The 57,671-nt window shown below is 41.7% G+C and carries 52 protein-coding genes and 1 pseudogene (1 of these 53 running past the window's edge); 14 read left to right on the forward strand and 39 right to left on the reverse strand.

What is annotated here, in order from left to right:
- Positions 1–47 precede the first annotated feature (47 nt).
- On the forward strand, positions 48–545 hold the full coding sequence (locus FTU62_RS14885) for a hypothetical protein (protein WP_257223237.1): 498 nt from the start codon (positions 48–50) through the stop codon (positions 543–545).
- A gap of 85 nt (positions 546–630) precedes the next feature.
- Here the strand turns inward: FTU62_RS14885 and FTU62_RS14890 are convergent, their stop codons facing one another.
- Positions 631–1,815 (reverse strand): sorbosone dehydrogenase family protein, encoded by a 1,185-nt coding sequence (locus FTU62_RS14890; RefSeq protein WP_180103072.1) that lies wholly within the window; start codon positions 1,813–1,815, stop codon positions 631–633.
- A 207-nt stretch (positions 1,816–2,022) separates the two neighbouring features.
- Positions 2,023–2,268 carry a hypothetical protein gene (locus tag FTU62_RS14895; RefSeq protein ID WP_078191141.1) on the reverse strand — a complete coding sequence of 82 codons (246 nt, stop codon included), beginning with the start codon at positions 2,266–2,268 and terminating at the stop codon, positions 2,023–2,025.
- 249 nt (positions 2,269–2,517) lie between these two features.
- Between FTU62_RS14895 and FTU62_RS14900 the strand changes: the two genes are divergently transcribed.
- Positions 2,518–3,324 (forward strand): tetratricopeptide repeat protein, encoded by an 807-nt coding sequence (locus FTU62_RS14900; RefSeq protein WP_111884806.1) that lies wholly within the window; start codon positions 2,518–2,520, stop codon positions 3,322–3,324.
- A gap of 72 nt (positions 3,325–3,396) precedes the next feature.
- On the opposite strand, the gene FTU62_RS14905 is transcribed toward FTU62_RS14900, so the two are convergent.
- From FTU62_RS14905 to FTU62_RS14920, 4 genes are all read right to left on the reverse strand, one after another.
- The gene (locus FTU62_RS14905; protein WP_180103073.1) at positions 3,397–4,326 is read right to left on the reverse strand and encodes an AEC family transporter; all 930 of its coding nucleotides are present in this window, start codon (positions 4,324–4,326) and stop codon (positions 3,397–3,399) included.
- A gap of 81 nt (positions 4,327–4,407) precedes the next feature.
- The gene (locus tag FTU62_RS14910) at positions 4,408–5,523 is read right to left on the reverse strand and encodes an NADH:flavin oxidoreductase/NADH oxidase (protein ID WP_180103074.1); all 1,116 of its coding nucleotides are present in this window, start codon (positions 5,521–5,523) and stop codon (positions 4,408–4,410) included.
- A gap of 12 nt (positions 5,524–5,535) precedes the next feature.
- The gene (locus tag FTU62_RS14915; RefSeq protein WP_180103075.1) at positions 5,536–7,716 is read right to left on the reverse strand and encodes a TonB-dependent receptor; all 2,181 of its coding nucleotides are present in this window, start codon (positions 7,714–7,716) and stop codon (positions 5,536–5,538) included.
- 18 nt (positions 7,717–7,734) lie between these two features.
- Positions 7,735–8,997 (reverse strand): carbohydrate porin, encoded by a 1,263-nt coding sequence (locus FTU62_RS14920; protein ID WP_180103076.1) that lies wholly within the window; start codon positions 8,995–8,997, stop codon positions 7,735–7,737.
- Positions 8,998–9,386: 389 nt separating this feature from the next.
- On the opposite strand from FTU62_RS14920, the gene mutM reads away from it, so the two are divergent.
- The 3 genes from mutM to FTU62_RS14935 all read left to right on the forward strand — a co-directional run bounded on the left by mutM (position 9,387) and on the right by FTU62_RS14935 (position 11,088).
- Entirely contained in the window at positions 9,387–10,241 is an 855-nt protein-coding gene (mutM, locus tag FTU62_RS14925) for a bifunctional DNA-formamidopyrimidine glycosylase/DNA-(apurinic or apyrimidinic site) lyase (RefSeq protein WP_111884801.1), read from the forward strand.
- Positions 10,238–10,516 carry a peptidylprolyl isomerase gene (locus FTU62_RS14930; RefSeq protein WP_078192338.1) on the forward strand — a complete coding sequence of 93 codons (279 nt, stop codon included), beginning with the start codon at positions 10,238–10,240 and terminating at the stop codon, positions 10,514–10,516. The genes mutM and FTU62_RS14930 overlap by 4 nt, the downstream gene beginning before the upstream one ends.
- A 197-nt stretch (positions 10,517–10,713) precedes the next feature.
- Entirely contained in the window at positions 10,714–11,088 is a 375-nt protein-coding gene (locus tag FTU62_RS14935) for a hypothetical protein (protein WP_005007840.1), read from the forward strand.
- A 38-nt stretch (positions 11,089–11,126) separates the two neighbouring features.
- Here the strand turns inward: FTU62_RS14935 and mscL are convergent, their stop codons facing one another.
- The gene (gene mscL, locus FTU62_RS14940) at positions 11,127–11,558 is read right to left on the reverse strand and encodes a large conductance mechanosensitive channel protein MscL (RefSeq protein ID WP_078192339.1); all 432 of its coding nucleotides are present in this window, start codon (positions 11,556–11,558) and stop codon (positions 11,127–11,129) included.
- Between the two features lie 291 nt (positions 11,559–11,849).
- Positions 11,850–13,685, reverse strand: coding sequence for a translational GTPase TypA (gene typA / locus FTU62_RS14945; protein ID WP_111884800.1), 1,836 nt, complete (start codon positions 13,683–13,685; stop codon positions 11,850–11,852).
- A 173-nt stretch (positions 13,686–13,858) separates the two neighbouring features.
- On the opposite strand from typA, the gene FTU62_RS14950 reads away from it, so the two are divergent.
- The 3 genes from FTU62_RS14950 to FTU62_RS14960 all read left to right on the forward strand — a co-directional run bounded on the left by FTU62_RS14950 (position 13,859) and on the right by FTU62_RS14960 (position 17,793).
- A complete protein-coding gene (locus tag FTU62_RS14950; RefSeq protein WP_078191151.1) occupies positions 13,859–15,229 on the forward strand; it encodes a uracil-xanthine permease family protein in 1,371 nt (456 codons plus the stop codon).
- A 66-nt stretch (positions 15,230–15,295) separates the two neighbouring features.
- Positions 15,296–16,330 (forward strand): methyltransferase, encoded by a 1,035-nt coding sequence (locus FTU62_RS14955; RefSeq protein ID WP_180055569.1) that lies wholly within the window; start codon positions 15,296–15,298, stop codon positions 16,328–16,330.
- A complete protein-coding gene (locus FTU62_RS14960) occupies positions 16,330–17,793 on the forward strand; it encodes an amino acid permease (RefSeq protein ID WP_180103077.1) in 1,464 nt (487 codons plus the stop codon). The genes FTU62_RS14955 and FTU62_RS14960 overlap by 1 nt, the downstream gene beginning before the upstream one ends.
- A 244-nt stretch (positions 17,794–18,037) precedes the next feature.
- On the opposite strand, the gene ligA is transcribed toward FTU62_RS14960, so the two are convergent.
- From ligA to FTU62_RS14985, 5 genes are all read right to left on the reverse strand, one after another.
- Positions 18,038–20,071 (reverse strand): NAD-dependent DNA ligase LigA, encoded by a 2,034-nt coding sequence (ligA, locus tag FTU62_RS14965; RefSeq protein WP_180103078.1) that lies wholly within the window; start codon positions 20,069–20,071, stop codon positions 18,038–18,040.
- A 98-nt stretch (positions 20,072–20,169) separates the two neighbouring features.
- Complete coding sequence (locus FTU62_RS14970; RefSeq protein ID WP_180103079.1) at positions 20,170–21,222, reverse strand: cell division protein ZipA C-terminal FtsZ-binding domain-containing protein; 1,053 nt, start codon at positions 21,220–21,222, stop codon at positions 20,170–20,172.
- 1 nt (position 21,223) lies between these two features.
- Positions 21,224–24,673, reverse strand: a complete 3,450-nt coding sequence (gene smc, locus FTU62_RS14975) for a chromosome segregation protein SMC (protein WP_180103080.1) — start codon at positions 24,671–24,673, stop codon at positions 21,224–21,226.
- Positions 24,674–24,683: 10 nt separating this feature from the next.
- A complete protein-coding gene (locus FTU62_RS14980; protein ID WP_078191157.1) occupies positions 24,684–25,379 on the reverse strand; it encodes a GntR family transcriptional regulator in 696 nt (231 codons plus the stop codon).
- Positions 25,380–25,526: 147 nt separating this feature from the next.
- On the reverse strand, positions 25,527–26,339 hold the full coding sequence (locus FTU62_RS14985; RefSeq protein ID WP_180103081.1) for a sulfite exporter TauE/SafE family protein: 813 nt from the start codon (positions 26,337–26,339) through the stop codon (positions 25,527–25,529).
- 29 nt (positions 26,340–26,368) lie between these two features.
- On the opposite strand from FTU62_RS14985, the gene FTU62_RS14990 reads away from it, so the two are divergent.
- Complete coding sequence (locus FTU62_RS14990) at positions 26,369–27,124, forward strand: biotin--[acetyl-CoA-carboxylase] ligase (RefSeq protein ID WP_180063933.1); 756 nt, start codon at positions 26,369–26,371, stop codon at positions 27,122–27,124.
- Between the two features lie 22 nt (positions 27,125–27,146).
- A complete protein-coding gene (locus tag FTU62_RS14995) occupies positions 27,147–27,878 on the forward strand; it encodes a type III pantothenate kinase (protein WP_180103082.1) in 732 nt (243 codons plus the stop codon).
- A gap of 1 nt (position 27,879) precedes the next feature.
- Here the strand turns inward: FTU62_RS14995 and FTU62_RS15000 are convergent, their stop codons facing one another.
- Together FTU62_RS15000 and ffh are read right to left on the reverse strand one after the other, a co-directional pair.
- Complete coding sequence (locus tag FTU62_RS15000; RefSeq protein ID WP_111884791.1) at positions 27,880–28,446, reverse strand: alpha/beta hydrolase; 567 nt, start codon at positions 28,444–28,446, stop codon at positions 27,880–27,882.
- A gap of 938 nt (positions 28,447–29,384) precedes the next feature.
- Positions 29,385–30,788 (reverse strand): signal recognition particle protein, encoded by a 1,404-nt coding sequence (gene ffh, locus FTU62_RS15010; protein ID WP_078191163.1) that lies wholly within the window; start codon positions 30,786–30,788, stop codon positions 29,385–29,387.
- 138 nt (positions 30,789–30,926) lie between these two features.
- On the opposite strand from ffh, the gene FTU62_RS15015 reads away from it, so the two are divergent.
- Positions 30,927–31,736, forward strand: coding sequence for an inner membrane protein YpjD (locus FTU62_RS15015; protein WP_180103084.1), 810 nt, complete (start codon positions 30,927–30,929; stop codon positions 31,734–31,736).
- Between the two features lie 133 nt (positions 31,737–31,869).
- Here FTU62_RS15015 and FTU62_RS15020 read toward each other — a convergent pair whose 3' ends face one another.
- On the reverse strand, positions 31,870–32,079 hold the full coding sequence (locus FTU62_RS15020) for a cold-shock protein (protein WP_067761877.1): 210 nt from the start codon (positions 32,077–32,079) through the stop codon (positions 31,870–31,872).
- Positions 32,080–32,528: 449 nt separating this feature from the next.
- Between FTU62_RS15020 and FTU62_RS15025 the strand changes: the two genes are divergently transcribed.
- Positions 32,529–33,461, forward strand: coding sequence for a tRNA-dihydrouridine synthase (locus FTU62_RS15025; RefSeq protein WP_180103085.1), 933 nt, complete (start codon positions 32,529–32,531; stop codon positions 33,459–33,461).
- A 92-nt stretch (positions 33,462–33,553) separates the two neighbouring features.
- Here the strand turns inward: FTU62_RS15025 and FTU62_RS15030 are convergent, their stop codons facing one another.
- The 10 genes and pseudogenes from FTU62_RS15030 to rpe form a co-directional block, all read right to left on the reverse strand.
- Entirely contained in the window at positions 33,554–33,922 is a 369-nt protein-coding gene (locus tag FTU62_RS15030) for an SseB family protein (protein WP_180034571.1), read from the reverse strand.
- Between the two features lie 62 nt (positions 33,923–33,984).
- Positions 33,985–34,638 (reverse strand): annotated as a pseudogene (locus tag FTU62_RS15035) (NERD domain-containing protein).
- Between the two features lie 39 nt (positions 34,639–34,677).
- Positions 34,678–35,160, reverse strand: coding sequence for a methylated-DNA--[protein]-cysteine S-methyltransferase (locus tag FTU62_RS15040; protein ID WP_180103086.1), 483 nt, complete (start codon positions 35,158–35,160; stop codon positions 34,678–34,680).
- 37 nt (positions 35,161–35,197) lie between these two features.
- Entirely contained in the window at positions 35,198–35,515 is a 318-nt protein-coding gene (gene sugE / locus FTU62_RS15045) for a quaternary ammonium compound efflux SMR transporter SugE (protein ID WP_180103087.1), read from the reverse strand.
- Positions 35,516–35,570: 55 nt separating this feature from the next.
- Complete coding sequence (gene sugE / locus FTU62_RS15050) at positions 35,571–35,888, reverse strand: quaternary ammonium compound efflux SMR transporter SugE (protein WP_180103088.1); 318 nt, start codon at positions 35,886–35,888, stop codon at positions 35,571–35,573.
- A gap of 56 nt (positions 35,889–35,944) precedes the next feature.
- Positions 35,945–36,262, reverse strand: a complete 318-nt coding sequence (locus FTU62_RS15055; RefSeq protein WP_180103089.1) for a multidrug efflux SMR transporter — start codon at positions 36,260–36,262, stop codon at positions 35,945–35,947.
- A gap of 300 nt (positions 36,263–36,562) precedes the next feature.
- On the reverse strand, positions 36,563–37,591 hold the full coding sequence (locus tag FTU62_RS15060) for a copper resistance protein B (RefSeq protein ID WP_180103090.1): 1,029 nt from the start codon (positions 37,589–37,591) through the stop codon (positions 36,563–36,565).
- The gene (locus FTU62_RS15065; RefSeq protein ID WP_180103091.1) at positions 37,578–39,560 is read right to left on the reverse strand and encodes a multicopper oxidase domain-containing protein; all 1,983 of its coding nucleotides are present in this window, start codon (positions 39,558–39,560) and stop codon (positions 37,578–37,580) included. Before FTU62_RS15065 ends, FTU62_RS15060 begins: the two co-directional genes overlap by 14 nt.
- A gap of 46 nt (positions 39,561–39,606) precedes the next feature.
- Positions 39,607–40,125: a hypothetical protein gene (locus FTU62_RS15070; RefSeq protein WP_180103092.1), complete on the reverse strand. Its 519-nt coding sequence runs from the start codon at positions 40,123–40,125 to the stop codon at positions 39,607–39,609.
- 614 nt (positions 40,126–40,739) lie between these two features.
- On the reverse strand, positions 40,740–41,426 hold the full coding sequence (gene rpe / locus FTU62_RS15075) for a ribulose-phosphate 3-epimerase (RefSeq protein ID WP_078192356.1): 687 nt from the start codon (positions 41,424–41,426) through the stop codon (positions 40,740–40,742).
- Between the two features lie 605 nt (positions 41,427–42,031).
- On the opposite strand from rpe, the gene FTU62_RS15080 reads away from it, so the two are divergent.
- Positions 42,032–42,328: a DUF2218 domain-containing protein gene (locus FTU62_RS15080; protein ID WP_111884782.1), complete on the forward strand. Its 297-nt coding sequence runs from the start codon at positions 42,032–42,034 to the stop codon at positions 42,326–42,328.
- Between the two features lie 31 nt (positions 42,329–42,359).
- On the opposite strand, the gene FTU62_RS15085 is transcribed toward FTU62_RS15080, so the two are convergent.
- The 9 genes from FTU62_RS15085 to FTU62_RS15125 form a co-directional block, all read right to left on the reverse strand.
- A complete protein-coding gene (locus tag FTU62_RS15085; protein WP_180103093.1) occupies positions 42,360–43,421 on the reverse strand; it encodes a M48 family metallopeptidase in 1,062 nt (353 codons plus the stop codon).
- 14 nt (positions 43,422–43,435) lie between these two features.
- Positions 43,436–44,542 carry a YjgN family protein gene (locus tag FTU62_RS15090; RefSeq protein ID WP_180103094.1) on the reverse strand — a complete coding sequence of 369 codons (1,107 nt, stop codon included), beginning with the start codon at positions 44,540–44,542 and terminating at the stop codon, positions 43,436–43,438.
- Positions 44,543–44,672: 130 nt separating this feature from the next.
- Positions 44,673–45,518: an S-formylglutathione hydrolase gene (fghA, locus tag FTU62_RS15095; RefSeq protein ID WP_180103095.1), complete on the reverse strand. Its 846-nt coding sequence runs from the start codon at positions 45,516–45,518 to the stop codon at positions 44,673–44,675.
- 28 nt (positions 45,519–45,546) lie between these two features.
- The gene (locus FTU62_RS15100) at positions 45,547–46,938 is read right to left on the reverse strand and encodes a C13 family peptidase (protein ID WP_180021433.1); all 1,392 of its coding nucleotides are present in this window, start codon (positions 46,936–46,938) and stop codon (positions 45,547–45,549) included.
- A 125-nt stretch (positions 46,939–47,063) separates the two neighbouring features.
- Entirely contained in the window at positions 47,064–47,882 is an 819-nt protein-coding gene (locus tag FTU62_RS15105) for a class I SAM-dependent methyltransferase (protein WP_218948634.1), read from the reverse strand.
- A complete protein-coding gene (locus FTU62_RS15110) occupies positions 47,876–48,700 on the reverse strand; it encodes an undecaprenyl-diphosphate phosphatase (protein ID WP_078191179.1) in 825 nt (274 codons plus the stop codon). Before FTU62_RS15110 ends, FTU62_RS15105 begins: the two co-directional genes overlap by 7 nt.
- A gap of 12 nt (positions 48,701–48,712) precedes the next feature.
- Positions 48,713–49,378 carry a tRNA (adenosine(37)-N6)-threonylcarbamoyltransferase complex dimerization subunit type 1 TsaB gene (gene tsaB, locus FTU62_RS15115; RefSeq protein ID WP_180103096.1) on the reverse strand — a complete coding sequence of 222 codons (666 nt, stop codon included), beginning with the start codon at positions 49,376–49,378 and terminating at the stop codon, positions 48,713–48,715.
- A 162-nt stretch (positions 49,379–49,540) separates the two neighbouring features.
- Positions 49,541–50,071 carry a gamma carbonic anhydrase family protein gene (locus FTU62_RS15120; RefSeq protein ID WP_180063945.1) on the reverse strand — a complete coding sequence of 177 codons (531 nt, stop codon included), beginning with the start codon at positions 50,069–50,071 and terminating at the stop codon, positions 49,541–49,543.
- 35 nt (positions 50,072–50,106) lie between these two features.
- Positions 50,107–50,715, reverse strand: coding sequence for a CoA pyrophosphatase (locus tag FTU62_RS15125; protein ID WP_180063946.1), 609 nt, complete (start codon positions 50,713–50,715; stop codon positions 50,107–50,109).
- 126 nt (positions 50,716–50,841) lie between these two features.
- Between FTU62_RS15125 and FTU62_RS15130 the strand changes: the two genes are divergently transcribed.
- Complete coding sequence (locus FTU62_RS15130; protein WP_078192366.1) at positions 50,842–51,390, forward strand: NUDIX hydrolase; 549 nt, start codon at positions 50,842–50,844, stop codon at positions 51,388–51,390.
- Between the two features lie 67 nt (positions 51,391–51,457).
- Here the strand turns inward: FTU62_RS15130 and FTU62_RS15135 are convergent, their stop codons facing one another.
- The 4 genes in view from FTU62_RS15135 to FTU62_RS15150 are tightly spaced (at most 22 nt apart) and all read right to left on the reverse strand, a layout consistent with a single transcriptional unit that may run on beyond the window.
- Entirely contained in the window at positions 51,458–53,473 is a 2,016-nt protein-coding gene (locus tag FTU62_RS15135; protein WP_180103097.1) for a hypothetical protein, read from the reverse strand.
- 22 nt (positions 53,474–53,495) lie between these two features.
- Positions 53,496–54,845: a putative pilus assembly protein FilE gene (gene filE / locus FTU62_RS15140; protein ID WP_180103098.1), complete on the reverse strand. Its 1,350-nt coding sequence runs from the start codon at positions 54,843–54,845 to the stop codon at positions 53,496–53,498.
- Between the two features lie 14 nt (positions 54,846–54,859).
- On the reverse strand, positions 54,860–56,524 hold the full coding sequence (locus tag FTU62_RS15145; RefSeq protein WP_111884775.1) for an OmpP1/FadL family transporter: 1,665 nt from the start codon (positions 56,522–56,524) through the stop codon (positions 54,860–54,862).
- Positions 56,525–56,536: 12 nt separating this feature from the next.
- Positions 56,537–57,671, reverse strand: partial view of a hypothetical protein gene (locus tag FTU62_RS15150; protein WP_180103099.1) — the 3' portion only. The gene runs 65 nt beyond the window's last position; only the last 1,135 of its 1,200 coding nucleotides appear in the window; the start codon falls outside the window, past its right edge; the stop codon is at positions 56,537–56,539.

Raw genomic sequence — 57,671 nt, forward strand, 5'->3', positions numbered from 1 at the left:
TGTGTTTCAGAAAGCTTCTTTGAATCGATATATTTCATCCGCAGATTATGCATGAATATTTAAAATTCTTCGGTACAAATAATCAGCAAGAGACTGTTCGTTTTTTGATTTATGAAAGAGGCTTAATATTAGCAGTTTTAATGATATTTTATTTTATTGGTTTTCTTAATCTGTTCTCAATTAACAATATTATTTATATACTGTTCCTTCTTCAACTTATCATTACAATTTCTGGCAGTTATCTTTACTGGAAACAAAACATTAAAGGTTTAATAACCCTAAAATGGATAAGTTTTAGTTTGATCTTCCTTATATGTACGCCTTATTTTTTATATATTCCAAATATTGCACTTATTTTTGGTTTTTACATAGAAGCAACTCCTGATTCTTTTTTCTATCTACTAAAAGCACATATAGGCTACAACACGTCAATAAAATTCAATACAGCTGGAACTTTGCCTTGGGGCTTTGGTTTAAATTTTATTGAGTTAATTATATTCTTACGTTTTAGAAAAATTTTAAAAGAAACTCTACAGCAAACATAGAAATAGAAGAGTTAGAATCCTCTCTCATTAATGATCATATTTTATAACATCAAACCCACAGCCAAAGCCTAAAGACTTTGGCTTTTTAATCACTTATTTTTTCCCTCACATAATAAATCACCCCTGCCCGATCATCCGAAAAATAAAAAGATTTTTCATCGATTTTATAAATATCTGCAGGTCGCCCATGCACCGTTTTACCGACTAAAAAACCATCCATAAAGGTTTCAAGTTTTTGTCCTTTACGCATAATTGCAATTTGATAGCCATGACCAATCGCCTCGTCGGTAGAGCCATGCAAAGCCACTAAAAAAGCATTTTTAATGGTGGAATCGGTATGAGGGTCATCAAAATAATCAAAACCCAGTGCTGAGGAATGCGAAGGGAAATAGGCATAGGGCGATGGAACATTTTTACAGCCAGATGCACGTTTAAATTTAGGATCCGCTAATACTTTGCCCTGCCATGAATAACATGCGGGCCAGCCATAATCGACATCCCATTTTAACGCATAAAAAGTTTCATCTGGCTTTTTACTTCCCAAATGATCAGAACCTTGATTAGTTGCAAATAGAAATCTGCCGATCGATTTTAGCCCAACAGCATTACGCAAACCTGTCGCATAAATCCGTTGCTCTGAACCATCAGGATTCATCTCGATGACGGATGCTCGCACTTTTTCTTTTTCTACACAGGCGTTACAACTCGAACCAACCGACACATAAACTTTTCCATTCCCACCGATAGCAATCGTCCGTGTCAGGTGCCAACCGCCGTATTTATAACTCAAACCATAATCTGGAAATGTCGCTAAAACTTCAGCCTTACTCGAAGGCTGAGTTTCTCCTCTACTAAATTTTTGCCGTGTCAGTTGATGCGTTTCCGCAAAATAGAGCCAATCCTGTCCTTGAGCATCGGTATAAAACTGAACTGAATTTGGATTTCTCAAACCGGTCAGATAAGGAATGATTTTGCCAAATTTACCGGTGTCAGCATTCCAATCATCCAATATATACACAGCACCTTTTTTATTATCTGTTAGATCATACATATCCGTGACAAACATTCTGCGATCAGGCGCTTGCGCAAAAAAGCGTACCCGTTTGAGACCTTCAGCAGCAGGAATGATCTCGAAATTTGCAGGCAAATTTAAAGAAAACTGCTTGCCATTTTTTAAATGGATTGGATGCGGAACAAGCTTGGGTTGTTGAGCCCAACTGGTTATTGAACAGACGAAACTAAGGATCAAGATGGCACTTATTTTTATCATATTTAAATACATCTCAATGAATCATGTATATCTGTATTCATCATAGATGCCTTGTATCTATTTTATTCAATTTATATTTTTAGAAAATATTATACTTTTGAAAATTAAGGTTTTTTAAATCACATACGCTGGTGCAGTACACAACAAACAAAAATAAGGAGGAACTTTATTCCCCCTCATGTTTTCGTTTTTAAATCATGATTTTAATCAAAATCCATGAAACAACTTATTCATGTCTTTGCATACATATTCTTTAAAATGATAGGCGCGCGCATGTTTGGCATCAAATTTAGCTTCTAAATCGCCTTTTTTGAAAATATAAACACGATCCTCTTTACTGACTAAAAACTCTGCGCCCAGTTTCATCAAAAGCGCATCAATTTTATCTTCATCTGCAATCGATTCATCTGCATTAATTTTATCGTAATTGCGTTTAATGCCTTTAATAAACATCGCGCTGCCTCTGAGAAAATAACAATGCGCGATTAAATCAGAGTCCTGCTTTTTTGCAAAGGCTTTTGATGCAATAAAGTCATGGCATTTAAAGCGCTAAGGGCAATCAACATTATTTTATAAAAACGCTTTAAATCACAATTCCTCACTTTACATTTACGTAAATCTACCTATGATGTAAAAACCGACAAAAATAACCACCAAAACACATAAACGGAATTATGTGTATGATTTACAAAAGGTTTCAAGATGAAAAAAATCCTACTCGCAAGCATTTTAGCAATGAGCACTCAATTGGCTTTTGCTGAAACCAAAACAGATGCCGTCGATCCTGAATTTGCTAAAGTGGAAGCTATGGTCAAGGCCAAAGATATGAATGGCGCCTACCAAACACTAAGCAAGCTTGCAGCAAAAGGTAATGCTCAGGCCATTTATAATTTGGGCTATCTTACTCAAACAGGTCAAGGCGTAGCGAAGGATGAGAAAAAAGCCATCCAACTCTATGAACAGGCTGCAGCCAAAGGCTACCCTGTTGCAAACTATGTTTTAGGTAAAAATTATGCAACGGGCACACTGGGCTTAAAACAAGACACCAACAAGGCCAAACAATATTTAGAACGCGCATCTTCGGCAGGGTTTGACGATGCCTCCATCGACTATGCCATTTTACTTTTTGCAGAAAATAAACCTGAGTCAGATAAATTGGCACTCAGCAAACTTGATCCGCTGATTAAAAAAGGCAACTACCCTGCGATTCATGCCAAAGCACTTTATGACATCAGTGCAGGCTTTAAAGCTAAAAATGAAAAGCCTATTCAGCAAGGTCTAAATAGCATTCAAGAATTAGCAAAAAAAGGCTATGTCCCTGCATTGATGGCGGTGGGCAATATGTTTGTAAATGGCAATATCATCCCGCAAAATTTGCCTGAAGCTAAAAAAATATTTAGCGCATTAGCCAAAGAAAATATTCCCCAAGCCAAAGAATCTTTGGCAACCGTGGATAAAATGATTGCTGAACAAGCCAAAGCACCTAAAGCCAATGCGAAAAAGAGTTAATTAAGCATTAAAAAAAGCCCTGCACATGCAGGGCTTTTTCATGGGTTTAAGCAAATCTTGAGCTGATCAAAATCACGCCCACCACAGACTGATTAATACACCTGTTACGACAAAGCCCAAGATGGTACTCATCAACAAAGGCGTTAAGGTCTTTTCATTTAAGCCATAAACTTGCCCAAGAATGGCAAAAATCGTCGGCATCGGTAATGCGGCAATAATCGTCCCTGCATATAACATCTCTTGGCTGACATCGGTCAAATAGCGTAAGCCTAAATAAGTCAGTAAAGGCATAACCAAGTTGCTTGAAATCACCAAATAGAAGCTCTGAGCATTCACATACTTTAAGCTCATACCGACAATTCCCCCACCAATTGCAAACAGCGCCAATGGTGAAGCTGTTTGACCTAACATCGCCAGTACATCATTGATTTGAGGTGGCAAACGGATTTGGAAAATTGCAAATCCAATCCCTAACATTACCCCTGCAAACAATGGATTTTTTAACAGGGTCATTAAGGTATTTTTGATGATGTCGCCAATATTGGCTTTTTGCTGTGAACTTCCTAATTGCGCAAGGACCAGCACCGTTGGAATCAGTAGCACACTTTCAATAATGACGATTAGTGAGGTATAGGTCATCGCATTTTGACCGACCAATAAGCTTAGGACTGCAGTGCCAATTAAACCTGTATTAGACATGCCAGCGCCTAGTGACAGTACCGCTGTTTGCGACATATTATTTTTAAAATGTGTCGACAATAGCCAATAGGCCATGCCATACAATAAAAATGTGACTCCGGTATAAACAAAGAAATAGCCGGGATACCAAATTTGATGCAAATCTTTAGATGCTAATGACTGAAAAAACAAAGCCGGCAGTGCAATCTTAATCACAAATGCACCAATGGTTCCGACCTGTTCTTTACTCAATAAACTGCATTTTACCGACAGATATCCCAAGGCCAAAAGAAAAAAGATTGGACCAATCACCTCAAAGACCATACGAAATATCCTGTGTAATAGACTCTTCCATCCACACCCTCAACCTGAGAGTGTAGATCGGACCACTATAAATTTTGATAATTAGAAAGCCGTAAATTGACTTCTTTGTGCATGCGGCTGACAGCGTAAGTACTGCGGAGAAATTTTTAGGTTTTCACCGAGTTCAGCAGCGGCATGCCATGGCCAACGCGGGTCATATTGAATTGCACGAGCAAGACCAATCGCATTTGCCATGCCATATTGTAAGATGCCTTCGGCTTGCATTGCTTCGGTAATTAAACCCACAGCAATTACGGGAACCTGAACCGCTTGCTTAATGGCTTCTGCAAAAGGCACTTGATAACTGGCTTGTAATTGAATTTTTTGGGCCACATCTAAGCCACCACTAGAAACATGAATATAGGCTGTGCCTAGTTGTGCAAGCGCTTTTGACAAACCAACAGCCGAGTCTAGATCCCAACTCGGTGCTTCAGCATATTCCATCCAGTCAGTTGCAGAAATACGTACCCCAATTGGATAATCTTCAGGAACGGCATTTTTCATGGCTTGGAACACTTCAAGCGTCAGCCGAATGCGATTTTCCAGACTGCCACCATATTCATCGCTACGCTGATTCGACAATGGTGACATAAATTGATGCAGCAAATAACCATGTGCGGCATGTAGCTCAATTAAGTCAAAGCCTGCATCTACCGCTCGTTTTGCTGAATCGGCAAAGTCTTGAATGATCTGCTGGATTTCATCTCGACTTAAAGCATGGGGTGCATGATCTGTGGCATTAAAGGGCAAATCACTTGCTGAAACAGTTTGCCATCCTTGAGGATGATCAGGGGGTAATTGTCCACGTCCTACCCACGGTTTATCTGTCGATGCCTTACGCCCCGCATGTGCCAGCTGTATTGCAAAAGGCATAGGTGAAAGTGATTTCACCTTAGCCAATAGTGCCTTCATCTGTGCGCGTTGCATATCATTCCAAAGGCCGAGGTCTGCATAGCTAATGCGCCCCTCTGCCTGTACAGCTGTTGCCTCGACGATACAAAGTCCGGCACCTGACAATGCATAATTCGCCCATTGTTGTTCATGCCAATAGCTTAACTCCCCTTGCTCATTGGCAGAATATTGACACATGGGTGCAATCACGATTCGATTACTCAGCCCCAATGTTCCAAACTGAATTGGTTGAAATAACAACGCCACATCACTCTCCTTTTAGAAGGCTTTGGTCACACTCAATCCTGCACTCCAATTCACCCCATCCGCGGGTTCAAAGAAGCGTCCATTTCCATCATTGACGATCACTGAACCGACATAGTTTTCATCAAACAAATTATCTGCACGTACATAGGTTTTAACTTTCCAATCTGCTTGTTTCCACACATAACCTGCGTTGGCAGAAATCACGGTATAGCTCGACGCGGCATCACTGTTGGCATCATCGACATAGACTTTATCCATATAGCGCACATCTAGGCCGGCATTAAAGCCAATATCTGGCTGCCAATTCAGTGCGGCAAACGCTTGGTTTTTGGCAATACCCGGTATATAAGTGCCTTTGACGACATCACTGTCAGGAATTGCGGCATCAAAAGTGGCATCGATATAACTGTAGCTTGCTTGCGCGCTTAAATCTCGCCATAGCTGTTTATTCCATGAAAGCTCAACACCTTCACGTAAAGTTTTATCGGCATTTTTATAGGTTGCACGACCATTGATACTTCCTGCAGAGACGATGTCATCTTGAGTTTTGCTTTGGAATACCGCTGCAGTGAAATTCCCCCATGCATTTTGTGATTTAAGCCCAAGCTCGTAGTTATCGCTACTGGCTGGTTTTAAATCAAAATTCATGCCGTCATCTTTGGAATAGGCCATTTCTGTAAAGGTCGGTGTTTCAAAACCTTTGGCATAACTGGCATAGGCATTCAGTTGAGGTGCAATATTCCAACTTAATGCTGCTGATGGTAGAACTTTGTCATAGTCAGTTTTACCGCTGTCGTCACCATTGTCTTTATCTGCTGCATATACTGCTTGCTGCTGATAATGATCTTTAGACTCATAGTGTACATTGCTATATCGTAGCCCTGTATCTAATGTCCAATTGGGTAAAAAACTCCACGAAGCTTGTACATAGGGGTCTAAATTCCACAAGGTGTTATTTTCATTTCGACGAATATTCCCCTTCTTGCCATAATCTCCATTGGCATCAAAATTTTCATAGCCCTTACGGTCTTCATCCATATAATCAAAGGCAAGGCCTGCAGTTAAACGCGTATTCGGTAAGAGGTCTTTGCCTGTCCAGCGAATATCTGTTCCATAATAGTCACGGCTAAAATCAATCACACCGCCTGCATGGCGAGGGTTTCTTTGACTTGTTGATGATATTGGATTTCCATCTTCATCTAAGCCTAAATTTATTGAATACTCACCTTTAGGAATCGATTGATACTGGGTTACATCACGTTGCCCCATATATACCATTGCATTGAGTTCATGCTGATCATTCAATGGTTTTTTCCATGTTAAGCCAGTTTGAGTTTGGTTAATTTCTTTACGTACATCAAACTGCTTTAAAAATGCTACTTGCTGTTTCGGATTATTTTGCCACTGTGCGCGAGTCAACCCTTGTGGATCATCGGCATTGATATCCACATGATTCACAATCCAATTGACCTTGGAACCATCATCCAGATCCCAAGTCAGTTTTGCATTGCTGAGTACCTTATTTGCAGCACTATGATCACGGTAACCATCAGTTTCAAAATAAGAAGAACTGACAACATAGCTAGGCTCATTGGCCCGTTCTGAGCCACCTTGCAGCACAATATCAGCACGACTTTTATGATGACTGCCGCCCGAATAGCCGAGTTCGATAGAGTCTTTTCCAGTACCTTGCTTGGTTGTTGTTAAGATTGCCCCACCCGAAGAATTACCGTATAAAGAGGAAAATGGCCCACCCAATACCTCGATATGATTTAAGCTACTCATATCGATATTTGATGTCTGTCCCTGACCATCCGGCATGGTCGCAGGGATTCCATCAACATATAAACGGATACCACGCACACCAAATGTTGAACGTGCGCCAAAGCCTCGCATAGACAGTTGCAAGTCTTGTGCATAGTTTTCACGGTTATTCAGTTGTAGTCCGGGCACACCTTTTAAGGTTTCAGACAGATTCACACCCGTATTGTTATTATTTTCAGCCTGCTGTACCCGGTATACCGATGCCGGTGTTTTTAACCATGTGGTATTGGTTCGTGGTGCTTCAATGGTAATCTCAGGAAGTAAAACAGGTTCCGTAGAACCTGTTTCTGCATACAACTGTTGGCTAATACATGCCGTCAGGCAAAGTAAATGTGTCTTAAATGATGTGACGTTAAATTTACTTTGCATAGAGCACCTATTTTGACATTAGAATATTACCTTAGAGCTTAAACCAATTAGGAAAGCATCATCAACCCGATTTGTTGAGCCTGGGTTAATCACATATTGTAAACTTGGGCGAATCATCAACCATTTCGTAGGGTTATGGCTATAGTTCAACTCGACATTATATTCTGCGCTTGCATCAAATTTTTCAGCAGAAAGTCGATCATTGACATGCACACGGTTCACGCCCAAGCCAACCATATCGTTTGGTAAACGATCGGCCAATCCAATGTATTTCAAACCTAGCTGCTGTGAGTTATCAACTTTTGTGGTGACACGATCATGCCAAGTAAAATTAGCAAAGCTATGCAAGCCACGTTTGCCTTCACCAGTAGACGTTAACTGTTGCTCAATCGCGACCCAACCACCAAAGGTACGATCTTCAGCTTCACCCGAAATAATGTCTTTTTGATTTTTTACATTATCTGCGGTGTTGTACATCGCACCAAAGCGGTAGCTCCCCGGTAAACCATTGACCAATGATTTTGGTGTCCAAACCAATTCTACGGGAATAGTTACGCCATCAGCATGATCTGTATCTAGACTCCAACCTTGACCTTCTGCTTTGGCATTACCATTGTCAGGGTTAAATTCGTAAACACCGACTTGTGCCGCAAGTTCTGGCGTTGCTTGGTATTTCACACGTCCACCCCATTGTGAAACTGGAGTATTCATCCACATAGAACCTTGCCATTTACCCATTTGCGCTGCACAAAATGCGGTGCTGGCAAAGTCACATGCCATCACGTTAAAGTCCATACCTAGACCTAAACGACCTGCTTTTACACTAATGCCTTGTTCTTTGAAATTCTTTTCAATCGAAAGCTCGGTTAAGCGGCTGTCTTGGTTACCACGGCCAAAATTGGCTTGTGCATTTGCCAATTGAGGAACATCCCCTTGCAAATCACGAACTGAGGTACTTTGACCTTGACGAGCAGTCATTACAGCACGCACAGTCACGCCATCCCAACCTGCGAGTTTTTCCATATCAAGCTGTGTACCTAACCACAATTGGCTGGCTACCGTTGCTGAATGTCCCGGATTACGACCGCCATCGGCAAGATAGGCAGCATCAACAGCAATATTGGCCTCAAACTTCACACCTTGTTGTGCAAGTTCGGTACGTTTACCATCCCAATCCCCGAGCATGTACTGACCTTTAGTGTCGAATGCTTCTGTGGCGTGAACATGTGTCATGGCTGCTGCAACAAATGCAGGTAGAAGAGCTAGACTGTATTTTTTCATGGTAAAACCTAAATCTGGAGAGAGTCTCTAGACAAGCCACATGGCTTGAAATCTAATGTCACAAAAATTACATAATTTTTCACGTTCTATCTCAGCATTATTTTTATCATTCACAAAACTTTAATTTATCAATAAGTGACTTTAAATAAATCTATTGTTATGTAATATTTTTAGTGATTATTTTTCAATATCTTATATATCTATTAATTCAATTGTTTAACTTCTGATCGCTTTTTCAAACTCATTATTGTGACTTGTTGGTTTATTATTCTCACAATTAATAATCAATAACCTATTCATACACTCCCTTAGGCCGCGATGAAACTTGCATTCTGTAGGGCTAGACCCAATAGTATGCATAACTTGAATGATCCATTGCTTCGACCTTTATGCCTGAATTACCAGAAGTAGAAACCACTAAAACCAGTTTATTGCCATTATTGAATGAAAAGGTTCTCAAAGTTGAGGTTTTTCAGTCGAGTCTGCGTTGGCCAATTCCTGACGACATTCAAAAACTCGTCGGACAAAAGCTGCTTCAGCTCAGCCGTCGATCAAAATATATTTTGGCTGAATTTGAACAGGACAGCATGTTGTGGCATTTGGGCATGTCTGGCAGTTTTCGGATTTGTGAAGGTGATGAAGCATTACGAAAGCATGATCATCTGGTGATTCATTTTGAAGATATGCAATTGCGCTATCACGATCCACGACGTTTTGGCTGTATTTTATGGTTAGATGCATCGTCTCAAAGCAAACTGATTGACACGCTTGGCCCTGAACCGCTGAGTGATGACTTTAATGCTGAATACTTATTCCAAAAATTTAAAAATAAGCAGACCAGTATCAAAGTATCGATCATGGACAATCATATTGTGGTTGGTGTCGGCAATATCTATGCAACGGAAAGCTTATTTAACTTAGGCATACACCCTGCGCAGCCTGCATCAAGTTTGAGTTTTGAACAAGTTGAAAAAATGGTCATCGAAATCAAACGTATTTTAAAACAGGCAATTGATTTAGGCGGTTCGACGTTACGTGATTACACCAATGCGATGGGCGAAAATGGTTATTTCCAACAAACTCTGCTCGCCTACGGACGTGCCGGTGAAATGTGCATCAACTGTGAAACCATCTTGCACAATATCAAACTAGGGCAACGTGCATCGGTGTTTTGCCCAGAGTGTCAGCCTTTAAAAAAGGTTAAAATGCTGACTAAGAAAACCGTGAAAGGAAATAAAGCATGAAGTCTGCGATTGTTCGCCACATATTAGTCAAAGATAAAGAACTATGTGAGCAACTGAAAAAGAAAATCAAAGGCGGTGCGGACTTTGCCAAAATTGCAAAGCAGCATTCGACATGCCCTTCGGGTAAAAAAGGCGGTGAGCTTGGCGACATTAAAAAAGGCCAACTGGTTGGTCCAATTGATAAGGCGGTATTTACCCTACCCGAACGTGAACTGCATGGTCCGATCAAAAGCCAATTTGGCTGGCATTTATTAGAAATTAAGTTTCGGATGTAACATAGCACCCACATTGAACATGCTATAACGAGTATATCGCGAATATGTGCTTTTCATCTTAAAGCACATAATCCCAGTATTTTTTTCAATCGTTCAGAACATTGGCTGGCGGTTTTCAATCATATAATATAAATCATAGCAACCAGATAACATTGCACTAAATCAATTCTACTTAATAATAAATAAAGGACATTCCATTGGGCTATTACAACTATTTTCGTCTTGGCACTGTCGATACAACAGATTTTACAATCATTCGAGGTGAACGAAAGCATGCACTTATCCAAGCATTATATGATGATCAAGATATGAACCCTCATGGTGAAGTCCAGTTGGCACTAGATTTAGATGGGAATCGTAACGATGAATCAAAATGGTATGATGCGATACAGCAAATTAGCAAATTATCCAAAAATCACCCTTTAGTCTTATTTATATTAGGTCAACAAGCCTGCGCACCCGAATCACCTGAAGAAGCAAATGAAGTATTTACAGGCATTCGAAATGGCATTGTTTTTTCGACATCAGAACCTAAGTTTATGAAAATGACGCCTCAACAAAATTCACAATAAAAAACGGCGCTTTAAGCGCCGTTTTCACTGCTAAAGGATTAACCTTTACGTTTTAATTCATCACGAATTTCACGAAGTAATTCGATATCTTCTGGAGTCGCCTCTGGAGCTGGCTCTTCAACTTTTTGACGGCGCAATTTGTTCATCAATTTCACTAACCAGAATACGACCCATGCCAAAAGCAAGAAGTTGATTAAGATGGTTAGGAAGTTACCGTAAGCCAAAACATTAAGGCCTGCATCCTGTGCTGCTTTTAGCGTGGTTAAATTGTTTGGGTTATCGCCCAATACTAAGAACCAATTTGAATAATCAACGTCACCACCAAGGATCCAAGAAATAAAAGGCATGATAATGTCTTTTACCATTGAATCGATGATTTTACCGAAAGCACCACCAATGATGACACCTACAGCCAAGTCCATCACGTTGCCTTTTACGGCAAATTCTCTAAATTCTTGAATAATACTCATGTGATCTCCAGAAATTTTTTTCAGCTTTAATTTTGTGACGAAGTATACATTATATCTATATAACTATTTCCACCTAATTTACTTGGTTTATATTAGATTCTAAATACCATGTATAAAAATTCACACAAAACATTTTTGATTTTGGTAATACATTCTATTAAAAAGGATTTATCAAAATTATGCATGTCGAATTAAATGAATAAAGTCATTCAACTTTTGCATTTTTATTCAAAACACCCATGCATAAAAAAACCGCTAACCTAAGTCAGCGGTTTTTTTGAAACTGTAAAATTAACCGTTACGGTTACGTTTACGTTCGTTTTCAGTCAACCAGCGTTTACGGATACGGATTGACTTAGGCGTTACTTCAACTAATTCGTCGTCTTCAATAAATTCAAGCGCTTGTTCAAGCGTAAATTCAATGTGCGGAACGAGAGTCAACGCATCATCAGTACCAGAAGCACGTACGTTAGTTAACTGTTTCGCTTTAGTTGGGTTAACAGTCATGTCGTCTGAACGCGAGTTAATACCAACGATCATACCTTCATAAACTTCTAACTGAGGTTTAGCGAATAGACGGCCACGGTCTTGTAAGCTGAATAGTGCATAGCCCAAGCAAGTACCTTGAACCATAGAAATCAACACACCGTTTTGACGTTTCGCCACAGTACCTTGTTTCATAGGACCGTAGTGCGAGAAGCTTGAAGTCATGATACCTGTACCTGAAGTCATAGTTAAGAATTCAGAACGGAAACCAATCAAACCACGTGAAGGAACTGTTGCTTCAATACGGATACGGCCTTTACCGTCAACTTCCATATTGGTCATTTCACCTTTACGGTGACCCATTTGTTCCATTACAGCGCCTTGGTGCTGCTCTTCAACGTCAAACGTTACGTTTTCGTATGGCTCTTGTTTTTCACCATCAATTTCTTTGATGATTACTTGTGGACGTGATACGCCCATTTCGAAGCCTTCACGACGCATGTTTTCAATCAGAACTGAAAGGTGAAGCTCACCACGACCAGATACTTTGAAACGGTCAGGACTGTCAGTATCTTCAACACGTAATGCTACGTTGTGAATCAATTCGCGATCTAGACGTTCACGGATATTACGTGAAGTTACGAATTTACCTTCTTTACCAGCAAACGGTGAGTTGTTTACTTGGAAAGTCATCGATACTGTAGGTTCGTCTACAGAAAGTGCAGGTAAAGCTTCAACTGCTTTTGGATCACAGATTGTGTCAGAGATATGAAGTTCATCAATACCCGTTACACAAACGATGTCACCAGCAGAAGCTGATTCAACATCGATACGCTCTAAACCATGGTAACCCATGATTTTTAAGATACGACCGTTACGTGTTTTACCGTCTTTGTCGATTACAGTTACAGGAGTGTTTAATTTCACTGAACCACGTTGAATACGACCAACACCGATAACACCTACGAAGCTGTTATAGTCAAGTGAAGACACTTGCATTTGGAATGGACCGTCAACGTCAACCGCTGGTGGTTCAACGATGTCTACAATTGTTTCGAACAATGGAGTCATGTCTTCAGCAAGTTCTTCTGGAGATGGACCAGCCACACCACGAAGACCTGAAGCATATACAACTGGGAAGTCTAACTGTTCGTCAGAACCACCAAGGTTGTCGAACAAATCGAATACTTGGTCAATTACCCAGTCTGGACGAGCGTTTGGCTTGTCGACTTTGTTAATAATTACGATTGGTTTCAAACCACGTGCGAACGCTTTTTGCGTTACGAAACGAGTTTGTGGCATTGGGCCTTCTTGAGAATCAACAAGAAGAAGTACGCAGTCAACCATTGACATTACACGTTCTACTTCACCACCGAAGTCGGCGTGTCCCGGGGTATCCACGATATTGATACGGTATTCAGTGTTAGTACGCTTGTCTAACCATTTGATTGCAGTGTTTTTTGCAAGAATGGTAATACCACGTTCACTTTCAATAGCGCCAGAATCCATTACACGTTCGATCTCGCCTGCGCGATCGCCAAGAGCACCTGATTGCTGTAAAAGTTTGTCTACAAGAGTAGTTTTACCATGGTCGACGTGCGCGATGATGGCAATGTTACGGAGAGTTTTAATATCTGACATGTGAATTCGATACGCCTAAAGTTTGAGGGCAAATTATACAGAAAAAATATAGATTTTAGTAGTGACAGTTTATTGACAATCGCATTTTTTTTGACGACTGGTACGCTTTTGGTTTTGTAAAGCTGTGTAAACAGATTAGAATAGCGCCACCTAGCCTTAATTTTCAGTGCCGCATGTCTGATTTAAACCAATCTCCCGAAGCAAAAGATCAACTCGATTTAGTCTATGGATTGAATGATCGACCAAAACCTTTTATTGCTTTTCTCGCTGCGTTCCAACATTTATTGGCCATTATTGTCCCGATTGTGACGCCGGGTCTGCTGATCTGTTTAGCACTTGGTGTATCAAAAGAAGACACCAATATGATTCTTTCGATGTCATTGGTGATCTCTGGTATCGCAACTTTTTTACAATGTAAAAAAGTCGGCCCATTTGGTGCAGGTCTCCTGATTGTACAAGGAACCAGCTTTAACTTTATTGGTCCTATTATCGGTATTGGTTCTGCGATGGTTGCGGCAGGCACACCTGTAGAAGCAGTCATGGCATCTATCTTTGGTGTGGTGATCGCGGGTTCATTCATTGAAATGGGTGTGTCACGGATCTTACCGTGGGTGAAAAAACTGATTACCCCATTGGTAACAGGTATTGTGGTGCTATTGATTGGTCTGACTTTAATTAAAGAAGGCCTGATCAGCATGGGTGGTGGTTATCAAGCTATGGGCGATAAAACATTTGCCAATGCAGACAACCTCATCATGTCATGTACCGTTTTGGCACTGATCATTTTATTGAACCGTGTGCGTATTACATGGGTAAAAAGTTCTGCCATCCTAATTGCCTTAGTCGTGGGTTACATCCTTGCAGGCTTTATGGGTCATTTAAACTTTGATGGCTTAAAAGATGCGCCACTGGTTCAAATTCCAACACCGATGCACTTTGGCTTAAGCTTCTCTTGGAGCTTGTTTATTCCAATGGCATTTATCTACCTTGTGACATCTTTGGAAGCGATTGGCGATATTACCGCGACTTCTAAGCTTTCAAATCAAGCTGTAGATGGCCCTGAATGGATGAAGCGTATTAAAGGTGGTGTATTGGTGAATGGTGCAAACTCATTCCTTGCCGGTATCTTTAACACGTTCCCAAGTTCTGTTTTCGCGCAAAACAACGGTGTCATTCAGTTAACAGGTGTTGCAAGCCGCTATGTAGGCATTTGGATTGCTGCCCTATTGGTTATTTTAGGCTTACTTCCTGCTGTAGCAGGTGTCATTCAGGCAGTTCCACAAGCCGTGCTTGGTGGTGCTGTGATGGTGATGTTTGGTGCCGTGGCTGCCTCGGGTATTAATATCTTGTCAGGCATTCATTTAGACCGCCGCGCACTATTAATCATTGCGATTTCATTGGCATTGGGTCTAGGTGTTGCACAAGTACCACAAATCCTTGAACATCTTCCTGAATTGTTCCGTAATATCTTCAGTTCAGGCGTTGCCACTGGTGGTATCGCTGCCCTTATTTTGAATATTGTTCTTCCTGAAGTGAAGAAGTAAGTTCATTTGTCAAAGAACACTGCCTAGGTTCCGCCCTAGGCAGTGTTTTTTATGATGGAGAAATCTATGGATCTCACAAGTGAAGTCGTTATACGACAGATCGATTTATTACAAGATCGCGTGCTTTTCGTAAATGCACCGACAGATGACTTACTCAGTCAATTGAATGACAATATTAAGCCATCGATTTGGTGCTGGAATTTTAATGATTTTCAGTACTTTCAAAATCAACAGTCAAACGTCCATTTTGGTGTCGATTTTCCTGAAGGTCAGTTTGATCAAGCGGTTATTTTTGTTCCTAAATCAAAAGAACTGCTGAATTATTTATTACACAATGTGGCAAGTCACCTTGCTCAAGGTGCGTCTATTTTCCTCGTGGGTGAGAAAAAAGGCGGTGTTGAACGCGCAGCAAAACAATTACAACCCTTTGGTAAAACCCTAAAAATTGATAGTGCGCGTCACTGTCAAATGTGGCAAACCCTCTTAGAAAAAACTGTAACACTCAAGCCACTACAAGATTGGGTGCAAAAATATCCAGTTGAGACTCCAAATGGTGAGCTTACGATTTGCGCACTGCCGGGCGTATTTAGCCAGAACCGTTTAGATGTGGGTACGGCTACCTTATTGCCTTATTTATCACAAGTCACTTCGGGCAAAATTGCTGATTTCGGCTGTGGTGCGGGTGTCATCAGTGCTTATTTAGCCAAACTGAATCCTAAAAATCGTATCTTTGCCATGGATGTAGATGCTTTTGCACTGGCTTCTACACAAATGACATTTGAACAAAATTTGCTTGAACCTGAACAACTTGAGATTAAAGCGGTCACAGGAATCGAGGATGCACCACTATTTTTACATGCCGTAGTCAGCAATCCACCCTTCCATCAAGGGATTCAAACCGACTACAATGCCAGTGAAAATCTATGCAAAACTTCGCGCAGACATTTAAAGTCTGGGGGCGAACTTTGGATTGTAGCCAATCGATTCCTCAATTATCCGACTTTAATTGAGCAACATTATGGTCAATGTACAATCAAAGCCGACCAACAAGGGTTTAAAGTCTTGTTTGCGAGCACGCAAAAAAATCTTAAGGAACAATGATGAGCGAAATTCAAAAACCAGCTCAACTTCAACGTAAGTTGGGTGCTCGCCATCTCAACATGATTGCAATTGGTGGTTCAATTGGTACAGGTTTATTTCTTGCCTCTGGAGCAACCATTGCCAATGCAGGCCCGGGTGGCGCCCTGCTTGCATACTGCTTAATTGGTATCATGATTTACTTCTTGATGACCAGCTTAGGTGAGCTTGCAACACATAATCCAACTTCGGGTGCATTCTTTACCTACGGCACAAAGTATGTCGAGGGTGGTTTCGGCTTCGCTTTGGGTTGGAACTATTGGTATAACTGGGCAATTACCGTGGCATTTGAATTGGTTGCTGTCCAATTCATTATGAAATTCTGGTTTCCAGATATTCCGGGCTTTTACTGGAGTGCGATTTTCCTCGCAATCGTCTTTGCTATTAATGCACTGACCGTAAAAGGCTTCGGTGAATCCGAATTCTTCTTCTCGCTTGTTAAAGTGCTCGCAATTGTTGCCTTTATCATTATCGGCCTGTTTATGATTGGCAAAATCATGCTGACACCGGGCGTAGAAACATTTGCCAACTGGACCAAGGGTGAAGCCCCATTTGTTGGTGGTTTATCTGCCTTGATTGGTGTAGCCATGATTGCCGGTTTCTCTTTCCAAGGGACTGAAATGGTTGGTGTGGCTGCAGGTGAATCGAAAGATCCTGAAAAGACCATTCCTATTGCCATCAAGCAAATTTTCTGGCGTATCTTGTTGTTTTATATCGTGTGTATTTTCATTATCGGCACTCTCATTGCCTATGATGACCCACGTTTATTACAAGCAGCATCTACTGAAAATATTGCACTTTCACCATTTACCTTACTGTATGAAAAAGCAGGTTTTGCTTTTGCTGCATCGGTGATGAATGCGGTGATCTTGACTGCGATTTTATCAGCGGGTAACTCTGGTATGTACTCCTCTACTCGTATGCTCTTTGATATGGCACGTAAAGGCAGTGCGCCGAAAGTCTTTGGTCGCTTAGATGCACGTGGCGTACCGATGAATGCGCTTTATGCAACAACGGCGATTGCGGCACTGTGCTTCTTAACCACTTTTATCGGTGAACAAGCGGTATTTAACTGGTTACTGAACATGTCAGGTATGTGTGGCTTTATTGTGTGGCTCGGTATTGCAGTTTCACATTATCGCTTCCGTAAAGGCTACTTGGCTCAAGGCAATAAATTAGAAGATCTTGCTTACCGTGCAAAATTCTTCCCATTTGCACCGTGGTTTGCCTTTGTTTTGTGTGCCATCGTAGTCCTTGGTCAGAACTATCAAGCCGTTTTAGATGGTGAATGGTTGGCCGTTGTTTCTACCTATATTGGTATTTTCTTATTCCTTGCCATTTGGTTCGGTTATAAGTGGAAACACAAAACCAAGTTGGTTCAATATCAAGAAATGGATGTAAAACCAATGAAAGTTGATCAAGAATAATGTGATCACTAAATAAAAATAAGCAGCCTAAGGGCTGCTTTTTTATAGCTAAAATTGTATCTCAATACATTCACGCTTTAGCAAAATATTTCGTGAGTAATGTTGAGGAATACTGTCTGATCTATCACCAACAACTGATACGCTCACTCAATCATGTTAAGCACCGAAAATAAAAACGCCCAATGCAATGCATCAGGCGTTTGTTCAAAAAGTAACTACGTTTTCAGGTTAAATTTTTCAATACTTAAGAAGCATTTTGCTGTTGTACAAAGGAAACAAACTCCTCTTCACTCATCACAGGTACACCCAACTTTTCAGCCTTTTCTAATTTAGAACCTGCCTTTTCACCTGCAACTACACATTTGGTTTTACCCGAAACACTACCACTGACACGTGCGCCTAAGGCTTGAAGCATTTGCGTCGCTTCATCACGCCCCATGGTACTCAATGTCCCAGTAATCACCCAACTCTCGCCATTCAGCGGCTGACGACTTGGTGCAACAGGTGCATCCCAATGAATCCCAGCTGCCAACAAACGATCAACCACTTCGAGGTTATGCGGCGCTTGGAAAAAATCGACAATCCATTCAGCGGTAATATCACCAACGTCTGGCGTTTTTTTCAAGGATTCTAGATCTGCATGACGAATCGCATCAAAGGTTTGGAAAGTATTCGCGAGCATGCGTGCCGTGGTTTCACCCACGCCTCGAATGCCGAGTGCATAAATAAATGCACTTAGTGTCGTTTTCTTACTGTTTTCAATGGAGTCAATGAGGTTTTGAACTGACTTCTCACCCATTTTTTCAATGGTCAGTAATTTTTCACGGTGCTCATGCAAGCTATAGATATCCGCAACATCTTTGAGTAGATCTAGATGTAAAAGTGATTCTGCCCAACGGTCACCCAAGCCCTCAATGTCCATAGCTTTACGCGATACAAAGTGACGAATCGCCTCAATACGCTGTGCAGCACAGTACAAACCACCTGAACAACGAGCCAAGGCTTCACCTTCTGGCATCACCACAGGTGAAGAGCAGACTGGACAACATGCAGGTAACTGAACTTCTACCGTATCTACAGGACGGAATTCAGGCCATACTTTTTCCACTTTTGGAATCACATCGCCACTACGGTAGACACTGACTGTATCACCCACACGGACATCTAAACGGTGAATTTCACCAATATTATGTAGAGTGACATTGGAAACCGTTACGCCACCGACTGCCACAGGGTTTAAACGCGCGACTGGGGTTAAAGTCCCTGTACGCCCCACTTGCCAATCAATATTTTCAACTGTCGTCAGCGCTGCGACTGCAGGGAATTTATATGCCGTTGCCCAGCGTGGTTCACGACTTAAAAAACCCAATGTTTGCTGCTGCTTCAGGCTATTTACCTTAATCACCATGCCATCAATTTCAACGCTCAGGCTTGGACGATCAATGATCATTTGCTCATACGCAGCTTGTACGTCATGAATGCTGTCACATATAAAGTGACGTTCACCGACAGCAAAACCAAACTGTGTCAGCCACTCAAGACTTGCAGACATGGTGGTTTGACCATGATGTGGTTCGCACTGTGCAATGCCATAAGCATAAAAAGCCAAGGGACGCGAAGCTGCAATTGCAGGGTCGAGTTGACGTAAGCTTCCTGCTGCTGCATTTCGTGGATTGGCAAAGGTTTTTTCACCTTTAGCTTCATTTTCAGCATTAAGCTTTTCAAAGCCTGATTTTGGCATCAGAACTTCACCACGGACTTCAAGCAGACTTGGAATTTCAGTCTGTGTAGAGGTCAGTACTTTAGGCAAATTACGAATGGTTTTTACATTTTGGGTAATGTCTTCCCCAGTTTCACCATCACCCCGTGTCACACCACGGACTAAAATGCCATTTTCATACCAGAGAGAAATGGCCAGTCCATCAAATTTTAATTCGACATCATATTCAATTTTTTGATTCGGCAAGCGCTCTTCTACGCGGCGTGCAAAGGCAAATAAATCTTCTGCATTAAACACATTACCTAATGACAACATGGGTACAGCATGGGTTACAGATTCAAACTTAGACAAGGCCTTTCCACCCACTTTTGTAGTTGGTGTATCAGGTTGTACTAAATCAGGGTATTGCTCTTCTAAAGCTTTTAATTGGTGAAAAAGTTGATCATATTCACTGTCCTCAATTTCTGGCGTGTCCATGACATAGTAGGCATGGTTATGCTTCGCCAAGAGTTGAATCAGTTGTCGCATCTGTGCAACGACAGTGGATTGTTGTGTCATACATTCACCATAAAAAAGGGCGGTTCATGCTCCGCCCTCAAATTTCATTATCTGTTGCTATTATAGAAACCCACTCGGTGAGTTTCAATCAAAGACGCTTAGACTTCGATAGCTTGACCTTGACGATAATCAATCGCTTGATGACGCCAATGTTCACGCATCTGCGGTGTAAATTCTTGGTTATTTTGATCATACACAGTACCGTCAATTTCACGGGCAATTAGACGTGAAATGCTATCCATTGTATCAAAGGCATTTTGTACATCGCTGTGTGGCAGCGCTAAGAAGAAAGCCAAACCTTTTACTTCTTCAGTCGATAAAGTTTCAAGATCAAAACCTTGCGCAGCGCCATCATTATTCATTTGCAATACAGAGAATAATAACTTTGTACCTTCTTCATCATAGCGATGGAAACAAGCCATTTCGCCAAAACGCAGACCGTACTTCAGCAACACTTTTAATGCTTTTTCACCTGACAATGCACGGCTATCTGGGAAAACATTTAAGGCGATATAAGTTTCCGCAGTTGCTAAAGCACTTTCTTCATCAACAATTTTTTGTTCATGTAAATGAGCATCCAAAATACTGCTTTCTTCATCAAAATCGCTAATTTCAGCTTTTTCAATTGCGCTATTTACACTAAACTCTGGCGCTTTTTCAGCAGGAACAGCGTCAGCCTGAACGTGTGTCACAGCAGTCGCTGCGTCATTGGCATCGGCGGCTACAGATGCAACCGTTGTAGATTCAGTTGCTTCTGTAGACAATGTACTGTCTTCTGTTGCAGTTTGAGCGTTTTCAACTGAAACGGGATCCGTCGTTGTCGTCTCAGTCTTTGCCGTAGCCTCAACGCTCTGCTCTGCTTGTTCCGTTGCCGTTACTTTTGGAGTCACACTCGCTTGAACAGTTTCAGTCGTTTCAACCGCTGTGACTTTTTCCTCAGCCAAAGTCGGCTCTACACGTTGCGTGATTTCAGGTGTATTTAACTGATTGCGTACATGGCGCGGAATAACAGGTTGCTGACTATCAGGATCAATATGTAATTCGGTGTCAAGTGATGGCGCTGCATCTGCAGGTTTACGAAACATCATTCGAATGCCCACAACCATGATAATTACAGCGATTACAATCCCAACTATAGTGGTGATTTCCATGTTATGCCTCCGCAGCTAAACCGTATTCTTTGGCTTGCTCTATATTCACAGTCACTAATTTTGAAGTTCCTGGTTCTGGCATGGTCACACCAAGTAAGTCAGTTGCCATTGTCATAGCCAGTTTATTGTGTGTAATGTAGATAAATTGCACTTGTTCTGAAAGCTCTTTTACAAGATTACAAAATCTTCCTACATTTGCATCGTCTAAAGGTGCATCGACTTCGTCTAAAACGCAAAATGGTGCAGGATTTAGGCGGAAAATCGCAAAAACCAAAGCCAATGCGGTCAGTGCCTTTTCACCACCTGACAATAATGCCAAAGAGCTATTTCGTTTACCCGGTGGTCGTGCCATAAGTTTTACACCCGATTGCCAACCATCTTCAAGGCTTAAGCTTGCTTCACCACCATTAAATACTTTCGGAAATAACGCTTGAAGTTCTGTATTGACCTTATCAAAAGTGGTCATAAACAGTTTTCGCGTTTCCTGATCAATGCTTTTCATCGCAGCTTGCAGTTGTTCAACGGTCTTTTGCAAGTCATCAATTTGGTGGCTTAAATCATCAAAGCGTTTAGAAACTTCAGTATATTCTTCTGCCGCAGCCAAGTTGACTGCACCCAATTTATCAAACTGCTGCTGTGCTTTTTCTAGTTTTTGCTGATGGGATACCACATCAATGCTTAAACCTGTCAGCATTTCGCTGTTCATTTCTTTCAGCTGTTCAGAATAATGCTGTAAATCAGACTGCGCGGATTGCCAAGCCAGACGCTTTTCTTCCAATTGCGTACGCAATTTTTCATCTTGCTGTTGATGTGAATGGCGTTGTTCCGTCAATGTATGTTGTTTGCTCTGAACATTATTGAGTTCAAGCTGCCAGTCATTCCAGGTTTTTTGTAAACGTTCAGTGACTTGAGCCTGTTCAGAATACTGTGACTCAAGCGCAGGTAATTCTAACTGTACCGGATCGACAAATTTCTTTGCCTGCTCCATCTGTCCAATAATTTGCTGAGTTTGCGCTTTCAAAAAGACCGTATCTTTTTCTAATAATTCAATCTGTTGTTTCGTCTGTACAGACTGACGACGCACAATTTCCAATTCTTGCTGACTGTGTAATGCCACTTGCTGAGCACTTTCCAGTGCTAGACTCAACTCTTCAACTTGGAATTGCAAGGTTTTATAATTGGGCAAAGCTTGCTCAAGCTTCATCGTCAGCGCATGCAAATCAATTTCCAAATCGTCTTTTTGCATGGCATCTTCTTCAAGCTGTGCTTCAAGTTGCTGTAATTGATCTTCTAACTGCTGCTTTTGTAATGCAAAAGCCTGATTGGAACTTTGTACCTTCGCAATGGCAACATCAGCATTTTGAATGTCTTTTTGCCAATTTTTTAATTGGCTATGTTGCTGTTGCAGATTTTGCTGTAAAGCTTGTACGGCATTTTGCAACTCAGGCAATTGGCCTTCTAGTTGCGTTAGCTTTGGCTGCTGCTCTGCAAGTAATTCAGTCAATTCATCTAAGCGAATACGGTGGCTCAATGCACCTTGCCCTGCTTGGCTGTCCTCATCATAATCTAGACCAATCACCCAATCTGCACCGACATGATAACCATCGAGCGTGAGTATCGACTGACCAGCAGCCAGTTTAGCCTGATGGCTCAATGCCATCGGCAATGTTTCGGCAATTGCGACTTGCTGCCAGATTGAAAGCTGTGGTGCTTCAATCCACGTCGCCAAAGCATCTAATCCAACGATTTGTGCTGCGGTGTGGTGACTGCCTTTGACCTGACGTGCAACACTGTCTTGAAAATTATCACTGTGTCCCAAGACTTGGGCACTCAGCCATTTAGACAAAAATTTCTCGACCAGTTGTGCATGCTGTTTACCTTGTGTGCTCAACTGCAACTGCTGCATTAAATGTTGACGCTGGCTTTGCTGCTTTGGACTAGCTTTAATCATTAATTGATTTAGGTTTTTCTGCTCTGACAACAGCACCTGTATTTCTGACTTTAGCTGCAACACCGTATTTTTGTGCTGTGCCTGCTGTTCTTGTGCAGCTGCAAGCAGTGTTTGCGTTTCGGCAATCACCAGCTCTTGTTGCACAATTTGCTGTTCGAGTTGTTGCTTATCTTGCTGATACTGCTCCAACTCATCTTGCTGCGCCTGATGCTGAATTTGACCTCGTTGCTGTTGTAGGGTCTCGCGCTGTTGCTCAATTCGACCAATATTTTTGGTCAATTGTTCACTCTGCGCCAACATCTGTAGCTTTTGCTGTTGCTGCTTTTCGACTTGCCCACGGCATTGTTCAAATTGTTGAACCGCTTGTTGATGCTGAGCTTTCAAATCGGCTAACTGCTGGGTCTGTTCCTGACTACTGCTTTCTTGACGCTGTAATTGTTCAACAAATCCATCTTGCTGTTCTTGTAGCGTTTCCAGTTGTAACTCTAATAACTGTAAACGTTCTTTGGTTTGAGCTTTTTGCTTCTCAAGCTCCACCAAACTTGCCGAATTTTGTGCAAATAAACCCTGCTTTTGCTCCAGTGTCATTTTCAACTCAGACAGTTTCTTTTCCGCCTGTTGCCATTCGCTTTGTAATGGCGTGGACTGTTGAATAAGCCGTTGAAATAAAGCACTGGTGGAAGATAAGTCATGCTCTAGAGTATTCAGCTCAGAACGAACCAGTTTGAAGGTTTCCCCGAGCTCATTCATCTGAAGCGTGTATTCTTGCTGTAAACGTTTACTTTGCTCACATTGGAAAGACAGCACTTCGATCTTAATAGTACGAATTTGGGTTTCTAATTCTTTGTATTGCACCGCCGTTTCAGACTGGCGTTTTAAGGTTTTCAGCTGAGATTTCAGTTCTGATGCAATGTCTTCGAGACGTTCTAAGTTTTGAGTGGTGTGTTCTAGATGCTGTAAAGTTTCACGACGACGAGCTTGATAGCGAGAAACCCCAGCGGCTTCTTCAATATACACACGCATTTCTTCAGGTTTGGCATCGACCAAACGGTTGATCATGCCCTGTTCAATAATCGCATACGAACGTGGACCTAAACCGGTACCTAAGAAAATATCGGTAATATCACGACGGCGGCATTTGGTGCCGTTGAGGAAATATTCGGATTTACCATCACGATTGACCTGACGACGAACTGCTAGTTCAGTATAGGCATTATAAGCGCCACCTAGCTTGCCATAGGTATTATCAAAACGCAGTTCAACACTCGCCATCCCGACTGGTTTACGCTTGGCCGTTCCGGTAAAAATAACATCTTGCATGGTGCCACCACGCAATTGACGGGCACTGGACTCCCCCATAACCCAACGAATGGCATCAATCACATTGGATTTACCACAGCCGTTCGGTCCAACAACCGCACTACGGTTGCCTTCAAATTTTAGAGTTGTGCTATCGGCAAAAGATTTGAAGCCGGAAAGTTTTAAACTGCTTAAACGCATAATGTCCTGATCAGCGGCGTGAACGTCTCGCCCACGCTAATTCGATTTGTTTCATCCGTGTTAGTGATTCCAACACAAGGTTGCGTAAGTGTCGACAAAAATCTTCCATAAATAAAGTGGCTTGATGTGATTTTCTGATTAAAACTGCATCAGTCACTAATTTAAACAAATCAAAAGATTCTTGTAGTTCACGTCGTGAAATATTCAGTGTCAGGAAATAACTACGTCTGAGTGATGGCAACAATTCTTGGTAATAACGCATCAGGTAGGTATTTCCCACCATTTCATGCTGACGAGCCATGCCCTGAAAAATCAGATCATAAAACTTTTCAGTATTGCCTTGGCGAGTTTCCACGTCTAATTGTTCAAGTAATAACTGAATACGTTCAGCTTCATGGCTGCGCCACGTTTCCGCCATACGATGCACAATTTGACCCAACAATAATGCTGCAATATCAAATAATGAACGCACTTGTAAAGCCGACATTTCAGAGACTAAGGCGCCACGGCGTGGGTAGATTTCAATGAGCTGGGTCCGTTCTAAAATCAATAAAGCTTCACGAACAGAGCCACGGCTCACATCCAATTCGGCCGCAATTCTAAGTTCCTGAATACGCTCGCCTTCGACCAACTCACCGCGAATGATTTGTTCACCGATGTGTTTGGCAATTTGTTCTGACAAACTGTCCGCTTCTTGTTGTTGCATACTGTTCCTATCTTTTTTTTATAAGATGCAATGTTCAGATTTACACTCAATCTATTTGCATTAGAAACGATAAGCAACCTAATTGAACATGACATTGTCTGACAATCTTGTGTCAACAAAGCCAATTTTTTCAGTCAAAACGGACAATCATGCGCCAAAGGCTTGCATACCTTGGTAAATAAAATAGCAGCCGACTGTTGTTAATAAACATGCAAAACAACGCTTTAGCATAAATGGCGACAACATATGAGCCACTTTCGCACCCAATTTCGCAGTGATGAAGCTCATGACACTAATCCCGATAAATGCATAAATATGGATATAACCAATGGTATTGGGAACCACGATATCGGATTGATGACCAAACCACATAAAGCCGAGTGCCCCAGCAATCGCAATTGGTAAACCACATGCAGCAGATGTCGCGACTGCTTTTTGCATAATGACGCCGTTTTTATTCAAATACGGGACGGTTAAGCTACCACCACCAATACCGAAGATCGCAGAAGCAATCCCAATGCCGCCGCCTGCTGCCATTTGCATGGCTTGTGAGGGTAAATGTTTATTCGGATCGACAGGTGTTGCTGCACCTCGAAACATTTTAAAGGCCACCCAGACCGCAAAAAAGCCAATTAACAGTTGCAAACCCTGCCCTGATAAATAATCTGCAATGCCTGCACCGAGAAATGAACCGATCACCAAACCCGGTGCCAAATTCCGAAAGACATTCCACAGCACTGCACCTTTTTTATGATGAGCCGAAACCGAACTGAGTGAGGTCACAATAATCGTGGCCAAAGAGGTGCCCACCGCCATGTGCATAATCACACTGGGGTCATACTGAAGTTGGGTAAAGACGATGAATAAAATCGGCACAATAATCAGGCCACCGCCAACACCAAATAGCCCCGCAGCAAAACCAGCGATTGCACCAATCAGTAAATATATGATTAACTCCATCAATATTATTCCACAACTCTCAGATTCAAATGGATTTAGAGACCAGACACTTACAGCAATTGCTGAGCACAGTACCTCAACCGCCTGAAGTTTTATTACTGAAGCCCATTACTACATCGACCAATGACGATGTCCGTGAGATTGCAAAAAAAGGCATTCAACATGTTTTGGTATGCAGTGAACAACAGACTCAGGGCCGTGGGCAACGCGATCATCAATGGGTCTCACCCGTTGGTAATATCTATTTAAGCACATTGCTGAATTTACAGACAGCGATAGATGGACGGCTTGCACTCGAAATTGCCTTAAATATCTTGCAAATGCCAAGTTTGCAAAATCTCGCATTACAAGTGAAATGGCCCAATGACCTGTATAGCCCACAAGGCAAATGGGGCGGGATTTTGATTGAACCAATTTCGCCACATCAAGCGATCGTCGGCGTTGGGATGAACTTATTTCCGATTCCATCCGCAGGAATTGAGCAGCGCGCAACCTCGTTATCTGAACTCGGACTTCCCTCACCAAACCGTTTGCAGTTAATTGCTGAACTGTATGCCGCGATTCAACTTGCAGGTGAATGGTTCGATCATAACTGCTATAACCTCGCTGCACGATTCAACCATTATGCTGCATTTATGCAACAGCCTGTTGAGCTTGAACACCTACAAGGCAAAAGCCAAGGTCTCTTTCTCGGTATTGAAAATGATGGTTCGATCAACATCCAAACTTCGCAGCGCTTAGAAAATCATTTCCAAGGTCGCTTACGTTTAGCAGATCAATCATAAACAGGATTGCAAAGGCCTACTGATGAAAAAATTATGGCTCGATGTCGGTAATACTCGGCTGAAATACTGGATTACTGAACACGATCAAATCATAGAACATGCTGCGGAACTGCATTTACAGTCGCCTGCCGAACTCCTACTCGGTTTAATCCAGCACTTTAAAAGTTTGGACTTAGATCAGGTCGGGATTTCCTCGGTACTCGACAAGAAAAATAATGATCGGATTCAAAAAATTCTTAAATTTTTAGCCATTCCTGTCACCATTGCCAAAGTTCATGCCGAATATGCGGGCTTGCGCTGTGCCTACGAAGATACCAGTAAATTCGGGATCGACCGTTGGCTGCAAATGCTGGCTGTGGTCAAAGACCCTACACAAAAATACTGTGTGATTAGCTGTGGAACAGCACTCACCATTGACTTAACGGATGGATTACAACATTTAGGTGGCTATATTTTGCCAAATTTATATTTGCAACGTGATTCGCTCATCCAAAACACCAAAGGCATTAAAATTCCAGATGCCATCTTTGACGAGCTGTCTCCTGGTAAAAATACCATCGACGCTGTTCATCATGGCATATTGCTCAGTTTGGTCAGCACCATTGAAAAGGTGCTTGATAAATATCCCAGTCGCTTAATTTTAACTGGGGGCGATGCTGCGCTATTTGCCAAATACCTGCAGCGCTTTACGCCTGAAGTCCATAATGATCTGCTTTTAAAAGGCCTGCAAAGCTATATTGGCCAACAACCGTAGATTAAGCCCGGATCAAATACGGCTCCACAGCATCCCAGACTTCGGGCAATTCGGTACAGCCTTCAGAGTCAATAAAATGCCCCTGATGACGCGCTTCAATCACCTGTGCATCTAGGCTTTTTGCCTGAGCCAAGCTGAATTCGGGTTGCACTCGCTCATCGCCTTTTGAATAGATCACTACCCGATGCTCAACCTGCTGTTTTAGCAAGTCAAAATCTATTTTAGCTGCATCAATAAAAGGATTCACCTGCTCTAGACGTCCCAAGCGGCCATTAAAACCGGCCGCAAGCACAAGAGCTTTTATGTTCTGATGCTGCAGTTTTTGCGACAGATAATGCAGTGCAGCGATACATCCCAAACTATGGGCAATTAATATAGAGTTTTCATTTAATGCGTCAATCTGCGCATCCATTTGCTTCATCCACACATTTAAGACGGGTGTTTCTGATGGATCAAGCCGAAGCACCTTGAGGCTGACGCCCGCTTTTTTTGCCTTTTGCGCGATCCACGGAAACCAATTCTCTTCAGGGCTCGCGGTATAGCCATGCACCACAATTACTTGCGCCATTTCATGCTCCATTCCTCTTTTTGAATTCAGTCTGAAATAAAAATTAGAGATTGAGGGTAAACAATTGTGAATTTTTGCAAAACTTGACTATTTGCTAGAACACTTTCATGAGCTGATTCAAAATATCCAGCAATTCTGGAAACATTATGAAGCCGTAAAAGTCCTGTATTTTCCCTTCAGTGTTCTACCTTTGGATCACTATTGATAACTTCAGCGTGAACAGTGGCGGAACAAAAGGATCATTACTGGATAGCATGCGCACGGCCAATGGCAAATGCTGATGCAGCATATGACGGTTCAATTTGCATTTTAAAATAAAGCTGCCTAATTCAGAAAAAAATTAAAGGAATACACAAATCCAGAAATAAAAATGCCCGCTCAAATCTTGCCTTACCGCTGGCTGAAATGTGCTGTCAAACATTGCAGCGCTGTCAGACAACCCAAACTGTGCGCAATAATAATTTTATTTTCATCGAGCTTAGGCATTTGCAGGAAAATAAATTTCTAACATTCGTCAAAATCTGGTTGTACTGCATTTGCCATATCAATGCGCCAAGAATAATGTCCTACCCCTTGCTGCTTTTGTCTCAATAAGGAAACTAATACTCATTAGGGGAAGCCTGATGAGCATGAATCAGATAGATGTTTTGGCTTTCTGGCGTATGCGGTGTATTCATGATTTGATGCTTATTATGGGTAAAGCTTTCAATTTGCAGTTCAGCAAACTTTCACCTCTGTTTTAGACCTGTCATCTACACGGTCTCAATGTCAATTTCGCATGTTCTTGTAATGATTTAGCTCAATTGGTATTTATCAGTTCGTATACAAATTCCTTCATCCAGTGCTTACTTATAATTCTCGTAGCAATTGTTTGAATGCGGTCTTATCAAATTACAGCCATAAAAAAAGGCGCTAAATGCGCCTTTTTTAAGTCCAAATTACTTCGGATCTTTACTGCCGAACAATGGACCCATGCCACCGCCGCCAAATTGTTTTTGCATATTGCCCAATGATTTCATCATTTTTGCCATACCCGTTGGGTTGGCAAATTTCTTCATCATTTTCGCCATTTGCGCATGTTGCTTGATGAGTTTATTCACTTCCGCAACATCCATACCACAACCTGCTGCAATACGTTTTTTACGGCTTGGATTCATCAAGTCTGGGTTACGACGTTCTTTAATGGTCATCGATTGAATAATCGCTTCCATTTTCTTCACTTGCTTTTCAGGATTTGCTTGTGCAATCGCATCTTGAATCCCTGAGTTGCTCATGCCTGGAAGTTTATCCAGGAAGCCCATCATGCCGCCCATTTTGTTCATTTGTTCAAACTGCATCAGCATATCTTCAAAGTTGAAGCTACCGCCTTTTTGCAGTTTTTTCGCCATTTTTTCGGCTTTTTCTTTGTCGATTTTACGTTCAACTTCTTCGACCAAAGAAAGTACGTCACCCATACCCAAAATACGCTGTGCGATACGTTCAGGATGGAATGGCTCTAGGGCATCGAGTTTTTCACCCATACCCAAGAATTTGATTGGCTTGCCAGTAATGGCACGAACAGAAAGTGCCGCACCACCACGTGCATCACCATCCGTTTTTGTCAGGATCACACCCGTCAACGGCAAGGCATCATTAAAGGCTTTTGCCGTATTCGCCGCATCCTGACCGGTCATGGCATCAACCACGAACAATGTTTCAGTCGGCTTAATTGCTGCATGTAGCTCTTTAATTTCATCCATCATTTCGTCGTCTACATGTAAACGACCTGCTGTATCGACAATCAAGACATCAGCAAATTGAATTTTTGCTTGCTCAATCGCACGATTTGCGATGGTAATCGGTTTTTCGTCTGCGCTAGATTCAAAGAAAATCGCGCCAACTTCACCCGCAACTGTTTGTAGCTGTTTAATCGCTGCTGGACGATAAACGTCGGCAGACACCATTGCTACTTTTTTCTTTTGACGTTCTTGTAAGAAACGTGCAAGTTTTGCCGCAGTGGTTGTTTTACCCGCACCTTGTAAACCTGCAAGAAGCACAACAACTGGTGGTTTTGCCGCTAGGTCTAGGCTTTCATTCGCCTCACCCATCATTTTGGTCAATTCGTCATGAACGATTTTGACGAAAGCCTGCCCCGGTGATAACTGAGTCATCACTTCTTGGCCCAATGCTTCTTCCTTAACTTTCGCGATGAATTCACGAGTTACAGGTAACGCAACATCGGCTTCAAGAAGTGCCATACGTACTTCGCGTAACGTATCTTTAATATTGTCTTCGGTTAGCTGCCCTGAGCCAGTAACATTTCTTAAACTCTGCGTGAGTCGTTCTGTTAAGGTATCAAACATTGCAAAATCCGCTTAAAATAGCCATGAGCAAAAAATTGTTTCTTAAAATAGAAAATTTATGCATAGAATGCTATAGGATACTTTAGTTCTTGCAGAATTTATATAAATGAATATTCAACATCCTGAAAAAGGTTTGACATGATCAGTCTCCCCTTGGTTTACACGATCCTAGCATTAATCGCTTATACCACGTCTTTTTGGTATTTATTCAGCCATTTAATGTCTAAACGTGCGCCGAACCATTGGTTTATTGGTGTTGTACTTGGTTTAGGCATGTTATTGCATGCAGGTGTTTTATATAACGACATGTTGACACCTATGGGTGTCAACTATGACGTGTTCAACCTGATGTCTTTTACTTCAGGTCTCATGCTATTACTCAGTGTGTTATTTAGTACCTATCGACCTGTGCTTGCAATGAACCTGTTGGGCATTCCTGTGGCAGCGACAGGGTTGATTTTGGGCTTCGCATTTAGTCGACAAAATCAATTTATAGAGCAACATTCACTGGGTTTAGATATCCATATTATTTTGTCGCTTTCCGCGTATGCCGTCCTGCTGATGGCAACTATTCAAGCGGTTATTTTGCGTTTACAAGACCGTGAACTGAAAAACAAGCAGAAAAAACGTGTATGGGTGAGCCTGCTTCCACCCTTTCAAGCCATGGAATCTTTGCTATTTGATTTATTGATTGCTGGATTTGCACTACTGACCGTGGCGCTTGGGTTTGGTTTCTTCACCATCGATAACTTCTTTGCACAGCATTTGGCGCATAAAACTGCCTTTAGCATCATTTCATGGTTCGTCTATGGTGCCTTGCTCATTGGGCATTATCGATTCGGCTGGCGTGGTCAAAAAGCCATTCGCTTTACCATCATTGGTTTTTGTCTCTTGGCAGTCGGCTTTATTGGTTCTAAGTTTATTTTAGAAATGGTTTTGGGCCGCTAAGTCGACGATGAAACGATTTTAAGTTTTATTAAGAAGGGAGCTAAGGCTCTCTTTATTATAGCTTGATTATTCACACAGAAATAACTGGCATAAAAAAAGCGCTATACAGCGCTTTTTTTTCATTACGTCTAAATTATAGAGCAACGATGTTTACAGCATTCGGGCCTTTTTGACCTTGAGCGATGCTGAAAGAAACCTTTTGGCCTTCTTGCAAAGTTTTGAAGCCAGAACCAGTGATTTCGCTAAAGTGAGCAAAAACGTCAGGACCGTTGTCTTGTGCAATAAAACCGAAACCTTTAGTTTCGTTGAACCATTTAACTGTACCAGTAACTGTATTAGACATAATAATACCTATTAATTTGTTGATTTAGCCATTGGATGATGACTGACTATAACTTGGAAAATAATAAAGAATTGAACTTCATTTCTGTAAAAAACGAAGGATTATGACTAACACTGCGATACTTAAAGAAAATTTACGAAACAATACTTTTTTTCTAGTTGCAGCCATCATACATGAAATCTTAAAAGATTCAAGCACAGTATATGTTGTTGATTCCATTAAAAAACAACAGTACAAGCCATCTTCTTATTATTACTATCCATATGTATTTACTCATTTTATTGTTAAAGTTTTATGTCAGTCAATACTTTACGACTTTGGTCCTAATTTCACCAAATAGTTACATAAAATCTTGTCATTTCGTGTTCCGCGTCACCATAAGCACAAAACCTAGACATCCCTTTCAAAACCACGTATAACTCCGTTTTTCAATTTTTGGCTGTGTGACCGTGAAACTTGTTCTTGCGCCGATGGAAGGCTTAACCGACCCAATTATGCGAGATGTGTTGACGCATGTGGGGAGTTTTGACTGGTGTGTAACCGAGTTTATCCGTGTCACGGACTCTGTCCTGCCCGATCATATTTATCATAGCTATTGTCCTGAACTAAACAATGAAGGCAAAACTGCAGCAGGAACACCGGTTCATGTACAGTTCTTAGGTAACAATCCCATTATGCTCGCGGCAAATGCTGTACGCGCGGTAGAACTTGGTGCCCCTGCGATTGATATGAACTTTGGTTGCCCTGCAAAAACCGTCAACCGCCACCGTGGTGGTTCAGTTCTGCTAGATGAGCCTGAAGTGGTGTATGAGTTAGTCAAAGCTGTGCGTGATGCTGTTCCGAGTCATATTCCTGTATCGGCAAAAATGCGTTTGGGCTATATGGACCGTAACTTCACTATGGAAAATGCGCATGCCATCGAAGATGCCGGAGCTGCATGGGTTACAGTCCATGCGCGGACTAAAGCCGATGGTTATACCCCGCCTGCCTTTTGGGATCAGTTGCAACCCATTCGTGAAGCATTGAAAATCAATGTGATTGCCAACGGTGAAATTTGGAATAATGCCGATGCCAAACAGTGCCAACTCGAATCCGGTTGTGAAGACCTAATGATTGGTCGTGCTGCGGTGACCACTCCTGACATTACACAGTGTATCCGTCGTAATACCGATGAACCGCTGATTACATGGCATGAACTACTTGGATTACAAATTCGTTTCTTAAATGGCTCGTATAAAAAAGAAATGAATATGGTCGGTCGTTATAAACAATGGCTCGGCATGATGTCGAAGCACTATCCAGAAGCCAAACTCCTTTGGGATGAAGTAAAACGTGTCAAACCACTTGATGAAATCGTGCAAAAACTCAAAGCCGGTATGTAAGTTTTAAAGCACATCGCCCAATATGAAAATGAAAAAGTGTGAAAACACCTATCTAAGCGTAGCCGCAGAGCCTTTGATTACACCTACAGTGTTCAAAGGCTTTGTTGTTTGGCAAACTCTAAAATTGCGTCGATCTCATCTGCCAAGAACTCTTTAGGATGTTCCGAAGTCGGGTTCATCACCAAGCTTGCGCCTTTGGTAATCGCAAATAATTTTTCAGCACTGATCATGACAAACTCTGCATCTGCACCAACATCCTGTTGTAGCATCTCAAGACTCAGAAAAAATGGAATGGCTTGCTCGCCTTGCTCCGTTTCCATCAATTGAAAATGTAAATGCTGCTCAGCATCACGCTCACCCAAACAATACACTTGGCTGGATAAAAGTTGCTGATAAAAGTCTTGGTATTGCTCAGGATGATCTAAAGTCGATTCATAAAGGTGTTGAAGCGTGTCGTTCATTGTTATTGTCCGTCTATTTTTATCATTCAGATACTGTTCACAATCCACAGCATACAGGAAGTTTATGAATTATGCCGTTGATTTAAATCTTCAACGTGCTGTCGATTTGTTTTCCACGATTTTTCTAAAATTTCTTTTTCTAAACGCAACTGTATTCGTTTAAGTTTCATTTCAGAGACCACGGGTTGCTGAAAGGTTTGAACATAGTCCACCCAAGCTGTACCCCGAAAAACATTCGACGGCATCTCTGTTTTAAACACTGCTTCAGGCATAAAAACAATCACAGAATGCATATTGTCTTTATCCACAATATCGCTCAACACCTGTTCTAACACTTTCATATGTTTATAATTTTGGTGAATTGGATTTTGAAATTTAAAACTTTTTTATAAATCTTTTGCGTCCATTGTTTTTGTCTCTCGCTCCCAAAAATCCAGCCCTTATAGTTTTTAGTTTCAATCACAAACACACCAAAAGGGCTTAACAGAAGATGATCAATTTGAGTGGTAGCTCCCTCACCATCCGGTAAGGTCAAGTCATTTAACAATATATAATGGTCTTTCAAATAAAGTTTGACATGAACGGCGACAGCAAACTCCCCCCATTTTCCCCTTTAAATATGGTTTAAATGCTTTGATTGCCCCCACAATCAGTAACAATGGAATTAGCCACCAAAACGTCGAAATGAGCGGTGCAAAAATTTGAGAAATATTCATTGATTTGATTCATTATTTTAAATAAGTATATTTTCTATTTTATTGTAATTTCTCAATTTTTAACAATATTTCTTTATTTTCTAGACCACCCGCAAAACCCACTAATTTTCCATTTGCGCCCACGACACGATGACAGGGTGCAATAATTGAAATTGGATTTTTACCATTGGCTGCACCCACAGCACGTACGGCTTTGACATTGCCGATCTGCTCTGCAATTTGTTTATAACTGCGAGTTTCTCCAAAAGGAATCGTCAGTAGAGCTTGCCAAACTTGTTGCTGAAATGCAGTACCCTCAAAGTCTAGTGGCAAGTCAAATTGCTGTCTTTTACCCGCAAAATATTCATTTAATTGCTGTGCGGTTTTGAGCAAAATCGGGTGTTGCAGATCTTCAACCAAAGCCGCCAATCCTACACGATTAGTATTTTCATTTTCCCAAAGCACAGCCACCAATGCGGTTTCATGTGCAACAAGTTTTAATTGTCCAACGGGCGAATTTAAAAACTGATAAGAAAGTTGCATGAGATACTCCAAGCTCAAAATCGCAGCACTTCATTATTCAGGAGGACGATAATTTCATCAAGACTAGTCCTGAAATAATCAGTACCGCAGCTAGCATGCGCATGGCATTTGCGGGCTCAGCCAATACAACGATGCCGAGGATAAATGATCCCACTGCACCAATCCCTGTCCACACGGTATAGGCTGTACCCAGCGGTAAGGATTTCATTGCATAAGACAATAAAGCAAAACTTGCGATCATGAAAACAATGGTCAAAATACTTGGCGTCAGTTTGCTAAAGCCTTCAGAGACTTTCATACAATATGCCCAGACTACCTCAAGCAATCCCGCTACAATTAATAAAACCCAAGCCATATTTTTACCCATAAAAAAAGCACAGGGGTCAATGACCGCTGTGCTTTAGAACATATTAACTTGAAGATAATTTCATCAAGATTAGACCAGAAATGATCAGTACTGCGGCTAACATCCGCATGGCAGTTGCAGGCTCACCCAATACAACGATGCCGAGGATAAATGATCCCACTGCACCAATCCCTGTCCACACTGTATAAGCTGTACCCAGCGGTAAGGATTTCATTGCATAAGACAACAAAGCGAAACTTGCGATCATGAAAACAATGGTCAAAATACTTGGCGTCAGTTTGCTAAAGCCTTCAGAGACTTTCATACAATATGCCCAGACCACCTCAAGCAATCCCGCTACAATTAATAAAACCCAAGCCATATTTTTACCCATAAAAAAAAGCACAAAAGGCTTTTACCTCTGTGCTTTAGAACATATTAACTTGAAGATAATTTCATCAAGATTAGACCCGAAATCATCAGTACTGCGGCTAACATCCGCATGGCAGTTGCAGGCTCACCGAGTATAAAAATACCCACGACGAAAGAGCCAATCGCGCCGATTCCTGTCCAAATGGTATAAGCTGTTCCCAGAGGCAACGTTTTCATGGCATAGGCCAACAAACCAAAGCTCAGGATCATAAAAAATAAAGTGACTAAACTTGGGCCAAGTTTTGTAAAGCCTTCTGAGAGCTTCATCGAATAGGCCCAAACGATTTCAAAAATACCAGCGAATACCAGAACAACCCAAGCCATGATGCCTTCCTCCATATTAATAGAGTCAGGTCGTCCTGACGATTTTTCTTACTGGCTTTGAACAAAGATGTAAGGGAGGTCGTTCCTCCGAATATTTTCTCAGTATAGCAAATATGCTGAATTTTAGTGCAGTCTTTACATTTTTTGACCAAATTCAGGGCGTTATTCAGTTGAGTAAAACTCTAGTGCTGATGATTTGCGCCAAAACATAGCATGTCTGTTCAAAGGACAAATTCAGAAATAAAAAAGGCATCACCAAAACCTATTGATGATACCCTCTTTATTTGGTCTATTCGCCGATTAGAACTTCAGACGAAGACCTGCGCCATACCACCATTGCTTTTCACTTCCAGTTTCAGCTTGCCATGCCGTATGCTGATTGCCTTTTTCATAGCTGTAAGCGACATCGATAAAGGGCATCAGCTTTTTATTGATTTCATAGCGTGTTTCTAGCCCTAGCCATACAGAACTGAGTCCTGTTTTTTGTGCATAGGCGGAATCATCACTCAGCACCACATCTAGGTTCAGATACGGTTTTAAAATCAATTTTTGCGTCAGCAGAAAATCACGTTCGGTTTCTAAAGAAAAACTGACCTGTTTATCTGTACCAAGATATAAATAAGTATCGGTTTCAAAGAAATACGGTGCCAGACCATGCAGACCCACCGCAGCATCTAACTGTTCTTTGTCCGTCACTTGATGTTCATCGACCCGATAACGCGCACCAATTTGCGCATCCCAAAAGTCGGAGATCATACGGCTATACATCAATTGAGCCGCATAATCAGCGTCTTGAGATTCTGCTTTATCGGCATGTAGTTTGATGAAGAGCTTATTTTCATCGGTCCCGATTCGACTCTCAATTTCAGTCTTTAAACTTCCACGACCATCGGCATTATTGAGCCATCGACTGTCGATCTCAGTCGCTTGATAAATCTGTCCACCATGTTCACGCTTATGATCAACAGGATGCTGCGCAGAAGCAGCACGTGACGCAATAGATGATGCATTTGCATGTTCTGCATGTTCTGCATGTTCTGCATGTTCTGCATGTTCTGCATGTTCTGCATGTTCTGCATGTTCTGCATGTTCTGCATGTTCTGCATGTTCTGCATGTTCTGCATGTTCTGCATGTTCTGCAGTATGCTCCATCTGGCTCGATTCAATCGCTGTTTGTATCTCTTGATGCGACGAATCATGTGAGGAATGTGACTCATGTTGAGCTGACATCAGCATGCTGTGATGTGCATCTTGCGCCATGGTCATTTGAGTGACAGATGCCAAAGCTAAACCCAGTACTGTATATGTGCATGGTTTAATGATGCGCATGAGACACCTCCTTTTTCGGCACAGATGCTGTTTTAGTATTCTCCGCGACATTTGCGACCACAAGTTTATTCATCATCCCTGCGGACATGTGATACAGCAAGTGACAATGAATCGCCCATTCCCCTAATTCATTGGCCGTTAACAGAGCCGTGACAGTTTTCCCCGGCGGCACAATCACCGTATGTTTATTTGGCATTTCAGAAGACATTTGCCCATTTTCCAATTGCATAAACATGCCATGTAAATGCATCGGATGCGCCATCATGCTGTCATTGACAAATTTCAATCGAATTCGCTCACCATATTTCACCTGCAGTGGTTCGGCTTCACTGAATTTTTTGCCATTCATGGTCCACATGTAGCGTTCCATCGTTCCACCCAAATGAATAACCAAATCTTGCGTCGCTTCACGTGTATCAGGCTGCGGGGTTAACGCTTTTAAATCACTATATTGCAAGGCCTTATCACCGACAGGTGTTGAAGCATTGGCCCAACCCATAACCGTTGCTGAATTTTCAACTGCATGCATCTCTCCTTTAGACTGTGCATGATCCATCGCTGTATGCATATCATGTTTCATGGATGAATCCATTGAGGAGTGGTTCATAGAGGAATGATCCATCACGCTATGATCCATATTGGCATGTGCTGAATCAGACATGTTCTGTTTATGCATGTCTGGATGCTGCAAAGCAGTCTGTGCAGTCACTAGGGAATGGTCCATGTCATGCCCCATTGCAGCATGATCATGTGCTTGATTCGTCTGAATCTTTGATTGATTTTTAGTATGCACATTGTGCTTATGAGCATTCGCTTGCTGGCTTGCTGAAGTTTGGGTTGAACCTGTAGCCGTATGTCCCATGTTGCTATGGTCCATACCCGACATTGAACCATGGCCCATATCTTCCATGGTCAGCAAAGCGCGTGGCCGAGCTTTTGGCATGTGAATGCCTGAGTGCTGAGGCTGCGTTTCATCATGTAAAGTGCCAATCGCAAATCCAGTCCGATCAAGCGACTCAGCTTCAATCTGATAATGCGCAGATTTAGGCTCTACGATCACATCATAGGTTTCTGCAGCACCAATGCGAAATTCATCTACAGCGACCGGCTTGACCGCTTGACCGTCTGCACTGACCACCGTCATTTTGAGCTGAGGAATACGCACATCAAAAAACGACATGGCCGCAGCATTTACAAAACGAAGTCTGACTTTTTCATTGGGCTTAAACATCCCCGTCCAGTTCTGCTGTGGTGTTTTGCCGTTTACTAAAAACGTATAACCCGTGACATCAGACAAATCCGTTTTCAGCATACGCATCTGATTCCACATCGAACGATCTTGCCAAGTGTTTTTTAAACCTGTTCGTTGAATTTGCGTCCATACATCTGAAACTGTTTCACGCTGATTTTGATAGTATTCAGCAGACTTTTTCAGATTTGCCATAATCTGAGCGCTAGATGATTCATGAAAATCAGACAACATGACCACATAATCACGTTGAGTCTGTTCATGTGCGGCAAGTGCTTGTTTACCTTTCGGATAAATTACCAAAGCGCCATACAATCCGTCTTGTTCTTGGCCTTTGGAATGCGCGTGATACCAATAGGTTCCGCTTTGACGGACTTTAAATTTGTAAGTAAAGCTACCATCAGGCTGAATTTCATTGAAACCATTAAAGCCGGGTACACCATCCATTAAACCGGGCAGCAATAGACCATGCCAATGCACCGAGGTATTTTGTTTTTTGAGCTGATTATGCACATGGATGACCGCATCATCGCCTTCTTCAAACTCCAGTAATGGTGCTGGAAACTGACCATTGACGCTGATTTTCTTGACCGCTTTACCAGTCAAATTGATGGTCTTTTCATCAATATTCAGATGATATTCTTTAATGGCTGCAAACGCCCACGTTGGTGACAGCAGACATACCCCGAGCACGAGGCCTGATTTAAATAAATTAGACATGACTTAACCTTTATAAAATAACGAAAAAACGTATTTAATACTCAGGTTAAGCTTGCGGAGGTCTTAGAATTTCTTGCCAAAAGCCTTTTAAATGCTGTCCAGCAAAAATGAAACGAGGGGGTTCTGCATAGTGATGCACATGGAAGGTCTGCAATGCGACCAAGGCGCTATCGACATAAGAGGTACTGATTTGGCAATGTGCGAGTGTACAGTCCTGACGACAGTCTGTACTTTGTGTCGTTGAATGATGCGCCTGACCATCTTGCAGTGCAGATGTCGCATCTAAAGATTGATGACAATCCATCGTAAAAATGACTTCAGGTGTTGCTTGCTTGCCATGATGTACTGCATGCTCAGGAGCAGCTTGCCGCTGATTTTGATGGCAATTTGTCATATTTAAATGCGAAGGATCAGCATGTGCTGCATGAACTGATGCCTGATGGGCATTCGCAGTCATCATTTGTTGATGTTGAAAATTTTGCTGTGCACTGACCACACTGCTCCACCCCATGACAAACGCCATGAGCCAAGCAAAGCCAAGATGCTTACGCAAAAAATTGAACAATTTAGTATCCTAATTCAACCCAATGATGCACTGTGACAACACATCCCTATTAACACATCTTTAGAAACATCACGCGATCAGCTCAGCCGAAATCCGCATGAAACACCATGATGATATTATTTACGATTCAAATGCAATCACATGACATTTGTATCAACATGACATGCAGCTCGACCGATTTATCCATCATGAACGATACATTCAGAAATATCTAAAAGCACTATCTAGTGCGATCGATGATGTGTTTTGCCAGTCACAGCGTATCTCAATAGTTGCTAACAGCATAATTAATTGTGCAGTTATTCACAACAGTTTTAAATTTATTGCGCTGTCATAAAAATCAGCGCATATCTTCCAGTTAAAACATAAAAGTTATTTTTTAAACTGATTAATTATTTACCATAGATTAATAAACATACAGCATTTCAAACACTTTACCCCATAAAAAAAGGACTCAATTGAGTCCTTTTTATACTTAATACGTCTAATTATTAAACCATTGATGTACAATCGTTTATAATTTATCCAAGTTATCCATATAGTTATCTACACAGATATCCATACGGTTATCCATATAGTTATCCACAAGCAAGGAATAACTTATACCCAAAGGCTTAAGCCTCTTGAGCATGCACTTTTGCCAACTCTGAACGCATGTCATCAATCACAGCTTTATAATCAGGCTTACCAAAAATCGCTGAACCTGCAACAAACATGTCTGCACCGGCTTCAGCAATGTCACGAATATTGGCTGGAGTAACACCACCATCCACTTCTAAGCGAATATCACGACCTGAAGCATCAATAATTTTTCGTGCTTGACGCAGCTTTTCCAAGGTCATTGGAATGAACTTTTGACCACCAAAACCTGGGTTCACACTCATCAACAAGACTTGGTCAACTTTATCTAAAACGTAGTCTAAATAATGCAGAGGTGTCGCAGGGTTAAACACCAAGCCCGCTTGCGCACCGCCAGATTTGATTAACTGTAAAGAGCGGTCAATGTGGTCAGTCGCTTCTGGGTGGAAAGTGATGATATCTGCGCCAGCTTCCAAGAAATCACCAATCATACGGTCTACCGGTGAAACCATTAGATGCACATCAATTGGCGCCTTAATGCCGTATTTTTTCAATGCCTTACAAACGCCCGCACCAAAAGTTAAGTTCGGTACATAATGATTATCCATGACATCGAAATGAACAACATCTGCACCGGCTTCTAGAACGTTTTCAACTTCTTCACCTAAGCGCGCAAAGTCTGCTGACAAAATTGAAGGTGCGATTAAGAATGGCTTGGACATGAAAAACCTAGCTTTGAAAAGGGAGTGATTGACGCATTATAGCAAATTGTCCCCCTATTCGCTGCCTATGCCCTTAGTCGTTTTTTCGATGCCGATGATTGAGATCTCTATAATAAAAAAACCTAGGATGAACTGATGTTACTTAGTAATATCAGACGCGAAATTTGATTCAAATAAAAAAACGATACGCGGTAACGTCATCCGCAATTGTTTGAGACAGCACGACTTCTCATCAAAAATGTTTTTGCAATACTTTAAATAAATAGACGCTAGAGAGCGAGTTTTGCGGTGAGGAGCATTGCTCTGCAGGATGGTTTCCTTGCGAAGCTTCGCTGCTCATTTTGCCTAATGCGAAACATCGTTTCGTAAGAGTACCTCCAGCCGAAGGCTAATCCCTTTATTTAAGCCCTAGATGTAAGACTCCGGCGAATTGACTTAAATATCATTTTAAAAATGCAAAATTATTTTTTGCTTGCGTAACATCCGTGATTAATATGGATAAAGATCTCTGGGATAGAAACACAGCGTTGCATTTTTAGACTTAACGGGTATCTATGTACTTTGCTAAGTTAAAGGACTGACGACTCCACAATAAAATTGCATCTATGAAAAGCTCAACACACATCACCACCGCCCAAGCAGCACGTGTTGCTAAGCGCTTAGTCAATCATTGGAAACATAAATTTGAAGTCAATGAACAGATCATTGGAGAAAATACTGCATTCAAGATTCAACTGCCCTCTGCAGAGGTCAGTCTTTTACCACAAGCTGCATTTTTAGATGTGGTGATTTCAGCCCAAGATCCAAGTACAAATCTAGATCAATTGGAACATGTGGTATTAGATCATTTGATCCGCATGGGACAAGAAGAACTCAGTGCAACATGGCAACGCGAACCGTAGTCTACGTCGCCATATTGTCAAAGCCTTTCACTCAATGCTGATGGGATTGATAATTTCTAACTGCATCAATACGGGCTTTCGTCGCTGGGTGTGACTCAAAGAAGTCTGTCCAAGATCTCTGATCTTTTGCAGTTTCATCCTCTGCACCTTTCTCTTTTGCTGTTTCACCATCAGCTTCATTTTCCATACGTTGTAAGAAGTTTGCAAAATGTGCCGTTGGAATTTGATGTTTTGAAAGTTGTTTTAAGGCATATAAATCTGCTTCAGATTCAAAGTCTCGTGAGTAACTCGCACCCACCGCAGCAACCGGTAAACTGGTGAGAATATCTGAGCCATCCCCTGTAATCATCAACAAAATAATACTGATGCCTAAACCTGACAAACTTTGCTGCAAACTATGGCGTTGAACTAAATGCCCCTGTTCGTGGGCAAGCACACCTATGAGCTCATAATCATTTTTCGCTAATTTAACCAACTCATCTGTCACGATAATGGTGTTATTGGGTATCGCCAATGCATTTGCACCGATGCTGGCACCACCGCGGAATAACAACTTCGCAGGACGATTTTCAGCCACCAATTGTTGATATTCTTGCTTCAACTTGTCTTGACGTGCTTGCGGCAATTTTGTGGGTTCAGTCATATCGATAATATATTTTTCCGCCTGATCGCCCCAACTCTTTAACGCTGTCTCAGGCAGTTGATTGGCCACCACATGCGACGCCGCAGGTATGCCCCATTTAATCAATACAAAAGCAAAAGCCACCACGAAAATCACACTAAAAATGATTAAGGAGGGAGAACGCTCTAACTTCCAAATCGAATGCCAACGCGACTTTACATCGAGATTGAACCACTCTGGCAAAGGCTGATGAAACTCTAAACGAGCATCGTCCTTTAACTCGATCACCGGCTGAATATCCCCTAAAGCACCAATCAGCGTCATATCTTGATAGGTGTAATGCTGCGTTTGTTCTAGGTCTTGACCATAACGCACAATCACAGCATGTTCCCCATCTGCGCTGATTTGAGCAACAAAGGGTTTTGACACTTTCCCATCATAATAGGTTGCATTCACTACTGATGTTTTCATGTAATTCACCTGCGTTATAAGGAAATATCTAGGTCAAAAATATCGGATAATTCTTCAGCAATTGCATTGTGATCTTGCTGCATTTGATTTTGTAATTGATCAGGATCATCGACCAACATTAAATGCAAAGATTCCGTCTGATATTTATATAGTCGTACAACTGCCCATGGTGTCAGTAAACCGAGGCTAATCACTTTAGCCAACCAATTGCTCAAGACAATCCATGCATAGCGCCATTGATTACAGTCCGTATGAAACTGACTGCGGCTCAACGTGGTGTTATTCCAAGTGGTAATAAAAATACGTGCAGCTGTGAGTGGCCAAATAAACATATAGCCAATCAAATACATACCAAAAATAATGAAGACATAAGATGCGTCATTTAAACCATCTGAGCTACCAAACAATATCGCAAAGATCACTGCCAGCAATGCACCAAAACCCATAAACAGAAATAAAGGCACATACATGGCGCGCATATAATCGCCCCACGTATTATTCAGATTAAATTTCAACTGCCCCAGATACAAATGATTCAGACATTCACGTTTATATAGCCAGACCGCAACTGGTGTAAACAACCCAAGGGTAAAGACAACCACCGCAAGACATTTAACAAAGCACCAATACGCGCTTTTATTCGTCCCTGAAAAAAAGAATCGGCTATTACTAAACTTACTGTTGCGAGCACGGAAACGAATCGTAGATCGAATGAGCCAAGGAACTGCGAAAAAGATCAGGACAAAGCCCGCTAAGAAAGCTTCCCAAGAATATTTTGCAGCAAAAGAGAAACCACCATAGACCACTAGCGCAATGATGCGCCCAACTAAAATTTTTGTAGGCAAACCAGTAAAGTCAAAACGACGCTGAAATACCCAAGTATTACCGTAAAAATAACGTAAACGGCGGACCTTTGCCCAAGGCGCATAAAGTCCAAGCGTGACAATTGTCAGTAAGATATTCACGATCCAAATACCGAAATATTCAGACGCATTACCTTTAAACCTAAAATGATAATTTCGTCCCAAAACATTAGCCTGTTCTGTCTCACCAAATAGACTCGGTGGATTCATCACGGGCAGCTCTGGCGGAAGCGGCGTTTCAATTTGTGAATTTTGCATAAGTACCCTAAATTATTTTTTTTGGTATGTCGAATTTATTCATTTGCATGGCAATGCTCATCACCATGCTTTATTTATACGTATATCAAAGCAAGCTATGCCTCAATATTTTTAACCACTGACTTTAGAATTAATGAACCGCTGTTTGCAATTGGACAGCGTGAAATTGCAAATGATCGTCCATAAAACTTTGAATAAAATAATAACCATGATCATAGCCTGCATGTTCACGCAGTTCGAGTGGCTGCCCAACTTGCTCACACGCTTTCTTAAACAAAGCCGGATTTAACTGGCTATAAAATTGATCATCAATGCCTTGGTCAATCAAAATGGCTTTAAACAAAGCCCCTTTGGATTGCACTAAAGCTGTAGCATCGTGCTGAAGCCACTGCTGACGGTCTGAACCTAGATATTGACTAAAAGCTTTTTCGCCCCATGGACACTGACTCGGCGCACAAATCGGTGCAAAAGCAGAAACCGATTTAAACAGGTCAGGATGCTTCAACGCTAAAGTTAATGCACCATGACCGCCCATACTATGTCCGAATATGCCAATCGCAGCTTTTTGTACCGGAAATTCAGCCTGTACCAGCGAATACAATTCTTCAGTAAGAAAACGTTCCATTTGATAATGCTCGGCCCACGGTTGTTCCGTTGCATTAATATAAAAGCCCGCACCCTGCCCAATATCCCAATGATCGCCTTGCGCTACCTGTTCCCCACGTGGAGAAGTATCAGGGCTGATTAAAATCAGGCCGAGCTGCGCAGCTAAACGCTGAGCATGCGCTTTAATGGCAAAGGTTTCTTCAGTACAGGTTAATCCCGCCAAATAAAACAATGCAGGACACGCTTGGCCTTGCAAGGCTGCTTCTGGCAGAAAAATACCAAACTTTGTTGGGGTTTTTAGACTTGAAGAATCCAATTGATAAATGCGCTGCTCACCCGCAAAACAGGTATTTCGTTGTACTAATTCCATGATCTTTATCCTAAACTTTTTTGATCTTTTAAGGCGTAACCGTCGTAGCCGGTGCAGTAGTCGTCGGCGGGAACAATCGTTGTTCTAATTGAGGCAACATTAATGCCATGTTTTTCCCCATCGACCACTGTGGTTCAGAAGGTTCGAAACCTTGCGCTGCTTCCCATTTCGCTACAGTCGCTTTGGTTTCATTAAATGCCGCTTGAATACTGGTCTGCTCACGCATCGCCTGATCAAAGAACGCACGACCAAAATAGGTGTATTCAGCTTCATTCGAACAGCCAAAAGACTGTCGATCAGCTGCCGATGCAGTAATGATTAAAGTATTATCATTTTGCAGTGCTGGAATAAAACTGCCTGAATAACATGAAGAAATGACAATCACACGCCAACGAATTCCGGATGCATCCAAGGCTTCTTTTAACCATTTAGGATCGACTTGCGCCAAATCCAAAGGTGCATTTTCCATTTCAAAGACATTTGGTAAACCATGTGAGGTCATATATAAAAATAAGACGTCACTTTCTCGGTTCATCTGTTGACCAATACGACGCAGCGCCAACTCCATACTGGTTTTAGATGCCAGCGGAATTTCAGTGCGCGTTGCAGGGTTATTGATCAGCTCAACCGAACGCCCATAGGTGCCAAAACGTGTATCAAACTGTTCTTTAATCCGTTCAATTTCCAGTTTAAAAACATCTTGATAACTCGCACCCGCCACCCCTAAGAAGTACCAATGGGATTGGGCAAATTCACCATATTCCACTGCATCTAAGGATTTATTGAGTAAACGGCTTTGTGCATAAAATGCATCTTCAGCAAAGCTTGGAGGAACTTCTTCTACTTTCCAAATCGGCTGATCTTTGACTGAGACTTGCCATACGACCAAAGTAAATAGCGTCGCACCCATAATCAGTGCACGCTCCCACCATGGCCATTTCAGCTCACGTGAAAACACCCAAACGACAGCCAAACTTTGCCAAACAAATAGAATAATGAATAACGTTGGAATGTAGTCATACAGAAAATATGGGAGAAAATCGAGATCTCCCAAATATTGAATCAAACATTGAAACAACATGATGTGCGTATCAAGCACCAACCAAAGCAATGCAGGGACCAACATTAACCGTGGATTATTTACACGTTGTGATAGGAAAATCCCCACAATTAAAGCAATAAATGGCCACAATGCATAACTTATAAGACCTTGAGCGTTAAATTCACCAATACGCCCCGTGCTGAGCCAACTAAATAAACTATTGGCACAACCACCTAAAATCCCCCAAAACACCAATTGTAAAATCGATGGACGAACGATTTGTAAAGAACGACGAGACCCAAAAAATAACCACATCCCCGCAGTTTGGTTGCTTTTAAAATCATGCCAAAAATTGATGGAGGGTTTGAAATCAATCATAGAGTTCTAATGGTGGCCTTGGCTCGCTTAATTGCACAAATAATTTTATGCCTGATGTCGTTTTTAGCAATGCTATTTTTTAACTATATAACAAATCTTTGAACAATATTGAAGCAAATATCATTTTAAGTCACAAGATCATGTTGGAAATATGCATCAAAGCGACAAGCATCACCTTGCCACTGATGTTGTGGCTCTTGATTCGCTAAAAAAACCGCCAATCGTGGACGTTTAACCACGACACGTTTAGCAATTTTTTGTGCTAAATCCAGTAAATTATCACCTAAATCCATCTCACCATCTTCAGGTAACAGCAAATGCAATAATTGCATTTGTTTTTTGACCTGAGCTTGCTTTTTGACGGCTTGCTGGTTTTGATCTCGCTGTGGAAACATCGGATCGAGATAAACCACATCAAAGATTTGATTGGTCGTCGACAAATGTTTCAAAAAGTCTGCCGAATCTGAAAAGACCAATTCAATTCGTGCCACAACCGAACTTAAAAATGCATCTTTCTGCGCGCGTTGATGTGAGTCTTCCAATAGGGTAAATAAAATTGGATGACGTTCCACAAGGGTCACATGCGCACCCAGATGTGCCATCAATAAACTATCGTGCCCTAGCCCTGCGGTTGCATCCACAAGCTGTGGCTTTTCAGCCAAATTACACGCACGTGCAATCATCTCAGACTTTAAGGATGCTCGCTTTAAACGCCCCACTTCTGCTTTCCAATCGGGTTGCATCTTCATGCCATTGGCCGCTAACCACAAACCATCTGCGTCGACACACAAACTGAGTTCAGAGTTTAAACGTAAAAAACGCGCGTTTAATTTTTCAATCAATTCAATATTTACAGATACACCACGTGAAGAAAGCACAGCAGAATACTGCTGTGCTTTCTCATGAAACTCTTGTTCTGTGTATAAGCGGATTTCGCTTACCATAATTTCCAGCCTGTAAATGCGAACAATAAAATCAATAAACCTGAAACAATTCGATACCACGCAAAAATCATGAAATCACGTTTTGCCACATAAGCGACAAGCGCACGAATTAAAATCAATGCAGAGACAAATGAAACGATTAAACCAACGGCGATCACAGTCCAATCTTGAGTGCCTTGAAATACATCATAGCTTTGATATAAATCCAGCAAACCTGCACCGACAATAACAGGAATACCCAAAAAGAATGAAAACTCAGTGGCTGCTTTACGAGAAACACCCAAGAACATAGCACCAATAATAGTTGCGCCTGAACGTGAAGTCCCTGGAATTAAAGACAAAACTTGAATTAAACCAATCCAAATCGCATCTTTAATGGTTAAATCTTCTACTTCTTTGGCACGCACCTGCGGTGGATTTTTTTCGATCCAAATAATGATCAAACCACCGATAATCAACCCCATAGCAATCGCAATGTTATTGAACAGCAGTTCTTTCACCGTCTGACCAAACGTCAAACCAATCAACACGATTGGAATCGAAGCGAGAATTAAGCCAAAACCTAAACGGCGACCTTTTTCTTCACCAGTCACCATACCGGTTGCTGCGCCCCACAGGCGGCCCCAGTATTCATAAATCACCGCCGCAATCGCACCCATTTGAATTGCGATCACGAAAACATCACTTTTTTCTTTGGTCCAAAAGTTCATTAATTCTGAAGCCAGAATTAAATGCCCTGTACTTGAAATCGGTAAAAATTCGGTAATACCTTCAACAATACCCATGATTGCCGCTTTGAGCAGCAGTAGAAGATCCATATATAACCCTAATTATGGCTTGCCTTGTTCTGAAATTTTCTTCCAGGCGTTATCTCGTAAATATACGGGCAATGCAAGTTCAGCACTCACCCATGCTTTTCTTTGCGCCGCTTCGCGGGCAATAGTAGCAATATCTTGTGCTGTTGCACTTAAGTCTTTGTATTGTGTTTGTTCTGATTGAATGAGCTCACTACCAGAACCCACGACAGTAAATTTGATCTGTGGTGTGGCATCTGCGTAGCTTAATAATTGTTCTTCATCTACAGCCTGCATAATGCCATTGGCATCGAGTTGATAGCTTGCGATATACACTTCTTGCATGCGTGCATCAAGGACTGCAGTTATTTCAGTCAAACCATGTAGACGATGCGCCGCTTGAGCCAAAGCTTGCAAAGTCGATACTGGAACAACAGGTACGTCATTGGCCCATGCCAAGGCTTGTGTTACCGCTGCATTAATACGGACACCACTAAATGAGCCAGGCCCACGACTAAATGCAATCGCAGTTAAACCCGCTAACTCAATAGCAGTTTGATTAAGCCCTTGCTCAATCATTGGGAGAATGGTTTGTGTCTGCGCTTTTGCCCGTAAATCGAGTTGAAAATAAAGCTCTTGAGTTTCATCTACAATCGAGACGGAACACTGCTCATTGGCAGTTTCCAATGCCAGTAATTTCATGCGCAACCTTAATTAAAGTTAATCTTAAAAAACGTTGAATATGATACTCCACTCCATCGCAGTTCGCGAGATTTTCCACCACAGACTCAGCGCTTTCTGTATTTAATCTATAAAAAAGCCTCGACAAACGTCGAGGCTTTTTTGCTTACCATGTATAGCGCTCTAAAGTTCAGCGACTTCGAGTTGAGTAAAATGTTTAAAATGAGCGGCGTAGTGCAAGGCACTCATTTTTAGACGTGCTTCGGCTTGCTCATCTAAAGTCTTGACGACTTTACCCGGTGAACCCATCACAACAGAATTATCCGGAATCACCTTCCCTTCTGGAATTAAAGCATTCGCACCAATGATGCAATTTTTACCAATCACAGCATGATTTAGAACCACGGCATTGATTCCGATCAGACTATTATCACCTACGGTACATCCGTGTAGCATGGCTTGATGCCCAATCGTGACATAATCACCAATGATCATTTCAATGCCGGCATCGGTATGCAGCACCGCATTTTCTTGTACATTGGTAAAATCACCCAGTTTGATACGACTGTTGTCCCCTCGAATGACGGCTCCGAACCAGACACTCACTTCTCGGCCTAATTCAACTTTCCCAATGACCGTTGCATTTTCTGCAACCCAACCATCCCAAGGTTGATGCGTGGCTTTCGGGCTATATCCTTGAAATTTGTACAACATGATCAAACATCCTATTTTGACTTTCTAAAAATGATTTATGGCTCACGGCCCAAATGAAATGAAGGAGAATTTAATAAAAAAGGCCATTCTTTTTGATAATTCAGACCATATTGAAATAAGGAAATCAGCATCCGTGCAGTCAAGCCCCATACGATTTCGTTTTCGATTCTTAAACTGGGAAAATAAAGCGATTGCTGGGCAAAACGAACTTCATATGGCGTTGGCGGTGTTTCTAAAAGCTGTCTTAATGATGCAAAAAAAATACGGTCAATTTCAGTGGGTTGAGGTATTAAATTTACGTCAGGCGGGATCAATCCCACGATCGGTTTAACTAACATTCCATTCCGTGCTTTTTGCATTGGTAAATCACCCAAAAGTTGCACATCAAATGGATTTAGAGCGGTTTCTTCTTGAGCTTCTCTTAACGCCACCACGATATTACTGGTGTCTTGGGCATCACGTTTGCCACCGGGAAAGGACACCTCACCGGCATGATTATTCATATAGAGTGAGCGGCGGGTCAATAAAATGCGTGGATTATCTTCTTGGGTAATCGCAATCAATACAGCAGCATGCGCAGGTTGAATACGCTTAGAAAAACGTAAACGTTGCTGCAATCGCTGAGTCAATAAACCCTCATCCATCCACATTACATCCTTATAATTATCTTATTTTCATCATAGCTGAATTTCGGCCAAGCTGGTTAGAAATGATGCCAAAGTTTTATTTTTAAGTTATTCTGACGGTTCACACAATCCATGACGATGAATATGAACTTTTGCTCAAACTGCGGACAAAAAACAAAAGAAGCGATCCCGCTTGGAGATCATCAGATACGCCGTATTTGTACCGCATGTGGGTTTATTCATTATGTGAATCCTAAAGTCATTTGTGGTGCTTTAGCCGTTTGGGACAATCAAGTTTTACTTTGCCGTCGTGCGATTGAGCCACGCTATGGGCTGTGGACATTGCCCGCTGGCTATATGGAACTCTATGAGACGATGGAGCAAGGTGCAGCGCGTGAAACTCGCGAAGAAGCCGAAGCAGAAGTCAACATTGAGCAACTATATTGCATGTATAACATTCCCCGTATTGGGCAAATTTATGCCTTGTTCAAATCTGAACTAATCAATGGTGAATTTGGTGCGGGTGATGAAACCATTGAATCACGATTGTTTAGTGAAGAAGATATTCCTTGGGATGATTTAGCCTTTCCAAGTGTGGAAAGAACGCTGCGGCATTATTTTGCTGACCGCAAAACAGGTCAGTTTGAAATGCATCTCGAAACCCTTGGTACGCGACTCGATCACACTGGTTAATTTGCTGCTCTCAATATTAAAAAAGCCCATCACTGATGGGCTTTTTTATTTTACTCATATTTGACGATTATTTTGTCTTGATGGTGTAACAAGGGGCCAACTCTAAAGAAATATCACCACCGCTTAACTTCGCCGTTTGAGCCGCAGCAGTATCGTTTGGATTTTTTAAGCTATAAATATAACTAAAGCTGGCCAAACTATTCCCCCACTTCACCACTTTATTATCCGAATCTGTCAAAGCAACGCCAGAGGGACGTGTGCCTGCATTGGCATTAATCATATTGTGTAACTGCACTAAAGCACCGCCTACAACCATTGATGTATCCGCTGAAGTTTTCACACTTGAGTTCATTCCAATCAGCGCGCCATCAAGGGTATGGAAATATGGGTCAGCTAAAATCATACGAATCGAAATGGTATTTGGATTGATATTTCCTTCAGGCGTAAAGGTACGGGTTGTCGTTCCGATACGATATTGCTGTACACCTTTGTCATCTTTCATTAACAGTGGGTCAAGCACATCTTTTCCGCTACAGCCTTCCGTCGCGTGTGTAGACAAGTCGACAATTTGGCTATCTTGACGAGTAAATACATCGTCTGGCACGCCAGATTTTATATTTGTGCGAATATCACCATTACGGTCAATCACCACACCCAATTTCACTGTTTTAATCGAAGTATCGGTAAATTTAAAGGTTAAATCTGCATACAAGGGGAAGATATAATTTTGTCCAGTAGCAACATTTTCAACAGACTTAAAGACTTTTTTGTCTAAATACGATAACGGATAAAGCTTGTATAAATCCATCGTGCCTTTAAATTGCACTTGGTTAATGTTTTGCTCCCAAAGACCTAATTTTTTCTTATCATCGGCCGTCAGAACGTAATCATCTTTTTTAGCCATTAACGTTTTATATAAACTTCCACCTGTACCGACCACCATTTTGTCGGCAAGTAGCGTCCCTTGTTTAATAATCAAAGGGCCAGAGTTGGCTTCTTCTGCATCAAAACGGAAACCCAGTATGCCAGGTTTATCAATTTGCTTTGTAAGCGGATCAATCCAATTATCCTGTGGCGTTGCAGTTAAACGTGTTGGTCGTACCTGCGTCAAGAGCAAGACATTCACACCACCAATGGTACTCAACTGTTGATCAACTTTACCCTTCCACTGTAAACCACTACCAAAAGTCATGCCTTGGCGGTCCGTCATTAACATGAAATGACCAAACAAATTGACTTTTGAACTATCGGTCGGCAAACATTCATTTTTGTCGCAGCCCACCAGTCCATTTGAACCGCTGGCATTGGTAATCACGCCATCCGTTGAAAATAACGCAAACTCAGGCTGATATACCGCAGCGGTTGAGATATTCATGAGTTTTGAAACTAAGGTAAATGCGTTTTCATTGCTGACTTCGGACAAGTCTAGCCAAGGTGTAAACAGGTCATTAAATTCCGTATCTGAACTGATACTGAAATCCGCTGTCGCGACATTCCGAGTGATTTGATCAATCAATACTTTATCTGCATTGTTGATATAAACCGCTTGGATATCTGTAGCTGTAACTGCGCTGTTATTTTTCAAAGCCAAGGCTTGAATAATTTTAGCCAAACGCATGGCCACTTTAACTGTTGCGTCGGTATTTGAAATCGTTGCAGCAGGTTTACCCGCGATGCCGGCAGCCAAATCCAATAAGGTCAAACGTGGGGGTGTCGTGCCACTAGCTACATTTGAAATTTGTTTCAAATCTACTTTACCCAAATCAATTCGACGTGATTTTTCACCTTGAACAAAGAAAGTCACCGTATCGCCAATTTTACAGGCACCTGTCGAAACACCTTCTTTTAGATCAAATAAAGTAATGTAGGTATTTTTAACGTCGCTCGAACAATTAAAATTCAGACCTTCAATTGGATAATCTAAAACGAACTCAACACAGCCTTCGGTATTACTTTTACAGGTACCATTGGTTGTACTGGTATCATAAATTTCAGGATTCACATTTGCACTTTCACCGCCACAGCCACTGAGCGCTGCAACCAATGCCGTTAAAGCAAACGGTAATAAAATTTTATTTTTCATCCTAATTCTCTTTTTTATGTCCTTAACGGATTGCTGTTAATTTAAGTTGGCCTTGATTGGTTAATACGCGACCATCGACGTCAATTGCTGTTGCTAAAGGCGTTAAAAATAAATACTGGCTACCTTTAGGCACTTGAATCACGCCTTCAATTTTTTCATGGTAAAGATGATCCGCTTCACCTTGGTTATTTTTGAATCCACCTGCGCCTTCCATGACACATCCATTTTTGTCTAAAAATACCGCAAATGGCCAATAAAATGTAGGATTTTGTACTTTGGATGCAAATGAATGTATACGAATATTTTGTAATGGTGATTTTAGTTTTACGACTTCATAGTCAAATTCGTCAGATAATGGTGCTCGAGGCCATAAGTTAATATCTTGAGCTAAGTCGAGCTCTTTGGCTTTCTTCATTTTTTTATTCGAAAAACATTGCTGACCTAAACCTTGAATGGTGTCAGCTTGTGACACCCGATAATATGATGTGGCTAAAGTGATTGGGCCTGTATCTTCGGGTTGATTACGTTTAAATAAATTATCAATGACGGAGCGACTGACACCTTTTTCACGTTCAATGGTTTGCATCCGCGTTTGCCCCATCTTGCTATCAATAACGCCTTCGGGCATGGTGTAAAAGCGCTTTTTGCCTTCTAAGTTAAACTCTTTATCTTCAAGATATTCATTATTGACATACTTTTCACCAGCCATGGTCGAAAAGCCTTGCTCTTGTTTTGCCTTAGCCGATTGTTTTGAAGGATTATTTTCTAAGTTTTCACCTGAAGATCGTACGGATTGATCAGTACTGACTACTTTCTCAGCAAGGATCTTTTTCTCAACGACAGGTTTATCTTTTCCAGCTAGAACTTTGGACTGATACGCTTCACGAGGTTGGGCTAGCTCTGATTGCTGTAAATTTTCTGTCCATGCGGTTGAAGGCAAGACTTTTGCTGTCGTATCTGCCGCTTGTGCTGACTTTTCAGATTTGCGAAGTTTATCCCCTGAGACGTCTTTAATTTTATCTACTGTGACAGCTTTAATTTCATCCCGTTTTTCCGGCTCGCGTATACTTAAATGTTGAGAATTCACCGGTCCAACAGCCTGTGCTGTTGGACTCGTTTGACGTGTCATCGGTGTCTTGGTTTGAGACGGACTAATGCTTACGGATGGTTGAATAATTTGTTGTACAGGTTGAGAGTCTATCGTTTTAGCAGTTGGACTTTCTTTAGGTTTCTTTGCTGGTTTTTCTTGCACTTGTACCACCATTGGGCGCCCATCTGGCCCAATAATGGTATGAAACGCCCCAGCGTTGGTATACGACACTTGCACCACAGACAGTGCAAGTAACGTTTTTATGAATAAAATCCTTTTCATTCTGTCTGCTTATCCTACCAACGAGTTCTGTAATTTAATCCTAGGATGGTGATTTTCGTATCGGTTTTTACATTCAGTCCAGCATATGGATTTAAAAGTAAGTTATTCACACCGGTTAAGTTTGCAAGACTACTAGTATTCGCTGGAATGTTATCTTTACTGCGTAAAAAGCCGATTGATAAATCTAAATCCGTATCTGCATCAAAACGATATCCAATCCCCATACCAAAGAGCTGCGCACCATTAATTGGGACCATGGTATTTCGCTTACCATCAGGAATAGAGGTACTCCTTGGTTCATAGCCTGCACGTAATTTCAAACGATCTGTTGCAGAATATTCAATACCAATACCCCAGTTCCAAGGCGATGTAAATTTCAAAGGTAAGGCCAAAGAATTATCGGTCACATTTTCAGATAATAATTTTGCAATTTTCAGCGCTGAAATTTGACGGTCGAATTCAAAACGGAATTTGTCCCAAGCACGATAATCGGTCCAGCCCACATCAAAATTGATTTGTAAATCAGGCATGACCTTATACTTGATCCCGGCCTGTACGTGCTGTGGATATTCAAAATCCATCGAAACCAAACCCGACTCCGAATTTGGCACGGCATTTGGGAAACCTAAAATTGCAGCTAAAATTTGACCTGTTGGTGATGACATTAAACCCTTAATCATCTCCTGAGGCGCTTTTGCATTATGAATGCGATAACGGCCTTTCATGCGCATTTTCGCAGCGCTTTGGTACACCATACCAAAACTAAAATCTTCGCGTGGCTCCCACAAAACCCCTAAGTTATAACTTGGGCTTAGTGACTGCTCTAAAGCCAATTCCATCTGACCAAATTTGCCAAATGGGTTCATCCCTTCTTCGGTATTACACATCCCCAATAGCAAGATGTCGGTAATAATGTCCGAATTTTCCTTGAATGGCGTACAGACGACTTCATCAATCATCCTTAACATGCCGATCAACTCATTGGGAAATCGTAGATCTGATTTCAATCCAATGGCTTGATAGGACATCCCTACACCACCACCAATCGATAGCTCATCACTAACTTGATAACCCACAGTTGGCGATAGATAAGTAATACGCTCTAGAGCAACTTGTTGCCCCATAAAATTACCGGGGTTGCCATTTTCAGCACCAAAACCCGCAATCAAAGGCGCATAAACGGCGGATGCAAATGTTGCTTTAGAACCTGGTGGATTATAGGCAATCCCCATCGTTGGTGCGGCAATGGGTTGGCCAGCACCAAAATCCACCATCTTTTTTAAGACAGGTACATATAGGGATGCATATTCAACATCACCAGAAACCTTATCTTTAAAGTCCGTACAAATATCTGCCGTTACTTCAGGGCCATCATTACAGACCATTGGGTCATCTGAATAACCAAAGACGTTATAACCCGCAGGGACGGTAAATTCACGTTGAATATCAAAGTTTGCAATGATCCCCTGCATATCGGTTTGCAAACCTTCAATTTTAGTTAATGCTGCAGGGTTAAAATGCACGGCACTAATCCCCGGAGGATCAGCAGTTACTGCATTCCCTAATGCAAGTGACCGTACATCAACTGAAAGGTTGGTACCCAATTGTGCAAAAGCAGCACTAGAACAGCCCGTTAAAACGATCGCACTAAAAAGTGGGCTGAGTCGAATTTTACGCATACGACAGCCCTCTTAACGAAGTTTTTTTCCAAAACCTAGAATATCTAACGGGAAAGAAAGTCCTAAAGACACGTCTGGTGCATCTTCAGTTAAACCTAGCCCCACCGTACCGTTCACAATCGTATCTGGAGATACACGTACACCTAAAGAAATCGCGAGAGTTGAGCTGGTTTGGTCTGCAGGTGAATAGGATTCGCCACTGCTATATGTAAATTCTGCGCCGGTGTTGAAACTTTGTTGATATGACATGGTGAGGGAAACATCGTAGTTAAACGAGTATGCAAAACCGAATGCAAAACCACCACTAATTCCCGGTTCAAACTCTTCAATGACACGCGTACCACGACGTTGGTTTAAACCCGTTTCTTTGAAACCATAGTTAGCTGAAACAGATGCAAACAACACAACGGGGTCAATATATTTACGCGTACTCGCACCGATACCTGCCGAATAGTAACCTTTACCTGTTGCTAGATCATTTACTGCATTGACTTCGTATGGACTATCACCTGTTTTCGTAGACAAATTACCAAATAAAATCAGTGGCAAACGACCTTGCTTCAATGGGAATGGTTCCCAACGTGCGCCTAAAGAAATATCCCCTAAACCAGCAGTTGAAGTATCTTTTAATAAATCAGTTTTCGCCACTAAAGGCACAGATGCAGAGAATGTCAAATTGTCCATTACACCGTATTGCACGGTAAATGTATTGGTCATTGAATGTGTGGCATTCTCTTGTACACGGAGTTGATAAAGTTGGCCTTGTGCCATCTCCATATCAAGTTGAGTATCACGGTAATAAGTATAATCGATATCGTAAAAAGATGATATTTCACCTTTTTTAATCAATGAATACTGACGTTCATTCGAGCTAAATACTTCCTGTAAGTTAGCTTCTTGACTCGCATCACCCTCTTGCTGTTGAAGTGCTGTCGATGCCTTTTCAGTGGCAGTAGCACTTTCGACTTGTGGTGCCTCAGATTGTACTGGCTCTTCAACAGATTCATACTGTCCAATTTCAGGCTCGGCAGCAGCTTCTTGTGCAGTATCAGCTTGGTTCACAGTAGCAGGAGATACAGACTCTTCTACGACTGTCTCTTGTTCAACTGGATCATATTCTCCAAGGCTTGGCTCTTCAGCTGCATAG

This window comes from Acinetobacter sp. YH12126 (assembly GCF_013418745.1).
In the GTDB taxonomy this organism is placed as follows: Bacteria; Pseudomonadota; Gammaproteobacteria; order Pseudomonadales; family Moraxellaceae; genus Acinetobacter; species Acinetobacter amyesii.

What these genes read in the sequence shown, in the direction of transcription:
- FTU62_RS14885 (WP_257223237.1), top strand. Translation starts at nt 48, where the DNA reads ATGCATGAATATTTAAAATTCTTCGGTACAAATAATCAGCAAGAGACT.
- FTU62_RS14890 (WP_180103072.1), bottom strand. Translation starts at nt 1,815, where the DNA reads ATGATAAAAATAAGTGCCATCTTGATCCTTAGTTTCGTCTGTTCAATA.
- FTU62_RS14895 (WP_078191141.1), bottom strand. Translation starts at nt 2,268, where the DNA reads ATGTTTATTAAAGGCATTAAACGCAATTACGATAAAATTAATGCAGAT.
- FTU62_RS14900 (WP_111884806.1), top strand. Translation starts at nt 2,518, where the DNA reads ATGAAAAAAATCCTACTCGCAAGCATTTTAGCAATGAGCACTCAATTG.
- FTU62_RS14905 (WP_180103073.1), bottom strand. Translation starts at nt 4,326, where the DNA reads ATGGTCTTTGAGGTGATTGGTCCAATCTTTTTTCTTTTGGCCTTGGGA.
- FTU62_RS14915 (WP_180103075.1), bottom strand. Translation starts at nt 7,716, where the DNA reads ATGCAAAGTAAATTTAACGTCACATCATTTAAGACACATTTACTTTGC.
- FTU62_RS14920 (WP_180103076.1), bottom strand. Translation starts at nt 8,997, where the DNA reads ATGAAAAAATACAGTCTAGCTCTTCTACCTGCATTTGTTGCAGCAGCC.
- mutM (WP_111884801.1), top strand. Translation starts at nt 9,387, where the DNA reads ATGCCTGAATTACCAGAAGTAGAAACCACTAAAACCAGTTTATTGCCA.
- FTU62_RS14930 (WP_078192338.1), top strand. Translation starts at nt 10,238, where the DNA reads ATGAAGTCTGCGATTGTTCGCCACATATTAGTCAAAGATAAAGAACTA.
- mscL (WP_078192339.1), bottom strand. Translation starts at nt 11,558, where the DNA reads ATGAGTATTATTCAAGAATTTAGAGAATTTGCCGTAAAAGGCAACGTG.
- typA (WP_111884800.1), bottom strand. Translation starts at nt 13,685, where the DNA reads ATGTCAGATATTAAAACTCTCCGTAACATTGCCATCATCGCGCACGTC.
- FTU62_RS14950 (WP_078191151.1), top strand. Translation starts at nt 13,859, where the DNA reads ATGTCTGATTTAAACCAATCTCCCGAAGCAAAAGATCAACTCGATTTA.
- FTU62_RS14955 (WP_180055569.1), top strand. Translation starts at nt 15,296, where the DNA reads ATGGATCTCACAAGTGAAGTCGTTATACGACAGATCGATTTATTACAA.
- FTU62_RS14960 (WP_180103077.1), top strand. Translation starts at nt 16,330, where the DNA reads ATGAGCGAAATTCAAAAACCAGCTCAACTTCAACGTAAGTTGGGTGCT.
- ligA (WP_180103078.1), bottom strand. Translation starts at nt 20,071, where the DNA reads ATGACACAACAATCCACTGTCGTTGCACAGATGCGACAACTGATTCAA.
- FTU62_RS14970 (WP_180103079.1), bottom strand. Translation starts at nt 21,222, where the DNA reads ATGGAAATCACCACTATAGTTGGGATTGTAATCGCTGTAATTATCATG.
- smc (WP_180103080.1), bottom strand. Translation starts at nt 24,673, where the DNA reads ATGCGTTTAAGCAGTTTAAAACTTTCCGGCTTCAAATCTTTTGCCGAT.
- FTU62_RS14980 (WP_078191157.1), bottom strand. Translation starts at nt 25,379, where the DNA reads ATGCAACAACAAGAAGCGGACAGTTTGTCAGAACAAATTGCCAAACAC.
- FTU62_RS14985 (WP_180103081.1), bottom strand. Translation starts at nt 26,339, where the DNA reads ATGGAGTTAATCATATATTTACTGATTGGTGCAATCGCTGGTTTTGCT.
- FTU62_RS14990 (WP_180063933.1), top strand. Translation starts at nt 26,369, where the DNA reads ATGGATTTAGAGACCAGACACTTACAGCAATTGCTGAGCACAGTACCT.
- FTU62_RS14995 (WP_180103082.1), top strand. Translation starts at nt 27,147, where the DNA reads ATGAAAAAATTATGGCTCGATGTCGGTAATACTCGGCTGAAATACTGG.
- FTU62_RS15000 (WP_111884791.1), bottom strand. Translation starts at nt 28,446, where the DNA reads ATGGCGCAAGTAATTGTGGTGCATGGCTATACCGCGAGCCCTGAAGAG.
- ffh (WP_078191163.1), bottom strand. Translation starts at nt 30,788, where the DNA reads ATGTTTGATACCTTAACAGAACGACTCACGCAGAGTTTAAGAAATGTT.
- FTU62_RS15015 (WP_180103084.1), top strand. Translation starts at nt 30,927, where the DNA reads ATGATCAGTCTCCCCTTGGTTTACACGATCCTAGCATTAATCGCTTAT.
- FTU62_RS15020 (WP_067761877.1), bottom strand. Translation starts at nt 32,079, where the DNA reads ATGTCTAATACAGTTACTGGTACAGTTAAATGGTTCAACGAAACTAAA.
- FTU62_RS15030 (WP_180034571.1), bottom strand. Translation starts at nt 33,922, where the DNA reads ATGAACGACACGCTTCAACACCTTTATGAATCGACTTTAGATCATCCT.
- FTU62_RS15040 (WP_180103086.1), bottom strand. Translation starts at nt 35,160, where the DNA reads ATGCAACTTTCTTATCAGTTTTTAAATTCGCCCGTTGGACAATTAAAA.
- sugE (WP_180103087.1), bottom strand. Translation starts at nt 35,515, where the DNA reads ATGGCTTGGGTTTTATTAATTGTAGCGGGATTGCTTGAGGTAGTCTGG.
- sugE (WP_180103088.1), bottom strand. Translation starts at nt 35,888, where the DNA reads ATGGCTTGGGTTTTATTAATTGTAGCGGGATTGCTTGAGGTGGTCTGG.
- FTU62_RS15055 (WP_180103089.1), bottom strand. Translation starts at nt 36,262, where the DNA reads ATGGCTTGGGTTGTTCTGGTATTCGCTGGTATTTTTGAAATCGTTTGG.
- FTU62_RS15060 (WP_180103090.1), bottom strand. Translation starts at nt 37,591, where the DNA reads ATGCGCATCATTAAACCATGCACATATACAGTACTGGGTTTAGCTTTG.
- FTU62_RS15065 (WP_180103091.1), bottom strand. Translation starts at nt 39,560, where the DNA reads ATGTCTAATTTATTTAAATCAGGCCTCGTGCTCGGGGTATGTCTGCTG.
- rpe (WP_078192356.1), bottom strand. Translation starts at nt 41,426, where the DNA reads ATGTCCAAGCCATTCTTAATCGCACCTTCAATTTTGTCAGCAGACTTT.
- FTU62_RS15080 (WP_111884782.1), top strand. Translation starts at nt 42,032, where the DNA reads ATGAAAAGCTCAACACACATCACCACCGCCCAAGCAGCACGTGTTGCT.
- FTU62_RS15085 (WP_180103093.1), bottom strand. Translation starts at nt 43,421, where the DNA reads ATGAAAACATCAGTAGTGAATGCAACCTATTATGATGGGAAAGTGTCA.
- FTU62_RS15090 (WP_180103094.1), bottom strand. Translation starts at nt 44,542, where the DNA reads ATGCAAAATTCACAAATTGAAACGCCGCTTCCGCCAGAGCTGCCCGTG.
- fghA (WP_180103095.1), bottom strand. Translation starts at nt 45,518, where the DNA reads ATGGAATTAGTACAACGAAATACCTGTTTTGCGGGTGAGCAGCGCATT.
- FTU62_RS15100 (WP_180021433.1), bottom strand. Translation starts at nt 46,938, where the DNA reads ATGATTGATTTCAAACCCTCCATCAATTTTTGGCATGATTTTAAAAGC.
- FTU62_RS15105 (WP_218948634.1), bottom strand. Translation starts at nt 47,882, where the DNA reads ATGGTAAGCGAAATCCGCTTATACACAGAACAAGAGTTTCATGAGAAA.
- FTU62_RS15110 (WP_078191179.1), bottom strand. Translation starts at nt 48,700, where the DNA reads ATGGATCTTCTACTGCTGCTCAAAGCGGCAATCATGGGTATTGTTGAA.
- tsaB (WP_180103096.1), bottom strand. Translation starts at nt 49,378, where the DNA reads ATGAAATTACTGGCATTGGAAACTGCCAATGAGCAGTGTTCCGTCTCG.
- FTU62_RS15120 (WP_180063945.1), bottom strand. Translation starts at nt 50,071, where the DNA reads ATGTTGTACAAATTTCAAGGATATAGCCCGAAAGCCACGCATCAACCT.
- FTU62_RS15125 (WP_180063946.1), bottom strand. Translation starts at nt 50,715, where the DNA reads ATGGATGAGGGTTTATTGACTCAGCGATTGCAGCAACGTTTACGTTTT.
- FTU62_RS15130 (WP_078192366.1), top strand. Translation starts at nt 50,842, where the DNA reads ATGAACTTTTGCTCAAACTGCGGACAAAAAACAAAAGAAGCGATCCCG.
- FTU62_RS15135 (WP_180103097.1), bottom strand. Translation starts at nt 53,473, where the DNA reads ATGAAAAATAAAATTTTATTACCGTTTGCTTTAACGGCATTGGTTGCA.
- filE (WP_180103098.1), bottom strand. Translation starts at nt 54,845, where the DNA reads ATGAAAAGGATTTTATTCATAAAAACGTTACTTGCACTGTCTGTGGTG.
- FTU62_RS15145 (WP_111884775.1), bottom strand. Translation starts at nt 56,524, where the DNA reads ATGCGTAAAATTCGACTCAGCCCACTTTTTAGTGCGATCGTTTTAACG.